We start from the raw sequence: 56,584 nt of genomic DNA, 5'->3' as shown, positions 1-56,584 counted from the left end.
CGCGCCGAGCGCTCGCAGCCCGGCCGCCGCGCCGGTGCCGAGCCCCGCACCCGCGACGCCGAGGGTGATCGGCACGATGAGCTGTGCGGCGGAGTGCCAGACGCCGCCGAGCACCAGCTCGCCGAGCCTGTCCGGCATCAGCAGCAGCGCCGTGCCCCACAGCAGCGCGCCGGCGGCCTGCCCGCCGCCCAGCAGGAGGCAGAAGGGACCGAGGCGGTGCGGGGTCTGCCGCAGTACCCGTGCCGCCTCCGGGACGGTGACCAGCGAAAGCCCCATCAGCACGGCGAGGAACGGGCCGAGCAGGAGCTCGGCGCCCCGCACCGCACCCACCGCGCCGACCCCGGCGATCGCACCGAGCCCGTACGCCCGCAGCTGGCTCGCGCCGCTGAGGCTGACGTTCTCGACCAGGTACCGGTAGCCGAGGTCGCGCTGCTCACGCAGCCACCCGTGCGCCCCGGTCAGCCGGGGCCGGATGCCGGACTGGAGGCAGCCGTACGCGGCGGCCACCGCGGCGGACGCGCCCCAGGCGAGCACGAAAGCGGCCACACTGCCCACGCGGGCCGCCACCACCAAGGCCGGGACGAGCGCGACGCCCCACACGAGGTCGTTGACGAACGCCTTCCGCCCGGCGCCGGCGGCGAAGAACGAGTACCGCCAGGCGTCCTGCAGCAGCAGCCCCGGCAGCATGACACCGAGGGCGGCGAACGCGGGCCCCACACTGCCGCCGAGGGCCGGCCCGACCACCAGAAACGCCGCGCCGATGACGGCACCGATGCCGAGCGCGGTACCCGACGACCGGGCCACCGCCTGGCGCCAGGACGCGTCCGACACGCCACTGAAGCGCACCACGAGCGGGTCGGTGGCAAGGCCGCGGGAGACGTTGAGCAGCACGCCGTAGGTCACCCAGGCCAGGCTGAACACGCCGAACGCGGTCACCCCCAGCGAGCGCGCCACATAGATGCCCACCGCGAAGTTGGACATGCTGGAGGCCGCCTGGTCGGCCAGCCCCCAGGACAGCCGGCCGGCGAGGGCCCGCCTGGCGGATCCGGCCGGGGCCGCCGGTGTCGTCGTCTTCTCCCCCTCGGTGGTCATCGGCGTCATGCCTTGATCAGCCCGGCGCCGTGCAGGGCGTCGGCGGCGGTGGCGACGGTGTCGAACGGCAGCCCGGACCGCTCGGCGATGTCCAGCAGACCGTGCTCGCCGTCGGAGACACTGAGCACCCAGAGCATGGCCAGCTGGGCCTGCTTGGTGTCGCTGCGGCCGCCGAGCGCGTCGTACAGGCCGCGCCGGCCCAACTGCGGTTCGCCGTAAGGGCTGAGGTTGACGTACTGCCGGTTACGGTCCAGGACGGCGAACGCCTCGCGGCAGACGGCAAGGGTGTCCGCCATCGCCGCCGGGGAGACGAAGTCCGGGTTGTCCGCCGAGGTGTGGTACTCGGGATAACCGGCGTACGGGGTCCGGCTGAGCGAGCCGACGCCGAGGTCGAACCCGGGCGAGCAGAACTGCCGCTCGTCGTAGCCGTACGGAGTGAACTCGGCGACGCGGTGCGGACGTTCGGAGGCGGCCAGCACGTGTCGCAGCACCCGGTCGATCTCGGCGTCGCCGCGCCTGCTCTGTTTGTACGTCAGCTGCCCCGGGTCGCCTGCACAGGCCAGCACCAAGCCGTGCTTGACCCGATCGATCCGCTCCGCGTTGCGGGCCAGCCAGGTGATCGCCCCGATAGTGCCGGGCGCGAAGAGGAACCGGTAGGTGTAGTACGGCGTCTGCTCCGCCAACGCCCGGGCCAGGAACGTCGCCACCGCGATGCCTGCCAGGTTGTCGTTGGCCAACGACGGGTGGCAGACGTGGCAGGAGACGATCACCTCGTCGGGGACCTGACCAGGGACCAGATGCTCGGCGTAGGTGAGGTGACCGTCCGCGAGTGTGGAGTCGATGCGCACCTCGTACTCGCCGTCCGGCAGCGCGTCCAGGGTCTCCTGGGCCAGGCAGAACCCCCATTCCGGCGTGTAGTAGCTGGTGCGGTACGGCACCCAGGTCGGGTGGTCCGGCAGGGTGTGGAGATGCGGGCGCAGCTCGGCCAGCGGCATGGTCGCGGACACCGGGACGCTGTAGCCCAGCACGTGCAGGCTGGACGCGGCGAAGTCGACGACCCGGTTCCCGGCCGCGTCGGCGATGTACGCGTCGCGGATGTTCCACTCCTGCGGCACCGTCCAGTCGAGCACCTGCGTCCCGGTCGGCACCTCGTGCACCTGGAGCGGTATGTGCTCGTCGATGATGTCCAGGGTGGCGCGCACCCCGTCTCCCGTGATGCTCCGGCAGAGCGGGTACAGCCGCTCCACCAGTGCATGCATTTCCTCGCCGAGCGCAGGCGGGGGCGCGGGCGTGGTCACGGGCGCCGCCGCAGGGTGTCGTCCACGGCACCTGACTCGGACGCCGCGCGCAGTACGGCAAGCCGGGTGAAGCGGCGCTCGAAGTCCTCCCGGGTCAAGCCGAACTTTCGGTAGGTGTCGGCGAGTTCGAGCGCGCCCTGTTTGACCGTCCACTCGCAGTCGAAGCCGGGGATCGCGGCGCGGAACCGGGAGAAGTCCACCCGGTAGGAGCGCGGATCGGCACCGTTCTCCCCGGTGATCTTCACCTTGGAGCCGGGTACCGCCTCGGCGACCTGCTCGGCGATCTCGGCGACCGTGACGTTGTTGGTCTCGCTGCCGATGTTGAACGCCCGGTCGTGCACCGCTTCGCGCGGCGCGGTCAGCGCGGCCGTGAAGGCCCGTGCGATGTCGACGGCGTGCACCAGCGGGCGCCAGGGGGTGCCGTCGGAGAGCACCAGCACCTCGCCGGACAGGAGCGCGTGGCCCACCAGATTGTTCAGCACAATGTCGGCGCGCAGCCGGGGCGAGTAGCCGAAGGCCGTGGCATTGCGCATGTACACCGGGCTGAAGTCGCCGTCGGACAGCGCGTGCAGGTCGTCCTCCACTCGCACCTTGGACTCCGCGTACGGCGTCACGGGGCGCAGCGGGGCGTCCTCGGCCACCAGGCTGTCACCACCGGACGCTCCGTAGACCGAGCAGGTCGACGCGTACAGGAAGCGCCGCACTCCGGCGTCGCGGGCCAGCTGGGCAAGGCGTACGGACGCATGGTGGTTGATGTCGTAGGTGAGCTCCGGCGCCAGCGAGCCCAGCGGGTCGTTGGACAGCGCGGCCAGGTGGATCACGGCGTCCACCCCGGCGACGTGCTCGGCCGTGACGTCGCGCAGGTCCACCCGGTGCCCCGAGGGGTCCGCGGGCGGCGGGCCGAGGACGCAGTCGGCGAACAGGCCGGCGTCGAGGCCGACGACCTCGTGTCCGGCGGCGGCGAGGACCGGTGCCATCACGGTGCCCAAGTAGCCCTGGTGTCCGGTCAGTAGTACGCGCAAGGTTCATTCCCCCAGAGTGAAAGTGCCGAGATCGAGCGTGAGTTTGGTGACGGCGAACGCCTCGGCGTAGCGGGCGTGGCATTCGATGCCGCGGATCCGGGCAAGGCCGAGGAAGGCCTCCCGGTCGTACCAGGGCCGGTGCCGCTGCGAGGGGTAGTGCTCCTGCAGCAGCCGCACCTTCTGTTCGGCGATCTTCGGCGACAGCGGCTGATACGCCGTCATGCGGCCGAGATCGCCGTCCCACTTGACGATCTCGTAACCGAGGACCAAGTGGTCGCGGAACGCGGTGGGTATCAGCTGCGCCAGGCCGCGGTGGTCCTGGTGCGCGTCATCGGTGCGCGGGGCCAGGATCAGATCCGGGTCGGTCTGACCGCGCAGTTCCTCGACCGCGGACTTGGCCTCTTCCCAGTGCACGGGCAGCCGGCCGTCCGGCAGCTTGAGCACGGTCAGCCGCAGGTCGGCGCCCGGGCAGAAGGCGGCGAGCGCGGCTCGCTCCTCCTGCTCGCGCTCGCTGCCGCCGCCGGACAGCACCAGTGCGTCGACACGGATGCCCGGCCGCGCGTGACACAGCGTCAAAAGCGTGCCACCGGCGCCGATGGCGATGTCGTCGCAGTGCGCGCCCACCGCGACGATCCGGTCCAGGGGCCCGCCCCCGAGCCGGATCACGCGCTCACCCCCGCGCTGTCCCGCTCCCACACGGCCCACGGGCGATCGCCCCGGGCGTGGGCGGCGTCGAGCGCGGCCCGCTCCTTCACCGTGTCGGTCGGCTTCCAGAAGCCCCGGTGCTGATGTGCCACCAGTCGGCCCTGCTTGGCCAGTTGGGCGCATCCGTCGGCGACCAGGTCCCCGTTCTCCGGTATGTGGTCGAAGACCTCCTGGCGGAGCACGAAGTAGCCGCCGTTCTCCCACAGCGGCAGTTCGCTCACCGCGGTGATGCCCCCCACCAGGCCGTCCTCGCCCAGCTCCACGCAGTGGAAGGAGGACTGCGGCGGCACCACCATCATCGACGCACCTGCATCACGCAGGGCGAACTTCTCGATCATCTCCGACAGCGGGGCGTCGGTGAGCACATCGGCGTAGTTCGCGAGGAACATCTCGTCGCCGTCCAGGTGGTGCCGCACCCGGCGCAGCCGCTCACCGATCGGTGACTCGATGCCGGTCTGCGCGAACGTGATCGTCCAGTCCGAGATGTCGGTGGACAGCAGCTCGGTGCGCCCGCCTCTCAGTACGAAGTCGTTGGACGTCGTCTCCTCGTAGTTGAGGAAGAAGTCCTTGATGTGGTGCGCCCCGTATCCCAGGCACAGGATGAACTCCGTGTGGCCGAAGTGCGCGTAGTAGCGCATGACGTGCCAGATCAGCGGTCGCGGGCCGACCATCGCCATCGGCTTGGGCACGTCGTCCGCGGCACCGCTCCGCATCCGCATCCCATAACCGCCGCAGAACAGAACGACCTTCATGCTGCGATCTCCTTCACGACGTGACCTCGACAATGTTCAGTTCCGGGATGGGGAAGACGAGGCGGCCGCCCCAGTCGTGGAGGAAGGACAGCTGCTCGACCAGTTCGTCCCGCAGGTTCCACGGGAGGACGAGGACGTAGTCCGGTTTGTCGGCGGCTATCTGCTCGGGCGGCAGGATCGGGATGCGGGTGCCCGGGGTGAACCTGCCGTGCTTGTAGGGGTTGCGGTCGACCGTGTACGGGAGCAGGTCCGGGCGGATGCCGCAGTGGTTGAGCAGGGTGTTGCCCTTGCCCGGGGCGCCGTAGCCCACGACCGTCTCGCCGCGCTCGGCCGCATCGATGAGGAACCGCAGCAGGTCCCGGCGTACCTTGGCCACCCGCGCCGAGAACTCGGTGTACCCGGACAGCTCCTGCAGCCCGGCGGCCTTCTCCCGGGCAAGCACGTCGGCCACTCGCCGGGACGGCTCCCCCGCCACCTCGGTCGGCCGGGCCCACAGCCGGATGGAGCCGCCGTGCGTGGGCAGCAACTCGACGTCCACAAGCGCGAGTCCGCCGCTCGCAAGCGCTCGGATCGCGGACGCGACCGTGTAGTACTGGAAGTGCTCGTGGTAGATCGTGTCGTACTGGTTCTCCTCGATCAGGGTCAGCAGGTGCTGCACCTCGATGGAGACCCAGCCGTCGTCGGCGACCAGGGCGCGCAGCCCCTGCGTGAACCCGACCACGTCGGGGATGTGCGCGTACACATTGTTGGCCACGACCAGGTCCGCCGGGCCGTGCTCGGCACGGACGGCCGAGCCGGTCTCCGGGCTCAGGAACTCCGTGAGCGTGGGCACGCCCGCCTCCCGCGCCGCTGCGCCGACGTTCACCGACGGCTCGATGCCCAGGCAGCGGATCCCCCGGTCCACCACGTGCTTCAGCAGGTAGCCGTCGTTGCTCGCCACCTCGACCACGAAGGCGTCTTTTTCCGAGGGCCCGAGACCCACCCGCTGCACGGCATCGGCGACGAAGGTGCGCGCGTGCTCCACCCAGGAGGTCGAGTACGAGGAGAAGTACGCGTACTCCTTGAACGTCTCCTCCGGCGTGATCAGCGGCGGGATCTGCGCCAGCCAGCAGTCGGTGCAGACCTGCAAGTGCAGCGGGTACGCCGGCTCCGGCTGGTCCAGTTGGTCCGCGGCGAGAAAGCTCTCGCACGGTGGTGTCGCACCGAGGTCGACGACGCTCGCCATCGCCTCCGAGCCGCAGAGTCGGCATCGTGTCATTTACTGCCCCCCATTGATTCCGTCCCCGTTGACTTCGTTCCCGTTGCTTCCGTCCGACCCGCGATCGCGGTGCGGTACTCCTCCACCAGGCGCTCAAGGCCGACGGCCGGGCTGAAACCCCGCTCGTAACGGCGCCGGGCCGCCTGTCCCATCTCCCGGTTGCGAGCCGGCCCGGCCGTGATCCGGCGTATGCAGGACGCGAGCGAGGCGGGCTCGCCCGGCTGGTGCAGCAGCCCGGTCACGCCGTCCTCGACGAGTTCGACGAAGGCGCCGTGACCGGCGGCGACGGTCGGCACCCCGGCCGCCATCGCCTCCACGACCACCAGGCCGAACGCCTCCAGCCAGGTCGAGGGAGCCACCACGGCGACCGACCGCGCGACGGCCCGCTGGCACTCCGCCGTGTCGTACAGGCCGACGTACCGTACGTCGTCCCGGCCCGCCGCCCAGGCGGTCACCTCTCGCTCCAGCGGTCCCGTGCCGGCGATCACGAGCGGCACGCCCACACCGCCGTCGGCGGCGAGCTCGTCCCACGCGGCCATGAGCAGCCGCACGCCCTTGGCCTCCGCGAGCCGGCCGAGATAGAGCAGATGCTCGCCCTCGCCTTCTCGGCAGGCACCCGGCTCCGGCACGAAGTTGTGCTTCACCGCCAGCCGCTCGGCCGGCATGCCGGCCCGCACCAGGACGTCGCGCTGCGCCGCGGAGATGCAGAAGAACCGCTCCACGCCGGACCACCACCGCCGCCGGTTGACCGACAGGCTGACCGCAAGCGGCACCGTCGCAAGCCGGGAGTTGCGGTAGCAGCCGTGCCGGACGGCGGGCAGCGGCACCGTCGACCCGACGCACTCGGTGCACGGCCTGCCGTCGCGCTGCAGCGTGCCGGGCGGGCAGACCTGGGTGTAGTTGTGCAGCGTGGCGACGGCGGGCACGCCGGCGTCGGCGCAGGCGGCGATGACCGCGGGCGACAGGAGCGGGAAGACGTTGTGGACGTGCACCACGTCAGGGCGTGAGGTGCGCAGCCGGGCGGCCAGCTCCGTGCGTACCGCCGGGTTCCATGGCACGAGCAGCGGCAGCGCGGCCTTGCCGAGCAGGGACCGGTCGGCGATGTCGTCGCTGCGCCGCTCGAACACCTCGACCCGGTGGCCGCCGGCACGCAGCAGCGCCACCTCCTGGTCGACGACCTTGTTCTCGCCGCTCGGCTGCGCCGAGTTGTAGCGGTTGTGCACCACGAGGACGTGCATGCTCAGCTCACCTCCGATCCGCGGGCCCAGCCCGGGATGTGTCGTCGAGGGACTTCGGGCGTCGAGAGCTCAGGCGCCGCGGTGGGTGCCGCGGCAGGTGCCGCCAACAGCGAGGCGGCGACGGCCAGATGCAACAGATACGGCGAGGCGTCGCCGAGGCCGGCCTCGGTGTACGACGCGATCGCGCAGTAGCCGATCAGGAAGATCGCGCAGGCCCTCGGCAGCGACGGCGGCCGCAGCAACGCGACACCGCCCAGCACGACGATGATCGCCGCCACCAGGGCGACGCCGGTCAGACCCTGTTCCTGGAAAACGGCCAGCCAGCTGTTGTCGATCGGCAGCCCGCCGAACGACTTGTCGCCCAGACCCACTCCGAACAGCTGCTCCGCGGTCGTCCGGGGCGCTGCCAGCAGGGCGTCCCAGACCTTGGCCCGACCGGTGAGGTTGGAGAAGTTCTCCTGGCTCTGCCCGCGCAGGAACCATGCCTGCAGCGCGGAGCTGAACGCCACCGCGGCCACCGCGGCGCACAGCACCGCCCAGGTGAAGAACCGGCGGGCGGCGGCGCTGGTCAGGATGAGCGAGCCGATCGCCAGCGAGAGGCCGATGAACAGCCCGAGCGTGGCCGTCCTGGTGTGGGTCAGCACGAGCAGCACGAGGGACGGCACGATGATGACCGCCGCGCTAGCCCTGTCGGTCCGGCGGCCCAGTACGAGCAGTACGGTGAGCCCGATGATCACCGCGGCGTACTGTCCGATCTGCGGCGGGGTGAGCGGCCACAACGCGCCGACGAGGCGTCCGCCGTACAGGTCGGGCAGCGCCGCGCCCGGTGAGACGACCAGCCCCGCAGCCACCGTCCCGAGCACCGCGAAGTACGCCCGGATGTGGTGCCGGACGAACGTCAGGCCGCCGTCCCACCAGCGGCTGAGCAGCCACAGCGTGCCGACGAAGAGAGCCAGCCGAGTGCAGCGGAACAGCGCGCCGAAACCGGACTCCAGGTGCGCACTGGAGATCACACTCGGCACCAGCAGCAGGGTGAGCAGGAGCAGGTAGGCGCTCGCCCGGATGCGCAGCCGGAGATTGACGGCGAGCGCCAGCGTGAACGCGGCGACCAGCGCGCCCATGGTGACCATCTGGATGAGGGAGCGGGGCAGCGGGACGATGGTCTTCGCCCCGGTGGAGCCGAGCGTGTTGAGGACCAGCAAGCCCCAGACGATCCCGACGCTCTTCGGCGTGTGATCCGCGCGCATCTCAACCACCGTCCCGTACGCGGAAGGTGCTGCCCGCGTCCTGCTGGTACGGCGTGCCCTGCCACTGCCCGACGTCGAGTATCCGGCTCGGGTCGTGGGCGACGAACTTCCATGGTCCGAGGTAGACGTTGTCGTGCCAGCGGTTGTGCTGGGTGCGGGTGATCGCCTCGGCCACTCCCTCGCCCTGGTACGGCGACCAGTCCGGATAGGTGCCGTAGTTGGCCAGCACCGCCATGCGGTCGCACTTCACCGTGCACTTGACGACGGACTTGTCGAGCACGAAGCGGTTGCCGTGGATGTCCACCCGCTGGGTCTTCCACCGGCAGTCGGCGTGGAGCGGTGCGGTGGCGATCGCCGGTTTCGCGCAGCGGTCGGTGTTCCGCACCAGCAGTGTGCAGTCACCGGAGGAGGTGTTGGCCGGGCTGTTGCAGAACCGGTCGGCGTTTTCCCACAGGGTGATCCCGGACCAGTTGTCCTCCAGTACGTTCCGGTAGATCTCGATCTTGTCGGTGCGGGCTTTGATCCGTGGTTCGCCGCCGGATTCGGACAGGTAGACGGTGGCGAACGGGAAGCTGTCGCCGCGGTCGGCTGCCCTGCGGCCCTCGACCCAGTTGTTCCGCCGGATCGCGTTGTTGCGGATGACCGCGTTGTAACTGGTCTCGTAGATCAGCGCGGCGCCGTCGTTGGCCTCCAGCACATTGTTCTCGATGCGGAAGTCGTTGTTGTTGGTGTCCGCCCACAACCCTGTTCCGCGATTGTCGTGCACCCAGTTGCCGCGCACGTCGGCGCCGTTGACGGCCCAGAACTTGACGCCTCCGGTACAGCCGCAGCCCTTCCGCCGCCGTTCCCAGTCGCCGGTGTTGTTGCCCACGATCTCGTTGCCCTCGACCACCAGGTCACTGATACGGCCGCCGGATTTGTACGCGTTCATGCCGTACTGGCCGTTGCCGCGCAGGCAGCTGGCGCGGACCCGCTGGCGGGCACCGGCCATCAGCCCGGCACCCGAGTTGTGCTGGATCGTCGCGTGCTCGATCACCCAGCCGTCGGCCGAGTCATGGTTGACCACGCCCTCGTCGGGCGGCGCCACGAAACGCTGCACGGTCAGGTAGCGGATGGTGACGTTGCGGGCGCTGCCGCCGAACGCGTACTGGTTCTTCTTCCGGCCGTCGAGCACCGCGCCCGGCGCACCGAGGTAACGGTCACCCGCCTTGGGGATGACCTGGGCGTAGCGGTCCGGGTCGAGCCTGTGCTTGCCCGGTCGAAGCCAGAACGTGGTGTCGGGCGGGCTGCTCTTGGTCTTCGCGGCCAGGTCACCGACCACCGCGGGGTCGACCGTCACCGCGCCCGCCGGTGCCTTCGCAGGACCGGCCGCGGGCTGGGCGCACACCCGGGCCACGGCCACGGACTTGGTTGGCGCAGCCTTCGGCTCCGCCTGGTCGACCGGTGTGCTCGTACAGCCGGTCACCGTCAGCAGGGCCAGCGCCGGCGGTGCCGCCGCCAACGCCCAGTACCGCCTCTTGATCCCCACCCGCCCCCCCTAGCCGCGGAACCTGAGCACGGTGGTGAAGCCCGCCACCCCGTCGGCGAAGCCGGTGCCGACCAGCGTTGTGGTGGGTTCCTTGCGCCCGAAGCCGGCGGAGTACCAGCCCAGCGGCGGTTCGGTCTCGCCGCGATGCGCCCGCCAGGACAGTTGCCCGGGCAGGTCGAGCACGGCGGAGCGCTCCTCGCCGTCCCGGTTCCAGGTGAGCACTGCCCGGTTGCCGGTCAGGTCCGCGGCGATCGCCGGGCCGAGGTGGAATGCCAGGCGTACGTCCCGGTTCGGCCCGCGCACCTCGTCAAAGACCTTCAACTCCCGTTGCTCAGCTGTCAGTTCCACCAGGCGACGGTGCACGGAGCCCTGATAGCCATCGTGTTCGGCACACCAGCGAGAGGTGTCCGCCACCAGGACGCGGCTGCGGGCATGCCGTGTCCACAGGAACGGGCCGCCGGAGACGGACTGGTCCTCGCCGTCCAGCTGCAGGGTGTTGTGGCCGAGGGTCGAGCGGAAGTACTGCCGCCACTCGGGCTGCCCGTGGTAGCAGTACGTCCCCGGGTCGGCGAGCACGTCGACCCCGTCGTGCCGGACCTCCACGGACAGCGCGTCCGCGTGGGCGTGCGCGGCGATGGACAGGAAGCCGTGCGGGCCGCCGTCGCAGCGGGCCCAGATCTCCCCCGGACCGCGCAGGATGGTCATCCCCGCGTCGGCGAAGTGGGCCGGCCGGCTCGCCGGGCGGGACACGGTCACTTCGGTGGGCTGGATGAGCGCGGCCAGCAGCGGCGTACGCACATCGGTGCCGGTCACCTCCGGCCACCAGGCGAGTCGGCCGAACACCGCGTCGCCGGTGGCCAGGAGCGAGGCCCAGCGGTCGGTGCCCGCGCCGTCCAGGATCAGACCGTGCCCGTCGTCCGCGTCGCCTTGGCGCGGCGGCCGCAGCCGGTTGTCCACGACGGCCGCGAGCGCGTCGGTCATGCGCAACAGCACGAGCCGGACGGTCGCGGGGACCGGCACGCCCGCGGCATCCGCCTCGGCCACCGCGGCCAGACCCAACTCCAGTACGAGCCCGTGGTATTCGGTGGCCAACTCGCGGTTGAGGCCGGAAAGGTAGGTGTTGCCGCGCAGCTGCCGTTCCAGCGACCGCAGCGCGCCCGTCCGCCAACGCTCCGACGAGGGGAACCAGTTGAACGCGCAGGACGCCGCGAGCTGCCCGGCGGCCTCGGCGATGACGTGGTTGTTCGCCGACGACCCCCGGCTGGGGAAGGCGGCCAGCCAGCGCTGGTGGTGCCAGACCTGGTTCAGTGCCACCGGGTTGCCCTCGAACAGCCCGGCCGCGCCCGGCCAGCCGTCGAGCAGCCGGCGGATCCACACCCACGAGAGCAGCCGGATGCCCAGTTCGATGCCGCTGATCCAGTGCACGCCGCGCAGTGGTGGGTTGGCCGCCCACCACGACCGCAGGTGCTCGGCCACTCGCTCGGCGTACCGCTCGTCCCCGGTGATCGCGTAGGCGGCGGCGAGCTGGGTGAGGTACTGGTGCCGGGACAGCTCCCAGATCTGCTTGACGTCCCCGACCGCGTCCTCGTTGCGGTACGGCACGTCGAAGGCGTAGCCCCACGGAGCCCGGCGCCCGGTCTTCGGGTCGTACCACCAGTCCGGGTCGGTCAGGTCGTCGCGGACCACGCCGAAGTACTCGGCGTGCCCGTACATCAGCCGGTCCGCCTCGGCGATCAGACGCTTCGCAGCGTCCGGCGGAATCGCGGCGAGTGTCCCGGCGGGCAGTACGGCGGTGAACCGGGCGCCGGTCACGCTCGGGCAGGTGGGCCGCGCCGACCGCCACCGCCGTCTGCGCACCGCGTCGCCCGCCCGGCCCGCGACCTCCTGCGGCCCCATCCGGGAAAGGCGCCGCAGGTACCAGCCCGCACTCATGGTCATCGCGGCCCCGCCAGCGTCACCGGCGTACCACCGGCCAGGCCGGTCTGCACGGCGAGGGTGGCCGCGGTGGTGGCGACCAGCGACTCCAGCGGCACCGGCATTGGGCCGCCGGTTCGAACAGCCTTGATGAACGCGGCCAGTTCGGCGTTCTGACCCTTGTCGCGGGCCTTGGGCAGCCGCGAACTGACCCACCGCTTATGGCCATAGACCGAAGCGCGGACGAAGTCGTCGAGCCGCAGCGCCTTGCCGTCCGCGACCAGGTCGAGCGTCTCCTTGGGGAGGCTCGCCGGACCGCTCGTGACGTAGCTGAGGGTGGCGGTGGAGCCGTCCGGGTAGCGCAGCACGACCTGCAGATCCTCGTTGCCGGTCGTGGCGACCGCGTACACCGATACCGGGTCGGCGTCGAGCAGCCAGCTCGCCGTGTCGATGAAGTGCCCGCCCTCGCCCGCGAACCGCGAGCCCTCGGTGCCCTGTTGGAGGTACCAACTCCCCTGCTGCAGCCGCCCTGCGTTGACCAGGTAGCGGAGGTTCGCCGGACCGGTCCGGGCGCCGAACCGCTTCCTGGCCTCCTGCAGCAGCGGCGCGAACCGGCGGTTGAAGCCCACCTGCAGCCGGTCGTTGCCGGACTCCTCCACCGCCGCGAGCACCCCGGCCAGTTCGTCCTCGGTGAGGGCCAGGGGCTTCTCCACGAACACGGTCTTGCCGGCCAGCAGTGCTCTTCGGGTCAGTTCGGCGTGCGAGCTGTGCCGGGTGACGACGAACACCGCGTCGATGGACTTGTCGCCGAGCACGGCGTCGAGGTCGGTGGTCGCCTCGGCGAAGCCGAACTTCCGCTGCGCGTTGGCCGCGGACAGCGCCGTCGTGGTGACGACGGTCGACAACTCGACCCCCTCGCGCTGTGCCAGGTGCGGCAGCAGCATCGACGTCGCGTAGTTTCCCGCGCCGACGAACGCGAGTCGCACCGGCGTCCTGGCGGCTCGGGCCGGACCCGGCTTCATGCTTTTAGTGGACACAGCCACCGCGGGCACGGCGACCTCGGGGGCCTGCACCTCCACAGTCTGTTCGGGATACCGGAACAGCACGGCGACGGCCTTCAGTTCGCCGTCCTTCAGGCTCTGGTACGTCTCCACTGCGTCGTCAAAGGCGGCGACGTGGGAGATCAGGGGCTCCACGTCGACGCTGCCGCGGGCGACGAGGTCGAGGAAGCACGCCAGGTTGCGGCGCTCGGTCCAGCGCACGTAGCCGATCGGGTAGTCCCGGCCCTCCAGCTCGTACGACGGGTCGTAACGCCCGGGGCCGTACGAACGGGAGAACCGAACGTCGAGCTCCTTCTCGTAGTACGCGTTCCACGGCAGGTCCAGGCGGCACTTGCCGATGTCGACGACCCGGCCGCGGTCCCGGCACAGCTTGGCGGCCAGCTCGACGGGCTGGTTGCTGCCGCCGCCGGCGGCCAGGTACACCTGGTCCACGCCGTGACCGCCGGTGAGTCCGGCGACGGCGGCTTCCACGGCCGCGGACGCGGGATCGCCGCAGGCCGCGGCGCCCGAGCGCTCGGCGAGCTCGCAGCGCACCGGGTCGGGGTCGACGCCGACGACGCGGACTCCCGAGGCGGTGAGGAGCTGCACCACCAGCTGCCCGATGAGGCCGAGGCCGATGACGAGTGCCACTTCGCCGAGTCGTGACTCGCCTTGGCGGACGCCCTGGAGCGCGATCGACCCGACGGTGCCGAAGGCCGCGTGCCGCGGCGCGAGGCCGTCCGGCACCGGGGAGTAGAGGTTCTTCGGTACCCAGTTCAGCTCGGCGTGCAGCGCGTGCTCGTTGCCGGCGCAGGCCACGAGGTCGCCGACCTTCACGTCGTCGATCCCGGTGCCGACCTGCTCGACCACCCCGCACAGCGAGTAGCCGAGCGGCGTGTAGGAGTCCAGCTTGCCCATCACCTTGCGGTAGGTGGCGGGCACCCCGTTGGTGGCCACGCTCTGCATGACCTTGGCCACCTGGTCGGGACGGGAGCGGGCCTTGCCCACCATCGACATGCCGGCCTCGGACACCTTCATCATCTCGGTCCCGGTGGATATCAGCGAGAAGGCGGTGCGGACCAGCACACCGCCCGGCTTGCACCCCGGCACCGGCACATCGAGCACCGACAGCTCGCCGCTCTTGTAGTTCTGCACAACCTGCTTCACACGAACTCCTTGGACGTCGCGCCGCGATACCAGTACTCGAGGGTCAGCACATGCCAGAGATGCTTGGAGAAGTCCCGCTGCCCGGCGGCGTCCTCGGCGACCATGCGCGCCAGTGCGTCGCGGCGCAGGAGCCCGTTGCGTACGAGCTCGCCGTCGTTGATCACCTCGCGCACCAGCGGCGCCAGATCCCGGCTCATCCATGCCCGCAGCGGGGCGCTGAACAGGCCCTTGGGCCGGTACGCGATCTCCCGGGGCAGGATCGAGGTGGCCGCCTCCTTGAGGACGGCCTTGCCCTGCCGTCCGACGATCTTGCGGTCGCCGGGCACGGCGAACGCCGCCTTGACCACCTCGACGTCCACGTACGGCACCCGCACCTCGGTCGACGCGGCCATGCTGGAGCGGTCCGTGTACGCGAGGTTCAGGCCCGGCAGGAACATCCGGGCGTCACCCAGGCACATGCGGTTGACGAAGTCGTCGAGGTCGTTGTCGTGGTAGACGTCCGCGTGCTCGGTCAGTACGTCGTCGACCGTCCCGGCCAGGTCCGGATTGATCAGGCCGAGCAGCTCGTCCTGGTCGTACATGGTGTAGCTGCGCCGGAACGCGGTCTCCTCCGGCAGGTCGGCGAAGGAGAGGAACCGCTTCGCGAAGCGCACCGACCGGTACCCGCGGCGGGCCGTGGCGACCGGCAGCCGGTCCACGGCCGCGGACACCCCGCGCCGCAGGGGCCGCGGGACGCGCTGATAGCGCAGCGCGATCTTGTTGGCCAGGTGCTTGCGGTAGCCGGCGAACAGCTCGTCGGCGCCCATCCCCGAGAGCATCACCTTGACCCCGGCCTCCCGGGCGGCCTGGCAGATCAGGAACGTGTTGATCGCGGCGGGGTCGCCGATCGGCTCGTCCAGGTGGTACGTCATCTGCGGCAGCAGGTCGAGCACGTTCGGGGCGATCTCGATCTCATGCAGGTCGACGCCGAACCGCTCCGCCACCTGCCGGGCGTAGCGCAGGTCGTCCGGCATCGCCTCGAACTTGGCGTCCTCGGCGCGGAATCCGATCGTGTAAGCGGAGATCCCGGGCTGGTGGCGGGCCGCCAGCGCGGTCAGCCAGCTGGAGTCGAGGCCGCCGGAGAGGAAGGTCGCCACGGGGACGTCGGAGAGCAGGTGGCGCCGGGTCGACTCCTCGACGATGGCGGCCAGGTCCGGCTGCTCGCCGGTCCGGGCCCGCTCCTGGCCCTCGGCGGCGACGTCCTTCAGGTTCCAGTACTGGCCACGTTCCACCCGGCCGTCGGGGCGGCATCTCAGCCAGCTCCCCGGCGGCAGCTTCTCCGCTTCGCGCAGCGCGCAGCGCGAGTCCGGCACCCAGTAGTACAGCAGCGAGGCGACCAGTGCCGCGTGGTCCACCTCCAGCGATCCGCCGGTCGCGGTGGCGAGCGCCTTGAGCTCGGAGGCGAACACCAGGCCCGCGCCGCGACGGAGCAGGAACAGCGGCTTGATGCCCAACTGGTCGCGGGCGAGCACCAGTTCGCCGGTGCGCTCGTCGAAGACGCCGAACGCGAACATGCCGCGCAGCCGGGGCAGGCAGTCCATGCCCCAGCGCCGCCAGGCCTCCAGCAGCACCTCGGTGTCGGAGGTGCCGCGGAAGCGCACCCCGGCGGCTGCCAGCTCGGCACGCAGCTCGGGCGCGTTGTACAGCTCGCCGTTGTACGTCAGGGCGAGGCCGTCCGAGACCATCGGCTGGGCGCCGGTCCCGGACAGGTCGATGATGGACAGCCGGCGGTGCCCGAGGTGCACTTCGCCGTCACTGACGGAGTGGCTGTACCGGCCCGCCCCGTCCGGACCGCGGTGGGCGAGGGTTTCGGTGAGCCGGTCGGTCACGGCCTTCCCGTCCGGCCATCGGTATGTGCCTGCGATGCCACACATGTCCTACCTCGCCTCCTGGTCGTTGTCCGTGACTCGTGCGGCCGGCATCGGCTCCCGCTCCGTCCGCCGCCTTTTGCCCGTCCCGTTCTGGCGGGCCGGCAGCTCGCTGTGGCCGCGCAGCGCGGTGTGCGGCCCGTCCCACAGCGTGCCGTCGGTCCGGTCACGCGGATCGGGATCGATCAGCACCACACCGATCACCGGGATGTGCCGGTCCGCGAGCTGCCGCGCCACGGTGTGCAGCCATGCGGCGCTGCCGTGCCCGGCACACACGACGAGCACGGTCCGGGTGCCGAGGTACTGGAGGTCGGTCCACGCCGTCCCGGGCTCGACCGAGCCGACGCCGACCACCGGCCCTTCGGCCCCCAGTGCCTTGGTGAGGTCCGCGGCGATCTCGCTCGTGCTGCGCGCACAGCCCAGTTCCAGCAGCGACACCGGTTCGGCGGAGCCGCGAACGGTGCGGGCCAGGGTCGTAGTGAGGCGTTCGCGTGCCGCCCGGGTCCGTCGACGCTGCCACCGCCAGCCCGGCCGGGGCAGCTCCGCGATGACCGAGGCGCCCAGGTTCGCCGCGATGTCCCGGCGCAGCACGGGGCGGTCCGCCACCACCGCGCCGACCGCGGCCAGCGCGAGTCCGAGGACGAGCCCGAGGACGCATCCGATCGCGCCGTCGGTGGCGGCGGCCTTGGGCAGGGAGTGCCGCACCGCGCGCGGGGCGTCCACGATCTGCGTGCCGGCGGTGACCTTGGGCGTGCCGGTGCCCGCGTCCGCGGCGCGCTGGTCGAAGTCGGCGATCCGCGAGTTGAGTTCGGCCCGGCGGGCGAAGAGCGACTCGGTACTAGCCGACGCTTTCGGGTCGCTCTTCGGCGATCGGTCTCCGATGGCCTTGTTGACCCGGGCGAGCTCGTTCCGCATCCGGTCACGCTGGTCGGCCAGGGCCTTGGCCTCGGCCTTCGCGGCTTCCCGCATCCGCCTCACATGATCCGCGACGAACGCATCGGCCAGCGCCTCGGCCCGGGCCACCGCTTCCGCGTCGCTGTCACCCGTCACATCGATCTGCAGCAGGTTGTTGGTCAGGCCGGTGCCCCGGTAGTCCCGCATGAAGTCTTCCGGCTTCTCCGGAGACTTGAGGGACTGCAGGGCCTTGCCCGCGATCCGCGTGGTCCCCAGCAGCTCGACGTCGGTGCGGATCAGCGTTCCGGTGTCGTTCGGCTGGTCCTCCTTGTGCACGACCAGCACCTTGGTCACAGCGGTCGGCGGTGGCGGCAGCAGGACCGCCACCGCCGCGCCGGCCAGCAGCCCCAGCAGCGCCAAGGAGCACCAGAGGCGGCGGCGTCTGCGCACCGCCACCACCAGCGCCTGCAGGTCGAGCAGCGGAGCGGCTGCCGACTCCTGGGGAGTCGTGCTCGTCGTCACGCCGAACCTCCCGTCGCGTGGCCGCGCACCGCGAGCGCCGGAGTCGCGTTGTCGTCCGGAGGATCGCCGACAGGCCGCGTCGGACGGGCCCGGACCGGGCCGGCGACGACGACGCCGACGACCTCGTGCCTGCCGTCCGCACATGCTTCGGCGAGGCCGGTGAGTTCCTCCGCGGTCCAACTGCCCGCGCTGAGGACGACCAGGACGCCGGACTCGGTGTCGCGGTCCGGCACGATCGGCCGGTCCACCGAAACCTCCACTACGCGCAGCATCGGCTCGCTCTGTGCCTCGGCGACGAGCTGCTCGGCGGCCCGGAGTGCGATCTCGTCGCCGTCCGGTACGACAACGAGCAGCCGCCGGGAGGCCGGCAGCTGGTCCCGGAGGCGGGCGCACACCCGCCGATAGCGGATCCGCCTGCCGCCCTCGTCGCCGGACCACGGCGGAGTCGGTATGTCCCACCGAGTGTCGACGCCGAGGATTCGGCGGATCCGGGCCCGCGGGCCACGGCCTTCCGGCCGGTGCGCGCGCCGTTCATCCAGTACGTCGACGGTGCCGAGGAGCGCCGAGCCCAACGCCGCGGCGATCTCCGGTTCAGTACGCAGCCGGCGATTCATCCGTGCGGCGACGAGGTGGCCGACGACCGCGAGCAGGAAGAACAGCAGCGCCCCGGCGACGATGAGGTGCATCCTCGTCGGCGGCGCCGCACCGGTCGGCCGGACCGCCGACCCCATGACGACCATGCCGGCCTTGTCGGCCGCCGGGTCGGCCTCGTCCAGCTTGGTCATGGCCTCCTCCAGGGAGGTGCGCAGCTTCTCGAGCGAGGTGCGGGCCTGCACGCTCTCCACGGTCCGCCCCGGATCGGCCGCAGCGGCCAGGTCGGAGATGCGGCGGTTGGTCTCCACCACCTTCTGCCGCAGTGCCTCGGTCCCCGTAGCCGCGTCGGGGTCGGTGCTGCCGCCTGCGATCCGCGTGGCGAATCCGACGAATTGCCGGGCCACCTGGTCGGCGAGCCGCTGCGCGCGCCCCGGGGTGTCGGCCGTACCCGAGATCGTGACGATGTTCCCGTCGGCGGCCTTGGCGGTCACTCGCTCCCGCAGCTCGCCGCCGCTGACGTCCCGCCAGCCGAGCCCGGCGGCCGCGAGGTCGACCACCGACGAGCTGGTCGCGATGTCCACCTGCGTCAGCAGCTCGCGCTCTTCCCACTGCCCCGGCAGCAGTACCGACGCCGACGCCGTGTAACGCGGCGGGAACAGCACCGAGGTGCCGTAGCCGGCGAGCGCGCCCACCACGATGAGGAGGGTGAGCAGCCGCCAGCGCCGGCGGAGTATCCGCCCGATGGTGACCAGGCGGATCGTGTCGTCGCTCAACGGCGCGGCCTCTTCTTCGTACGGACCGGGTCGCCCGCCGACACCGCAGTGTGCTCGCGGCACACAGCGGCGTAGGCGGCGAGCAGCGATGCTTGCGAGTTCCGCCAGGCGAGCGGCCCGCTGATCCGCTCCTGGCCGATCTTGCCCATCCGGGCCCGCCGCTCCGGATCGTCAAGGAGCAGGGCGATGAGCCCGGCGAATTCGGCCTCGTCGTTGGCGGGCGCGTAGACGGCGGCGTCACCGGCGGAGACGCGCGCCTCCCGGAGATCGAAGGAGACGATCGGCCGGCCCATCGCCATGTACTCCAGGACCTTGTTCATGGTCGACACGTCGTTGAGCGGATTGCGCGGGTCGGGGGAAAGGCACACGTCCGCGGTGGACAGGTAGCGCACCAGGTCGGCGTCCGGAATGCGCCCGGTGAACTGCACCTGCTCGGAGAGCCCGAGCCGCCGGGAGAGCTCCACCATCGCGTCGAAGGCGTCGCCGGAGCCGACGAACACCGCATGCCAGTCGGTCCGCCCGAGCTCGTCGCGCAGCTTCGCGAGGGACCGCAAGGCGTAGTCGACGCCGTCCTGCGGGCCCATGACGCCGAGATAGCACAGCAGATGAGGCTTGCCGCGCTTCAACTCGGGCTCGGGCGGCACCGGTTGGAACCGCTCGGTGGCGGGCGCGCTGCGCACCACGAAGACGTCCGCCGACCGCTTGCCGCCACGGCGCAGCGCGACGTCCCGGTAACTCTCGTTCGTGGCGAGCACGACGTCCGCGGCCCGGTACGTCAGCCGTTCCAACGCGCACACGGCGCGGTAGAGCAGGTCCTCGCCGCGGTCGAACCGGGAGAGGTACAGCTCGGGCACCAGGTCGTGCTGGTCGAAGACGAACCGCGCGCCGCGCCGCTTCAGCCACAGTGCCGGCAGGAACAGCAGGTCGGGCGGGTTGCAGGCGTGGACGACATCGACAGGGCCGACCTTGCGGGCCAGCCGGGCCGTGTGCCACAACGCCGTTCCGTACTCCCGCAGGTAGCCGGCCGGTCCTCCGGTGGCGGCGCGCAGCGGGTAGCGGTGGATCCGCACCCCGTCGATCTCCGCCTCCGGATCCGTGTCCCGCTTCTCCCCCCGGGGGCAGATGACGTGCACCTCCCAGCCCGCGTCGCGCAGCGTCGTGCACTCCTGCCACACCCGCCGGTCGAACGGCACCGACAGGTTCTCCACGAGGATCAGCGCGCGCCGGTCCGTGCGGTCGTCGTTTCTTCCCTTACCAAGCAAGGCCCACGTACCCCGGTTCGGCCCGGCGCGCCTCGGCGTCGGGAAGGTGGACGAGGTCGATGAGCACGGTGCTGCCGCCATGGGGCAGTGCCGAAAGCACGGCCGGGTCCTTGGTCCCGACCAGGCACACCTCGGCGTGTTCGAGCACCTCCTCGACGGAGTCCGCGAGCAGCTGCGCGAGGTGCGGCAGCCGGGTCTCGATGTACTCGCGGTTCGCGCCGATCAGCCGGGAGAGGCTCACGTTGGCGTCGAAGATCCGCAGGTCGTAGCCCTTGCCGAAGAGCCGCTCCGCCAGCTCGACGAGCGGGCTCTCGCGGAGGTCGTCGGTGCCGGGTTTGAAGGACAGTCCGAACAGGCCCACCCGGCGCTTGCCGGTGCGCTCGACCAGCCGCACCGCGCGCTCCAGGTGGTCGGAGTTGGAGGGCAGCACGTGGGAGAGGATGGGCACCGAGATGTCGGCCCGCCGCGCCGCGTGGACCAGGCTGCGCAGGTCCTTCGGCAGGCAGGAGCCGCCGAAGGCGAAGCCGGGCCGCAGGTAGGCGGGGCTGATGTTCAGCTTGCGGTCGGCCAGGAACACGTCCATCACCTGGTGCGAGTCCACCCCGAGCGCCTGGCACACCGCGCCCAGCTCGTTCGCGAAGCCGATCTTGAGGCCGTGGAACGCATTGTCCGCGTACTTGATCGCCTCGGCCGTCGGGACCGGCACCCGAAACACCTCGCCGGGCAAGCCGTCGTACAGCGCCGACACCGTGTCGCCGCTCGCCGTGTCGAGCTCGCCGATGACGGTCTTGGGCGGGTCGAAGAAGTCCCGCACGCTCGTGCCCTCGCGCAGGAACTCCGGGTTGACCGCGACCCCGATGTCCACTCCGGCCGTGCCGCCGACGTACTTCTCCAGGATCGGTACCAGCAGGTTCAGGCAGGTGCCCGGGAGCATGGTGCTGCGGAACACGACGGTGTGCCGCCCGCTGCGCCCATCGAGATCCGCCAGCGCGGCGCCGATCTGCTCGGTGACCCGCTCCAAGTACGTGGTGCACAGGCTGCCGTTGGGCTCCGACGGCGTGCCCACGCAGACCAGCGACACCTCGCTGCCCATGATCGCCTCGCGGACGTCACCGGTGGCACGTAACGCTCCGGTCCCCACGACCTCGGCGATGAGCTCGCCGATCCGCTCCTCGACCACCGGGGCCTTGCCGTCGTTGACCAGGTCGACCTTCACCTGGTTCACGTCCACCCCGATGACCTCGTGCCCCATGCCGGCCAGGCACGCGGCCGACACGCAGCCCACATATCCGAGCCCGAAAACGCTTACTCTCATGCCCCGTCACTTCCCCCAGGCAGGCCCTTGCGGCCTGCGATCCGCGCGCCGGTCGGTCGACGCCCCCCGCGCATCAGTAGGCGCCCTGTCCATGCAGCACCGCACGCAGCGTCTTCCACAAAATCACTGTGTCCAGGGCGAGCGACCAGTCCTCCACGTACCGCAGGTCGAGGCGGACCGCCTCCTCCCACGGCAGGTCGCTGCGTCCGCTGATCTGCCACAGGCCGGTGAGCCCGGGCTTGACCAGGAGCCGCCGCCGGATGTCCGGGCCGTACGCGGCGCACTCCTCCGGCAACGGAGGCCGCGGTCCGACCAGCGACATCGATCCGGTGAGTACGTTGAACAGCTGCGGGAGTTCGTCGATCGAGTACCGCCGCAGCACTGCTCCCACCCGCGTCACCCGCGGATCCCGGCGGAGCTTGAACAGCAGCCCCGCGCCCTCGTTGCGGTCGGCCAGCTGCGCACGCGCCCCGTGGGCCCCGGCGACCATGGTGCGGAACTTGAGAATGGTGAACTCGCGGCCGTCCTTGCCGACCCTGCGCTGCCGGTAGAACGCCGCGCCCCGGCTGTCCACCACCACGAGCAGCCCGACGAGCACCATCAGCGGCGCGAACAGCACCAGCAGGATCGCCGCGCCCATCCGGTCGACGACCTCTTTGACCGCGCGGCGCCCCCCGGTGAAGGTCGGCATGCTGACCCGCAGCAGCGGGATCCCGAGCACCGCGTCGACGTGCAGTCGCGGCCCTGCCACCTCCATCAGCACGGGGGCCACGACCATCTCGGCATCGCTGTCTTCGAGGTTCCAGGCCAGCCGCTGCAGCCGGTCCGGTGTCCAGTGCGGGTCCGGTGTGACCGCGACGACTCGGTAGCCGTCGCGGTGGACGTGGTTGGCCACGTCCACCAGCGGGCCGACGACCGGCACTCCGTCCAGTTGGTCACCGTCGAACCCGAAACCGTCCGTCGCACACACCGCCTCCACCCGCCAACCGAGATGCGGGAACTTGCGAGTCCGGGAGATCAGGTCGCGCACGGTGGACAGGCTTCCGGCAGCGAGCACCGGTCTCAGGCACAGCCCTTGCTTCCGCTGTCTGTGCAGCCGGAGACGGAGGACGTAGCGCTCGGTCATGGTGACGAGCGCGATCGCGGGGATCGCGACGAAGATCCAGAGCTTGATGTTGCGCGAGGTGAGGGCGATCCCGCCGAGCGCGAGGACGACGGTCGCCGTGAACAGTGAGCGTCCGAGCCGGCGGAATTCCTCGGCGCCCTGGCCGAGCACGGCCGGAGCCCACGACCGGCTCACCGCAAGCGCTCCCAGCACCAGTAGCTCGGTGCCGAAGGCGAGAATTCCCCACTTCTCATGCCAGTTGGCCGCGTCCCGGGCCCCGAAGAAGTTGCCGATCGCTGCCACCACCAAGCCGGTGGCCACGGTATCGCTGGTGATCACGGTACGGCGGTACCGCTGCTCCCAGTCATTCGCCGGCCGGCTGATCGCCCCGTCCGTCAGACGCCCGCGCGCCGACGGAAAAGGGCCGACTAATCCCCCCTGCCGCACAGAAACCCCCCGGTCCCCAGTGGTACGTAGTCGAATGAAGCCGTTCTTCCCCCGCGGGAGGCCCCCGCCCCCGCGCCACACATGACATTTCGGCTGTTTCAGCGCAACTTGAGCAACCCACCCACACGGCAGGGACCCACATGCCCTGCCGAACACTCGAGGTGCGCGGGAACCCGTCGAAACCTCGGGTGCTCCCCCACCCAAGGCCCCCTCGCGGACCCCAAAAATCGATCGTCCCCACGGCCGGCGCCGGAGACACAGCTGCCGGCTGTCCGTAGCGACGACCCATAGATCATCATTTGTCGCTTCGTGTCACAGCATGCGAAGCAAGGTCAATCTAGACCATCGGGGCCCATCTGAAGAGAGGGATGTGTGGGTTTTGTGCTCACAATTTGGAGATGGGGTCAGTAACTGGTGACGAATCGGTGATCATCCGCGGCGCCTCGACGACGAAGACGCACCTTGTGACCTGCGGTGACGGGCATTCTCCGAGCTGCCGGCATGGGCAGCCCGGAGGCGTCAGCCCGGACCGGTCCGGCGCTCTGGCCGAGAAAAACAGAGCCGGACCTGCCGCCGCGGGGTGTCCCCGTTCGTGTCCGCCAAGCTCCGTCAAGACAACCTGGTAGTAACTTCTTCGGCCATCCCATGAAGCACAACCGAAGCGTCGCTTCAGACGCCCCGAACGACGCAGACGCGTCTGGTCAGTGCCGCCAACTGCGCGGCGTTCAGTACCGGAGAGTGCCCCACTCTGCACGGGAGTGGAGGACGGACGGATAGGCGGCAGGGCAGCGACGCGCGCGAGCAGGATCGCGGCGAGGGGAGACGGAGCGAGGACTCAGGCGCGCAACGGCCGCTGCCGGCCGACAAGGGTGTGCGGGAGGACTGAACCGTTCTGGCCATGCGTGTACTGCGGCCAAGGAAGAGCCCGCCCACCGAGGGAGCCTCGGCGTCACCCATTCGCAGGCCGGAGCAAGATGGAGAGAGCACTGGCGGAGAGCTCAGTGCCCCCTTCTCGTTCTAATTCAGCGGCCTGCCAGCGGATTCAGGCACCCGACGCAGTTCCCAGTCCCGGGCGGCGGCGTGCGACAGAAGCTGGCGTCGGGCGTTGGGCAGGGGTGTTGACGCTTCGACCTCGCCCACCGTTCGCAGGTGCCTGCGGATGGGGCGTAACCGGGGAAGCTGCCGCCGTTGCCGCCAGATCGTTCAGCGTGGCATTCACCACCGGCCAGCACATGTCGAGCGTGTCGCGGTTCGGGCTGTGTCCTTTCTGCTTCTCCGCCAAGGGATGGACGAGATTCCTGTATTGCCGGATGAGCTCCGAGGCCAGCTTGGCATCGTGCTCGATCCATTTGTTCTCGTACGCGAAGTTTACGAAGTCATTCAGTCCCATGTTCCGCAACGGCTTCGGCATGCGTATGCCTGCGGCGCGGACCTGCGCGGCATGCGCGAGCACCCCCTCCAAGAGGCTGCCCAGCATGATGACTGCCGACGTGTAAGCGCCGTGTTCGTAGCAGGTGCGTGCCTCGTCCAGTCGGAGTTGCACGGTGGCGGCGAGTTCGGGGTCGCTCACCACCTCCGTCACGGAGACCTTCAACTCAACGCGCGGCAGCTGCCGCTCTTCGTCCTCGAATCCGGCTTCGCAGCGAACGAGGACCAGCCGGCCTCCGTCCTCGCTGACCCGACGTCCGTCGAGCACGAGTATCTCGTTGAGCCGCTTCAGTGTGGCGTGGTACTCCTGCTGCTGGTTGTAGTACTCAAGGCGGTTCGCCAGGCGCAGGATTGCGCGCTCGGCGTCGTCCGTGCCGTCTTCCTGCCGCTCCTTGAGAAGTTCCCGGGCCCACTTGTGTCTCGGCGTGCCGTCGTACTCCGGAACGTCGTCCCAGCCCGCCCGCTGGAAGAACGCGGCTATCTCGTACCCCTTCCGGTAGAGCAGCGGCGGGTCGTCCCCGCAGATCAGGTGGGCGACCTCCGTCAGCGTACTGTCGTCGAAGATCTCGTTCACATCAGGCTCCTTCAAGAGAGACGGACGCATCCTCATCGAGCATGGCGTCAAGTTCATCGATGGCGAGGTCGGCATCGTCCATCTCGATCGGGGCCCAAGTGCTCCCCGAGTCGCCCTGGGCCTCCTCGGTGATGCCGGGCCGGACACCCAGAGCTTCAAGGCGCTTCCACAACGGAGCCAGAGAATCCTCCGGAGACAGGGCGAACTCGCTGCTGCGTACGCGCCAGAACTGCCAGCCCGCCCGGCGCAGTTCCCGCTCCCGCTCATAGTCGTCACGGATCTGGTCAGGGGTGGAGTGATACGGGCTGCCGTCGCACTCCACGGCGAGACGGCCCGTCTCTCCGACGACGACGAGGTCGATGCGTTTGCCGCTGACTTTCCACTGGGGGACAACGTGGTAGCCGCGTTCCTTGATCCTGCGGAAGACCCGCTGCTCGAACAGGGAGTCGAACGGCTCGCACCGCTCATCGGGTGAGACGGCGGAAAGGCCGGGAGAGGTGCCCTGCAGTTCCGGTGGCGCCTGCATATAGGTGAGCAGGGAGTGACGCAGGTCTTTGCTGCGCAGCTGGTCCGGCGTGACGGAGGTGAACAACCACATCTGGTCGCGAGCCCGGCTGGCGGCCACGTTGAACCGTCGTCCGTCGCCCTGGCCGGTCAGGGCCCGGGTGTTGTCGGCGTCGACGACCAGCGAGAGCAGGATGACGTCCCGTTCGTCTCCCTGGAACTGTTCGGCCGTGCCGACACGTATGTTGTGCCGCTCCTGGATCGTGGAGTCGATCCGCGTGTCGATGAGATTCTCCAGCAGCCTTGCCTGGTGTCCGGAACGGAGCACGATGACTCCGAAACTCCGGTTCGCGTACGCCTCGTCCTCCGCAAGTTCCTGCAACTTGGTGACGATGCGTTCGGCCTCGGGCCTGTTGACCAGGGTCTCTCGCCGTCCCTCGCAGTGGCCTTCATGAACGTGGACGACTTCGAGGGGTCGCAACCGGTCCGCTCCGTACTGCCGCAGCGGCACAAGTTCGTTGTCGGGATAGAACTGGGCCGAGGACCACTTGATGATCTCCGGCATGCACCGGAAGTGCTCGGTGAGCCGGATCGTCTCGCTGAAGCGCGCGGAGAGCAGGTCGTAGAGGTTGGACTTGGGGCTGAGCCCGTCCCGCTGCCAGTCGGTGAGATGGGGCAGGAGTGAGTCGATGAGTTCGTTGAACCGTTCGTGCTTGCCGCCCGTGTAGAACGGGACACACTGTTTGTCGTCACCCACGACGATGATCCTCGGAGCGAGCCACAGCAGCATCAGCCCGTCCAAACCGACCTGGCTCGCCTCGTCCACGATGACGACGTCGAAGGCGTCCGGCTCGGGATCGATCATTTCGGCCACCTGTTTGATCGGCATGACCCATGCCGGGACTGCGGCACGCGCGTCACGCATCGCGGAGCGGGCGGCCTTCAGGTGCCGCCTGCCGAGTGCCGTCATTCCCTTTCCGGCGTTCGCCGTGGCCGATGCGTAGGCACTCAGTGCTTGCTTCTGTCCGGCCGTCATCCGGTCCAAGCAGTGGTACAGCGCTCTGTCGGCCGCCAGTTGCGTCACCGTGGTTCTCAGCTGCGCCTCGACCGCTTCAAGTTCCCCTTCCAACTTGGCTTCCCTGCCAGGTGTCAGCATCGTGTCCTGGAAGGTACACGCTCGCCGCCATGCCCAGGCTCCGTCCAGTTCCATGAGGCGGGTCTCCCAAGCCGCCTCGGTCGGGGACTCGGCAAAACGCCGGGCCAGTTCGGGGTGATCCTCGGACATTCGGTCCAGGAGTTTGCGGGCCTCCCGGCGATCGGCCTCACGGTGGAACGCCTCGGTCAGTGAGTCGATCGCGGACGTGTACGCCCGCGGATCACGTGCGGCGACGGCCCGATGCACCTCCGCCAGTTCGGCCACGCCGCGGGCATCAGGCCGCGGCAGCTGCTCGGCGATGGACCGCAGACTCTCCTCCGCCTCACGGGCACGGAGCAGCCGTTCCGCGCCGCTCGCCGACGTACGGACGTCGTCCCACTGCTGTGCCGTCCGCACCGTGGCCTTGATCCGGGCCTTGAGTAGGACGTCGTGCAGCGTACGCACGGAGTGGGTGAATCCGTCTACCGCGCGGAGCGTCGGCACCCGGTCCAGCAGCTCCGACAGAACCACCTCCGTGGAGCCCTCAGCCGCGGGCATGCCAACACTCTGCCAGCGCTCGTTCAGCTGCCGGGCGCACTGGCGTGCCGCCAGAAGGGCCACCACCGCGGAGATCTCGTCCGGTGTGCTGGGCCGCCGTCCGTCCACCCGGCAGCCCTGCAGGAGGACTTGGGCTTCCTTTTGCACCGGCCTCGGAGCCAGCTTGCGGAGCTTGCCACCGCCACGCAGGTACTGCTCGAGGTCCTTCCCGGCGGCAATGAGACGCGATTCCTCGGCAAGCGCCACATCGGGTACGTCGAGCACAGCGAAGGGCATGTGCTGAAGCGCGCTCTGCACGTCTTCGGCGCGTGCGGACGACTGGCGCACTCCGTTCCACAACTGCTGCCGCCGACCTGCCATTCCGTCCTGCAATGCCCGCGTGGTCCACTCCTCCAGCGGCCAGCCGACGGGATCACCCGGCAGACCCTCGCTCTGCAGTGCGTGCTCCGCCGCGTCCAGTAGCCCGACCAGCGTCGTGATCAGCTCGCTGCCCCGGTCGGCGAGTTCGAGAGCGAGCGTGTTGGACGCCGGTCCGGCGCAGGCGCGTACAGCGGATTCCAGGGCATTGACCGCCTCTTCAAACAGCACGGGTGCGACGAAGTCCACGGGGTCCGGGCAGCGGGCGGCATGCTCGTCCAGGACTCCGGCCCCGTGGCGAGACACCAGCCCCAGCAGGCGCTGGGCCTCGTCCTGGCTCAGCGACGGTTCTCGCGGTGCCGAAGCGGGCAGGGCGGGCATCCAGTCGTACTTCGGTGCACCGGCAGAGACGGCCTCGACGATCTCCGCGAGCCGCCCCTGGTAACCGGGTGCCACATCGAGGTGTTCGTACCACTCCGCCTCACGAACGGCGCGGAGTTCGTCACGGAGCCGCGCGCGGGTATCCGACAGTTCCGCGCGCAGCGCCTCATGACTCTTGATCCTTACGTCGAGACGCTCCGTCGACTGGGTGGCACTGAGCTGGGAGAGCGCACGCACGGACTGTTCCAGGTCGTCGCTGCCGTCCTGGCGCCGGTCACCCTGAAGAACGCACAGGTTGCGCAGCTCGGCAGGCAGTTGCTGTCGTAGGACCTTCAGCGCTTGGCCCTTCTCACTCGTCACAAGCACTCGCTTGCCGTCCGCCAGCAAGGCGCACACGAGGTTGGCGATGGTGTGCGTCTTCCCCGTGCCGGGCGGTCCCTGAACGACGACGCCGGTATCGGTCTGAAGGCGCTTCAGCACCTCCCGCTGGGCTTCATTCGACAGCAGCGGGAACAGCGGGTCGGGGCCGAGGGCGGGCGGTACGTCGCGGCCCCCTGCCGTACCCCACACCCTGCGGTCCTCCGCTTCCAGCTGGTACAGCAACTGAGCCAAACCCAATGGAGCAATAGCACCAGGCTGGGCGAGGCGGTTTGCGATGCCGTCGTAGAAGTTCACGAGGGCGCCCTGGCCCCGCTGACGGAGAATGATCGCCGGCGCGAATCCGAGCGTGGGTACCGGCAGGGCCGGGTCGGCGGGCGGGCGGCCCCAGCCACGGTGAAACGCCACCGCGCGATCGGTGCCGAACGCCCTCTCCGACCAATCACCGAGCACGTCCTGGGAGTCACGGGACAGCGGATGGAATCCTTCCGCGTCGACACGGTTCCGCAGCGGGCTCAGCAGACGGGTGCTGTAGCCCTCGTCCGCGTCAAGGAACTCGCTGTCCTCCAACCGCGCGGGGTCGCCAGGTGCGAGAGAGACGGTGATGGACATATTCACCGAATTCACGGTGAGTATCAGCGGCGCCGTCAGAATATGCCGGGCGATACGCGCCGACGGACGTGCGGCTCCGACGGTCAGAAATCCGACGCCCAGTACCGCCTCGTATTCCTCGCCGTCCTGCTGAATCCTGGTCGCCATTCGGTACAGCTGCTGATGGAGTTCCCGGTGCGGCCGGTCGACGCGCTCTCTTTCCGACCACTTGCGCCAGGCGTCGAGCCATCGCGTGTAGGCGCGCAGCACGTCGTGCGCTTCCTCCCTGGGGATCTCGGAGACCTCGAACAGATCTCCGTTCTCGTCCTCCCGCCAGCCCTGACCCGGTCCCGACTCGGCCAGCGGTGGTGCTTCGGGTGTCGCGGTGACAGCGGCCTCGGGGTCGACCCACCCCACCAGCGCCTCGGGCAGGACGGGAGCCGGCCGAGGCGGGCGGTGTGCCACCTTGAGCAGCGTCCGGTCGGAGTCCGGGTGCCGCCGGAGTTTGTCGTCCGGCAGGCCGGAGAGCCAGAGAATCTCCGGATACTTCTGCCAGTCCCGCACTGGCTTGTACGACCCTCGAACAATTTCGCGCATATATTCGATGAGTTGGCGCGTGCGGTGGACCGCCTCCGGATTGTTCGCACGGAGTGCAGAGTGGAGAGACACCTATCCCCCAGATCATGGTTCGACGGAAAAGCCTTCCAGGATGCGGGAGAGAAGCGGCGCCTTCAACAGGGACCGGCGAGTAATGACGCGAACAAGCCACACACCATGAAAGTTGGCTGTAATTCAGCCAGCCGTCAAGGGCGAACCCCTGTGCGGCGTTCGCGAGCCGTCGTGTACACCAACCCGACCATGCCCGCTTGCCAGTCAGCCTTGAGGGGCTTGAACGTCACGATGTCACGCCCCTGACACACGCGCGTCCCGAAGTGGCGGCTCAACCTGCAGCTCTGCCACCGCAACGAAGGCAAGCACCGGCTGAACCTCCTCGGGGAAACTGCACTCTTCGGCGCCGATGCGCCCCGCTGCGCCTCAGCTCGACGCTTCCGCACGCAGGAGTACGACCGGCTGACGATGTGAAGAGTCGTCGCCCAACCACATGCGGACCCCGTAGTGGCACTTCCTGTTGACACAAGACTCCGCCCAGCCCCTCGCTTTGGGCCGACGTAGCGAAGGAGGTGAGGTGCCGGGGCCCGTGGCGATCGGGAGTCAGCGGGCATCAGCCTCGGATGCGCCGTCGCCTCGTGCCGGGACGTGGGGCCACGTGCGGCCCTGCTGCAGGCGCCTTCCGATTCACGCATCTGACCCGTTTCCCGCGGCCGGACTCCATACCTAAGGCATGTCCGGCGGATCTTTGATCAGTATGGTCATAGCCTTATGAAGCTTCTGATCGTGCTGTCCGCTGCGTTCGTCGTTTTCGTCATACCAACCTCCCTAGTTTGGCTGCTGGGGCGGCGAGCGAAGGTCCCTAACTGGACGCTAGTCGTGTTCTTGCTGGCCGGATGGCTGACAGTGTTCGCCGGCTGGTTCCTCTCGCAGCGTGCGCAGCCGAGCCTGTTTCCCGATACGTCGCCCTGCCACGGCTTCAGCGCCGCCCCTGTCTCGCAGTACTTCCCGCCCGACTCGTTCTGCCGCCACGCTGACGGGGAGTTGCGGACGGTCAATGGACCGGAGTCCAAGTTCGTGTTCTGGACCGCCGCCAGCACCACCTTGGCGATGCCGATCGCCGCCGTCGTTGCGCGGCGTCGTCAACAAGCCTGATCGTGCTCGCCTCGTCACAGGCGTCCCGGACCTCGACTGCCTTCCCTGCGGTTAGGTAGCCGGGTCACGCCAACGTGATCTGGCTACCCATCGCTTGAAGGCGGAGGGTACCAAGGTCGCTTGATCCGGTTCTGCTGATCAGGAGCGAAGCCAGAAGCGGATCGAAGCGACGGTGACGGTGCCTTGGAAGATGTAGGCGCGTTTGTCATACCTCGTGGCCACGGCCCGGGAGTTCTTCAGAAGGTTGATCGTGCGCTCCACTTCGTTCCTGCGTTTGTAGATCGTCTTGTTGAAGCCGACGGGTCGGCCACCTTTGTTTCCGCAGGCCTGGCGGTTGGCCTGTTGGTTCGTAGGTTCGGGGATAGTGTGCTTGATCTGCCGTCGTCGAAGGTAGCGGCGGTTGCGCCGGGAGGAGTACGCCTTGTCGCCGCCGAGATGATAGGGGCGGGTGCGGGGGTATCCGCCGCCCAGCCGGCCGACGCGGATGCGGTCCATGACTGGAATGAGCTGCGGGGCATCGCCCCATTGGCCCGGGGTGATCAGGAGGGCCAGGGGACGGAGTCCGCCCTCACCGGCGAGATCGATCTTGCAGGTGAGGCCGCCCCGGGAGCGACCGAGTCCCGCGGTGCTGCCGGGGCGTGCGTCTTTTCCCAGCATCCGCGGCGGATTCCTGCGTGCCCCGGCGGCGTGCTGGTGGGCCCGGCAGGAGGTGGAGTCGATGCTCACCATCGACCAGTCGATCCGGCCTTCCGCGTCGGCGTCGGCCAGGAGGGCCGCGAAGACCCTGTCTCATGTACCGACCGCCGACCAGCGTCGGTGCCGTTCGTACACGGTCTTCCACGGACCGAAACGCGCAGGCAGGTCCCGCCATGGCACCCCGGTGCGCAGCCGGTAGAAGATCCCGTTGATGACCCGGCAGTGGCTGGCTCAACGGCCACCACACTTCCCGGACTTGGGGAGGTGCGGCCCCAGCCGGACCCACTCCGTGTTCGAAAGATCTCCCCACCCCATGACCATGCCAACGACCCGGCACCGCAAGGGTCACAAGATCTGCCGGACACGCCCTAAGGTCGTCACCCCGCGCCCCGCTCAGCCAAGAAACGACAGCCGAACCTGCCGACGAGGGTTGTCCTTGTGAGATCCGCCAGCCTCCGCCAGGACAACCGTCAACGTACTCGTAGGCGCACAACAGAAGGCGCCCCTTGCCCGGGGTGAATCGCGGCCGCCCTGACTGAGGGGAACCCCGGTTCAGGGCGCGGATTCCGGCCGGATGGCTCGTGCTGGGCTTGCCCTGGCCGACCGAGACCCGCGACGGCTGGGGGAATGCGCAGCCGCCATCGCACCAACGATGATTCCTCGCTCCCTTGTCAGTCAGCACGCCGGCATCGCCCTCGATGTCGCCACCGCCCTGGCCGGGGATCCACATGAGGGGCTCGGGAAGGCCGTCTTCTTCTCCGACATCACCCTGTCGCTCGACAAGCAGGGCGAGACCTGGGCAAACATCGGCATCGCCCCTGACGCGCTCATAGACGAACTGCTGGCGGCACCTGTACCTCAGTTGTATCTCACACTCACGCAGAAGGCCCACGCAGTCCTGTGCGATGCCAGCCGCGAGGGCCTGCGACTGTACTACCCGAACGGCGACGTCGAGCACATCAGCCCCCGGGTGCGGCGCGATGTACACAACGGCATCGCCCAGAGCCTGGAGCGGGACTGGCCCCCCTACATCCAGGGTCTTATCGACGGCGGGGCCCTCCGTACTGAGTGAAATGCTGCGATGGGCCCGCCATGGTGGCGACCTTGGAAGGCTCGCTCATGGTCGCCCCCCTGTGCTTCGACTCTGTCGGCGCCTGGCGGACACTGCGGTGGCTGGGGATGTGAGCGAGCACTGCACCCAGCCCGGCTGTGGTGAGAACCCCCGTGAGTGCCTTCGTTCGCGTGCGGACCGCGAACGGCCACTCGTTGCGTGCGGATACGGGGCCCGGCGGAACGGCCGCCGAGCCCCGGCCGGCTTCAGCTCGCTGCGCTGTTCAGCGCCGTGAGGACCGCGCCGTATGCCTCCTTCTTCTGGTAGTTGCCGTTGAAGAGCAGCGGGGTCTCCTGGGCTCGCCAGGAGTACTTGTCGGTGACGCCCCACACGGTGATGCCGTTGCACCGGGCGACGGCGACGCATGCCTGAGTGACCTGCCGGTACACGTTGGCCTGTGCCGCTCCGGCCCCGCCGACGTCGAGCTCAGTTATCTGCACGTGCACGCCGAGGTCGGCGAAGCGCTGGAGGTTCTGCCGATAGGTGCTGAGGTTGGAGTTCGAGTCCAGGTGACTCTGGAAGCCGACGCAGTCGATCGGGACGCCGCGGGCGCGGAAGTCCTGGACCATCCGGTAGATGGCGTCGCTCTTGGCGTTGATGCCGTCGGTGCCGTAGTCGTTGTAGCAGAGCTTGGCCTTGGGGTCGGCTGCTTTCGCGGCGCGAAAGGCGTCCTCGATCCAGCCGTTGCCGAGCTGCTGCTGGAGGTTGGACTGGCGGCGGCTGCCGTCCCATTCGAACGCCTCGTTGACCACGTCCCAGGAGTCAATCTTGCCCGCGTAGTGGCCGACGACCCCAGCTATGTGACCCCGCATCGCCTGGCGCAGATTGTCGCCGGTGAGCCCCTGTACCCAGCCGGGCTGCTGGTCGTGCCAGACCAGGGTGTGGCCGCGTACGAACTTGCCGTGCTGCTGGGCGTAGCCGACGAGTTGGTCGCCGCCGCTGAAGTTGAACTGACCCCGGCTGGGCTCGGTGGCATCCCATTTCATCGCGTTCTCTGCGACCACGCTGGAGAACTCCCGGTTGAGCGTGCTCTCGTAGTCGGTCTCACCGAGGTGCGGGGCGACCGCGACGCCGAAGTACCGGCCGTGCGCGGCGGCCGCGGCGCCGAGGGTTTCGGCGGCCTGAGCGGTGGGCGAGAACGCCAGGACGGCCGCTGCCGCCAGGACGCCGGTCACCGTGATGGTGATCGCCGACCGGGTGCGTCGCGGGGTGTGTTCTCCGAAGGATCTGTCGGTCATTGTGTGTCCCTCTCTTATCGGGGGGGCAGGGCCTGGACTCCTACGGCCGTCGGCCGTCGGGCCAGGACGGCTTCCCAGTGGGTGCCGTTGCCGGTGGCGTCGGCGAGGAGGCGGTCGCGGGCGGCCGTGTCGTGGTACAGGCGCCAACGGACCAGTCCACGAGGGTGTTCTGGGTCCGGTCGAAGGTGGGGAACCCCGGATTCAGGTACGCGGCGTGGTCAGCGCCGGCATGGGTGAGAAGCGCCTTGGGCGTGCCCAGCTCCTCGTACGCGCGCCGGGCCAGGGCGTAGTCGCAGGTCGGGTCCCTGGCGCCGTGGATGAACAGCACGCCTGCATAAGGTGCGTCGCCTTAACGACATGCGTGACTCCTTGCGTGTAGTGGGGGGGAGGGCCGCCCGAGCCGTTCGGCAGCCCGGAGCCCGTGGGGGGACAGAGGTTGTCAGCAGCTGGATCCGCTCTGCGTGGCCAGGCCGAGCCGGTAGGGCAGCTGGGAGTACTCGCCGCTGGAGTTGGGGTCCCGGCCCTGGTAGAGGAGCCGGAGGTCGCAGGGATCGATGGTCATGGTCTGGTCGCTGGTGGCGCGGACCAGCTCGCCGTGGCTGATGTCCTTCGTCCAGACGCCCCCAGGGAAGGTGACGTTGGTGGAGCGGGCGAAGGGGTTGGCTTCGGTGGCGGCGAGGGGCTGCCACGTGCCGGTCAGGCCCTTGGAGGTGAAGGAGCGGTAGTAGCGGTTGCCGTCGCCGCCGATGGCCTCCCAGATCAGCAGATAGGTGTCGGTGCCCTTGACGCGGTAGACCGCGCCTCCTTCGAACAGGGCGGAGCGAGAGTCCTGGAGCACGATCCGGGTGTTGCCGAAGCCGTTGGGGAAGTTGGCGACGGTGGTATCGGACCGGTACACGTGGCCGTTGTCGTCTGCGGAGAACAGGTAGCACTTCGCGGCATCGCAGATCACGTAGAAGTCGAGCCAGTTGCCGTTGCCGATGTTCTGCCGGACGACGTCGGGCATGCTGTTCGTGAGGTTCTTGGGCGCGGACCAGCTGGTCGGGTCGTTGATGTTCTTGGTGGTGGAGTACGACGGCAGGCCGGTCTGGTAGACGAGATACCACTCGTCCTTGGGGGCGAAGTAGAAGGCATGCGGGGCGGCGCGGTAGCCGGGACCGATGGCGGAAGCGGTCTCCAGGTGGGTCTGTTTCGCGTCGGCGGCCTGGGACCAGTTGTCGAAGCCGGTCTGGGCCAGGCTCCAGTCGCCGGAGGTGCTCGCGGTGGTCATGAAGACGTGCCACCTGCCGTTCTTGTCCTGGACCACTGACGGGTCCTTGACGGCTACGGAGTTACTGCCGTCCTGATGCGGTGAGATCAGCGGCCCTGTGGACGACCATCGGAAGCTGCCTGGCAGCGCCTGTTGGGGGTGTCCGCTGGTGCCGCCCCCTTGGCTGGTACGGCGAAGAACGCCGTGAGCAGGGCGATGAGCAGGGCCACATAGGCGTGGCGGCTACGGGGGCGGGGGCGGAGACGGTGCGCCAAGGACATGGACAACTCCATAGCGGCTCGGCCGGTGGGCTCGCCTCACGGTGTCTGGTGCGCCCGGTTGTTCGAGGACCGGGCCTGTGGAGGCCGGGGCTGTGGAGGGGAGCCTCACCGGAACAGGAGGTGGGGGGTGGTGCGCATGCAGTGGTGCGAGATCGGTCTGTTGTACGGCCCTGGCCGGGCCAGCTCAACGCTCGTTCGACATATCGGACATCGATCGGGTTTCCAGACGTAGGAATAATGGAGCCTTGACGGTGTCCGGTCAACGCTTCGCGCGCGACACTTTCAGCCTTCGGATCGAAACCTTTCGCGAAATTTCCCTGGCGCCGCGGCGAGTGGGCGACTTGGAGGGCACCGAGGCACCCTCTGGCCGCACCGGACGCTGCGCTCAGTTCGCCGACGGAGCCGCGCTCAGCCCTTCGGCAGAGTCGCGCTCTGATGGGCCACCAGTTTCGTGGCGATCTCCAGGCCGAGCTGCGGCACCCTCTCGCCGCGGCCGGGCGCGAGGACCAACTCGATTGCGGTGGCCGCCATTTCACTCAGCTGCTGCGGAAACCTCGACATCATAGGGAGGTCCTTGTTGCCCCACGCCCCGACCGTCGGGCAGCTGCTCCACCAGCTGCAGACTCTCGACCAGGGGTGTGACCGAGATACGCACCAAAGGGGCAACGGGATGATCTTGAAGCCCTGATCCGCTCGGATTTACTTGCGGCGACGTGCGGCGGGGTCGCGTTCGGCGACGTGCCGGGCGACCGAGTCGACGCCGGGGCGGGCATACCGCTCCAGGGATCGGACGGAGGCGTGGCGGGAGCGGGCCAGCAGCATCGGGGGATGTGCCGTCCTCGGCGTCGTGCGTCAGGGCACTGTGCCGGAGCCGGTGGAGCGTCCAGCCGTCCAGGTCCTCGATGTCGTCGGGTGAGGCAAGGGGGTTGGCCAGGAGCCGGGTGGCCTCTTCGAAGATCTCCTCAGCGCGGCGGTAGGAGAGCCGGGCCCGGCCGGTCTCCGGGCACACGTCGAGCGTCGGCGTTCCGGCCGGGGCCTTGCGGTCGGTGAGGAACAGCGGGGCGCGGGTGCGGCGGGCGATGAGGCGGGGCAGCAGCTGGGCGGTGCCCGACTGCCAGCGAATCCACTTCGTCGCCCCGCCCTTGGCGGTGATCTTCCGCCGCTTTCCTGCGGGTACAGGTCTTCCACGTTGAGGCACAGCACCTCGTCGGCCCGAGCGGCGGACTCGTAGAGCATCTTCCACTGCGTCTTCTCCCGCAGGGCGACGTCTAGGCGCCACAGGACGGCGATCTGGCTCTCCGCCAGGGCCTTGGTGCGGTCCGGCGGTGCCGGCCGCCGCTCGATGCCGATCGTCGGGTCGCCTTCGATCCAGCCCTGGCGCTGCCACCAGCCGATCGCCTTGCGCGCGATGGACAGCTCCCGGTTGACGGTGTCGGCGTCCATCTCGTCCGCCCGGGCCGCCGCCAGCTCAGCCAGGACCCGCTCCACGCAAAGAGAGGGGGCCGGACACGCGTCCGCCCCCTCTTCGCGCGCTTCAGCCGTTCCACGGCTCCCACAATGCCTTCTCGTCAGGAGTGGCCGGCGGTCCCCACACCAGCATCCCGTCGATCAGCCCCGGCTTGTAGCCCGGGAACATCTTCGGATACTCCAGCCGGTCGGCCGTCTCCTCCAGGAGCATGGTCAGCGACTTGTCCTCGACCGTGCGCTCACCGGTGTCGTCCCAGCCCCCGGTTTCGCCCGTCTCGCCGTCGACGAACCTGCCGTAGCTCAGGTCCGTAACACTCCACGAGCAGAAGGGAATCCAGGACGGCCTCCACAGCGGCATCCCCTCCTCCTCGCCGAACTGCTCCTCCCGCCGCCGCTGGCTGTTCATGTGCCCCTGGTACGACCTCGGCACCGCATCAAGGTCCATCAGGGCCCAGCCGTGATCCGGAAACAGCCCTGCCCCGCGCACATCGAGGCTCCCCGCGCACAGCCGCCACAGCGTCCGCAGCGATACCGGGGCCCGCACGCCGAGAGCCTCCTCAAGCGCGGCGATCTCGTTCTCCGACGCGCCGGGCTTGAGCGCCGCGTGCGTGGTGGGGGCGTGCCGGCGCAGCCAGGTTTCGATGCGCTGCCATGCGTCGGTCGCCTGCCGTGCCTGCACCGCGTCCTCGAGTGGTCCCTCGTTCCGGCCCCCAGGCTCGGGCTCTGCCGTCCGCGCAGGCGCGTTGGTCAGCACGTCCCCTGCGTACCTGCACCGTGCCCTCGTCCAACGCCGGTGGCCCGTAGGCGTAGAGCACGTCCAGCGCCGGGCAGTCGTCGAAGGTCTCGCCGTCGACATGGACCACGTACTCCGACGGTTCCCAGCCCGGAGTGCCCATCAGCGGGTCGTCCGCCAGCTGGGCGCACAGCGCCTTCAGCGCATACGCGACGCCGGGCCCCAGCTGCGTGCAATGATCCCGTATGTCGTCCGGCACCTCAACCGCCATGCCCACGCCCTCCTCGTCTTCTTCCGCCCCCCATCGGTGGCGAGGCCAGATTGTCACCAAAGCCGCGGTGCTGCGAGCGATTGATCGTGTCGCGGCGATGCGGTCGAGCGCCTTTGGCGACGGGCCGGCCGGTGCGCCATGAGCAGGGCGGCCGGGCCCTCCAGGCGCCACCGAGGAGAGCTTTCTCGGGGCGTGCGTCAGCCCCGGATCAGCCCAGGAAGCTGAGTCGCACCTGACGGCTTGGATTGTCGCCGTTCGTGTCGACCAGGCACACCGACTGCCACGTGCCCAGGGCGAGGTGGCCGTCGGTGACCGGGAGGGTGGCGTGTGGGGGGACGAAGGCGGGGAGGACGTGGTCGCGGCCGTGGCCGGGGCTGCCGTGGCGGTGGCGCCAGCGGTTGTCGGCCGGGAGCAGGTCGCGGAGCGCGCCGAGCAGGTCGTCGTCGCTGCCCGCGCCGGTCTCGATGAGCGCGATGCCGGCGGTGGCGTGCGGGACGAAGACGTTCAGCAGGCCGTCGCGGCCGGCCGCCGCCTCGGCGAGGAACGCCGCGCAGTCCCCCGTGAGGTCGTACACGGTCTCGGCCGAGCCGGTGGAGACGTTCAGTACGCGGGTGGTGAATGCGTTTGCCATGGTCTTTTCCCTGTTCTGAGTGGCGTTGCCTGGGGTTGCTGTTCATGATCGGTGATGGGGTGGGGCGGGTCCGGTCTGACACACTGCCGCAATAAAGGACCACTGGCCGAGACGGCGATTGACCCGGTTCCGGCCACGCGGCTACGTTCTGCGACATGTCTACGTCAGCCTTGCTCACCACGCGCGGTCACATCGACCTGCTGCGGGTGGCCTCTGCCGCCTGTCGCCGCGGCTGCTGACGACCCTTCGTTTTTCCTTTCTTTCTTTCGCGCCGCCTCTCCTCGTGGCGCGCGGTTCGCCGTACTTGCGTGCGGTCTGCCCTTCTTCCCGTTCGCGGAGCCTCCATGACGCCTGATCAGGCCGTAATCGATCGATCCTCTTCGCCACCCGATTCCTCCGATATATCTGATACCTCCCAAGGGCCTGATGTCTCTCGGAGTGCCGACGCCTCCCAGGGGCCCGAGCTCGTCACTCTCGTGCCGGTCTCGGCACGTCGGCGGTCCGTGCCGCGATGGCTGCGCCGTACGGCCGGGCCGGTGGGGCTGCTGGTGCTGTGGCAGGTGCTGAGCGCGACGGGCGTGCTCCACCCCGACGTGCTCGCCTCGCCCGGCACCATCGCCAGTACCGCCGCGGGTCTCGTCTCGGACGGGACGCTGCCGTCGGCGATGCTGGTGTCCGTCCAGCGCGTACTGGTCGGGCTGGCACTGGGCGGCGTCGTCGGCATCGCGCTGGCGCTCGCCTCCGGGCTGTCGCGGCTGGGCGAGGACCTGGTGGACGCGACCGTACAGATGCTGCGGTCCATCCCGTGGGTGGGCGTCATCCCGCTGTTCATCATCTGGCTGGGCATCGGCGAGGCGCCGAAGATCGCGTTGATCGCGCTCGGTGTGGCCTTCCACCTGTACCTGAACGTGTACGCCGGGATCCGGGGTGTGGACGCCCAGTTGGTCGAGGCCGGGTCCTCGCTCGGGCTCGGCCGCTGGGGGCTGATCCGGCACGTCGTACTGCCCGGCGCGCTGCCGGGTGCGATGACCGGGCTGCGGTACTCGCTGGCCACCGCCTGGCTGGCGCTGGTCTTCGGCGAGTCGGTCAACGCCGACGACGGCCTCGGCTTCCTCATGAACCAGGCACGGGAGTTCTTCCGTACCGACGTGATCGTCGTCTGCCTGATCGTGTATGCGGTGCTGGGGCTGCTCGCCGATTTGCTCGTCCGTACTCTCGAAAGGCTGTTGCTGCAATGGCGACCGACGTTCACGGGTCAGTGAGCCCGACGACCTCCCGTGCCGACTCCACCGCCGTACGCGTGGCCGGGCTGACCCGCTCCTTCGGCGGGCGTCCGGTCATCGACGGGCTGGAACTGACCGTGCGGCCGGGCGAGTTCGTCGCGCTGCTCGGGCGCAGCGGCTGCGGCAAGTCGACGCTGCTGCGCGTACTGGCCGGGCTCGACCGGGAGATCGAGGGCGAGGTGTCGGTACCGCGTCGCTCGGCCGTCGCCTTCCAGGCGCCGCGGCTGATGCCCTGGAAGAAGGTGTGGCGGAACGTCCTGCTCGGGCTGCCCGGGCACCCCGAACGGGAGGTCGCGGAGCGGGCGTTGGGCGAGGTCGGCCTCGCGCACCGTACCGACGCCTGGCCGAAGACGCTCTCCGGCGGCGAGGCCCAGCGCGCTTCGCTGGCCCGTGCCCTGGTGCGCGAGCCGGACCTGCTGCTGCTCGACGAGCCGTTCGGCGCGCTGGACGCACTGACCCGCATCAAGGCGCAGCGACTGGTCGCCGAGCTCTGGCGGCGACGCGGCTGCGCGGTGCTGCTGGTCACCCACGACGTCGAGGAGGCGCTGCTGCTCGCGGACCGGGCGGTGGTCATGGACGAGGGCGTCATCGCGTACGAGACCCCCATCGACCTGCCGCGCCCCCGGGACATCACGTCCCCCGGCTTCGCGGCGCTGCGCGCCCGCCTCCTGGACCGGCTGGGCGTGGAGGGCCCGGCGGACGGACCGGCAGCCGGAACGGCGGACAGCGGCCTCGCGGGCAGCGACCCCGCGGACGGTCCGGCGGGCGACGGCCCGGCAGGTGACCGCCCGGCAGGCGACCGCCTGGCCGACGCGGCCTGAGGCCTCCAGCGAATCCCCTTCCACTTCCAAGCTCACGAACCAACGCACACCCAATGAACGGAACTGTGATGAGACCACGCCGATCGGCCCGCGCCCTCGTACCGGGTGCCGCCCTGCTGCTCCCGCTCGCGCTGCTGCTGACGGCCTGCGGCGGCGCGTCCCGGGCGGACGGTTCCGCCGGCGGTGCGGGCAGCGGCACCGACGGCAAGGGCTCGGTGACGCTGAATGTCGGTGACCAGAAGGGCGGCTCCGAGGCGCTGCTGCGGGCCGCCGGCGAGCTGGACGACCTGCCGTACCGCATCAAGTGGTCCACCTTCACCTCCGGGCCGCCGCTGCTGGAGGCGCTGAACGCGGGCGCCGTGGACATCGGCGGGGTCGGCAACACACCGCCCGTCTTCGCCGCGGCCGCCGAGCAGAAGCTCAAGGTCGTCGCCGCCTCGCACAGCTCCTCGGAGGGCGAGTCGATCCTGGTGAAGAAGGATTCACCACTGAAGCGGCCCGCTCAGCTCAAGGGCAGGACGATCGCGGTGGCGCAGGGCAGCTCGGCCAATTACCAGCTCGTCGCCTCACTGAAGAAGGCCGGCCTGACGACGAAGGACGTCAAGCTCAGCTATCTGCAGCCGGCGGACGCGCTGGCCGCGTTCACCCGCGGCCGGGTGGACGCCTGGGCGGTGTGGGACCCGTACACCTCGCAGGCCCTGGACCAGGCCGACGCGCGCGTGCTGACCACCGGGCAGGGCGTCGTCAACGGCCTGAGCTTCCAGGTGGCCGCGCCCGCCGCGCTGAAGGACAAGAAGAAGGCCGGGGTGATCAAGGACTACAACGACCGGCTGCGGCGCGCCCAGGACTGGGTGTACAAGCATCCGCAGAAGTGGGCCGAGGTGTGGGCCAAGGAGACCGGACTGCCGGAGAAGGTGGCGCTGGACGCGGTAAAGCGGACGCGCGGTACGGCCGTACCGGTCGCGGTCGACAAGGCCGCCGTCGCCTCGGAGCAGCAGATCGTGAACACCTTCGCGGACATCGGGCTCATCCCCCGCAAGTACTCCTTCGCCGACTTCGTCGACACCCGTTTCAACGGTGACCTGCCGCCTTCGAGCACCCGGCCGCGTACGTACGGAAAGACCGGCTGAGCCGGGCTGTGGGGTGCCGCCGGGAAGACAGCGGCACCCCCCGCGGTTAGTACGACCATGGACTACACCAGCGGGGCGCGTGACGTCGAGGTCGTCGTGATCGGCGCAGGTCAGGCCGGTCTCGCCGCCGCCTTCCACCTGCGGCGGCTGGGCTACGCACCGGATCAGGACTTCGTCGTACTCGACCACGCGCCGCGCCCGGGCGGCGCGTGGCAGTTCCGCTGGCCCACGCTCACGTACGGCAGGGTCCATGGGATGCACGCGCTCCCCGGCATGGAGTTGACCGGTGCCGACCCCGGCCGCCCCTCCGCCGAGGTGATCGGGGACTACTTCAGCACGTACGAGCAGACCTTCGGCCTGCACGTGCACCGGCCGGTACATGTCACCGCGGTACGTCCGGAGAGACCGGAGCCGGACGGCCCGGAGCCGGAAGGCCCGGAGCCGGACGGCCCGGAGCCGGGCGGCCGGTTGCTCGTCGAGTCCTCGGAGGGGACGTACGCGACCCGGGCGCTGGTGAACGCGACCGGGACATGGGACCGCCCGTTCTGGCCGCACTTCCCTGGTCAGGAGCGGTTTCGCGGGCGTCTTCTGCACACCGCCGGTTACCGCGGCCCGCAGGAGTTCGCCGGGCAGCGGGTCGTCGTGGTGGGCGGCGGCACCTCTGCCGTACAGCATCTGATGGAGATCGCCGAGGTCGCGGCGGACACGGCCTGGGTGACCCGGCGGCCGCCGGCCTTCCGCGAGGGCCCCTTCGACGAGGAGCACGGCCGCGCCGCCGTGGCCCTGGTCGAGGACCGCGTCCGCCAGGGCCTGCCACCCCGCAGCGTGGTCTCGGTCACGGGCCTGCCGATGACCGAGGAGATGCGGCGGGCCCGGGAGCGGGGTGTGCTCGTCCGCCGGCCGATGTTCGACCGCATCACGGAGGACGGCGTCCGCTGGGCCGACGGCACCGCCTACCCGGCCGACGCGATCCTCCTGGCCACCGGCTTCCGCCCGGTCATCGACCACCTCACCCCGCTCCGCCTCCGCGACCCGGGCGGCGGCATCCGCATGGACGGCACGCGTACGGTCCGCGACCCCCGCGTCCACCTCGTCGGATATGGCCCTTCGGCCAGCACCATCGGTGCGAACCGGGCGGGACGCGCCGCCGCACGCGACATCCGGCAGTTGCTGGAACGTGTGCCGGTGGTCGTCTGAGGCGGAGAGGGGGGCATCGGTGGCTCATTCGAACCGCGTCGGGTCGCCCGCTCCCCTGCGGACGATCTCGGTCTCACCGCCGGAGAAGTCGATGACCGTGGTCGGCTCGGTGCCGCAGTCGCCCGAATCGACCACCGCGTCCACCACGTGGTCGAGCCGTTCCTTGATCTCCCAGCCCTGGGTCAGCGGTTCGTCCTCGTCGGGCAGGAGCAGGGTGCTGGAGACCAGCGGCTCGCCCAGTTCGGCGAGCAGGGCCTGCGCGACGACGTGGTCGGGGATGCGGACCCCGACCGTCTTCTTCTTCGCGTGCAGCAGCTTGCGCGGCACTTCCTTCGTCGCCGGGAGGATGAAGGTGTAGCTGCCGGGCGTCGCGGCCTTGATGGCGCGGAACACGTCGTTGTCGATCTGGACGAACTGGCCGAGCTGCGCGAAGTTCTGGCACACCAGCGTGAAGTGGTGGCGGTCGTCGAGGTTTCGGATGGACCGGATGCGGTCGATGCCGTCACGGCTGCCCAGCTGGCAGCCGAGGGCGAAACAGGAGTCCGTCGGATAGGCGACGAGCGCGCCCGAGCGGATGCTGTCGGCCACGCTGCCGATGGTGCGCGGTTGCGGGTTTTCGGGGTGCACATCGAAGTACTTCGCCATCCGTCGAGCGTAGGCGATGTGATCGGCGATCCGCACAACCACTGGTGGTGACGACGTAACCGGTGAAGTTCGTTGACGAGCGGCTATGGCGACTTACTAGATCAACTAGCTAAACAATTGCTTAACTGAGCAGAACGTCTAGACAACGTTGTCAGCCCCCTGCAGAGTGTTCCGCCGAGAACGGATTCCCCCCATCCACGTTGGGAGCTGGGTGTGAACATGAGAAGGAGACTGGCCACTTTGGTGGGCGCGTTGACCGCTGTCGCCGCCTCGTTGTGCGGAGCGTCGATGCCGGCTCAGGCGGCAGCCGTGCCGGGATTCCACGTCAGTGACGGACGGCTGCTGGACGCGAACGGTAAGGACTTCGTCCTGCGGGGCGTGAACCACGCCCACGCCTGGTACCCGGACCGGACGGCCAAGGCGCTGGCGGACCTCAAGGCGCGCGGCGCCAACTCGGTGCGCATCGTGCTCGGCACCGGGGACCGCTGGGCGAAGAACGACACGGCGGACGTCGCCGCGGTGGTCGACCAGTGCAAGAAGAACCGGCTGATCTGCGTATTGGAGGCGCACGACACCACGGGGTACGGGGAGCAGAGCGGCGCCGCGTCGCTGTCCCGCGCGGTGGACTACTGGATCAGCGTCCAGAACGCCGTGAAGGGGCAGGAGAAGTACGTCATCCTGAACGTGGGCAACGAGCCCTACGGGAACACCGATTACGGCAGCTGGGCTTCCGACACGTCGGCCGCCGTCAAGCGGCTGCGTACCGCCGGGTTCGCGCACACGCTGATGGTGGACGCGCCCAACTGGGGCCAGGACTGGTCGTTCACCATGCGGGACAACGCGGCCGGCGTCTTCAAGAGCGACCCCCAGCACAACACCGTGTTCTCGGTCCATATGTACGGCGTCTTCGACACGGCCGCCGAGGTCGACGACTACCTCAACCGGTTCGTCAAGGCCGGCCTGCCCCTCGTGGTCGGCGAGTTCGGGGACAAGCACTCGGACGGCGACCCGGACGAGGACGCGATCATGTCCCGTACGCAGCAGCTCGGCCTGGGGTATCTGGGCTGGTCCTGGAGCGGTAACGGCAGCGACGTCGCGTACCTCGACATGGCCACCGGTTTCGACACCAGTCGGCTGACCGGCTGGGGCAAACGGTTCTTCGACGGGGCCGACGGCATCAAGCAGACCGCCCGCGAGGCCGGCGTCTTCGGCAACTGACCAACCGTCAGCCACCGAGCCGGTCCGGTCCCCGGCCGGGCGCACGCCGCCCGGCCGGGGACCGGACACCCGCCTCGGCCTCGACCACTTGAAGGAGCGCGGCCCGTGCCGTTCACCGATCTGCCGCTCGACCGGCTTCGTACCTTCCAGACCGACGCATCCGCCCCCGTCGACTTCGACGCCTTCTGGAAGGAGTCACTTGCGCTGTCGTACGCGTCGGCCGGCGCCCCGACGGTCACCCCGGTCCGCGACCCGCTGCTGACCGCCGTCGACGTGGCCGACGTGCGGTTTCCCGGCTGGCGCGGACAGCCCGTCGCGGCCTGGCTGGTCAGGCCGGCGGGCGCCGCCGGACCGCTGCCCACGGTGATCACGTACCTCGGTTACGGCTGCGGACGCGGCCTGCCGACCGACCACCTGCTCTTCCCCTCGGCCGGCTACGCCCAGCTGGTCGTCGACAGCCGGGGGCAGGGGCATGACACACCCGACCAGGAGGAGGGGGACGGACCCCAGTGGGTCGGGGGGTTCATGACCCGCGGCATCAACGATCCGCACCACCATTACTTCCGCCGGCTCATCACGGACTGCGTGCTCGCGGTCGACGCGGCCCGCGCGCTGCCGTACGTCGATACGGACCGCATCATCGTCCAGGGCGGCAGCCAGGGGGGCGGGCTGGCGCTCGCGGTAGCCGGACTCGCCGGGGACCGCGTCGCCGGTGTACTGGCCGACGTGCCCTTCCTGTGCCACTTCCGGCGGGGTGCCGCAATCGCCACGGAAGGTCCCTACGCCGAGCTCGTGCAGTACCTGCGCCAGCACACGCGCGACGATCCGGAACGGGCCTTCGGCACCCTCGACTACTTCGACGGCCTCCACTTCGCGCCCCGGGCCTCGGCACCCGCGCTGTTCAGCGTGGGCCTGATGGACCCGGTGTGCCCGCCGTCCACGGTGTACGCCGCCGTCAACCGCTACGCGGGCAGGGCCGCCATGAAGGTCTGGCCGTACGCCGATCACGGCGGTGGCCAGGGTTCGATGGCACCCGAGCAGCTGCGCTGGCTGCGTGACGAAGGGCTCTCGCCGGGCGCGGAGCGGTGCCGGGCAGTGTCGTGAGGGCGGGCAGCGCGGCGCGTCTCAGTGGCCCGGGTGGGTCTCCCAGCGGGGGCCCTGGTCCGGGTCGTCGGTGTCGGCCAGTTGGGTGACCAGGCCGTGGGTGGTCGTGAGGTCGTGCAGCAGGGTGCGGGTCCGGTCCGCGGGGAGGCCGGCGGTGCGGGCGATCTCGTCCAGGTACGCGCCGCGGCCCTGTTGCTGTTCGGCCTCGGTCACGGCCTGGAAGACCCGTTCGTGGTCCTCCCCGTAGCCCGGACGGCCGCGGCCGCTGAAGCTGCGGGTGGGTTCCTGGGAAGCGCCGGGCCTGACGGGGCCCGTCTGGGCGGCGGGCCAGTCCTGCTTGCCGCGGTGGACCGGTGCCACCTTCTCCTCGTGGGTCAGCGTGGACCGGTCCGGCACGTGCGTGCGCTGTTTCGACGCGCCTGTCGTGCGGCCCTGCGCACTGGGCGTCTCCCCGGCCTGCTCGGCCTCGCGTGCGGCCGCGCGGCGCTGGTCCTCGTCTCCTTCGACCTTCTTGCGCACCATGAGGTGTACTCCCTGTTCGACTGGGCGACGGCGGTCTCGCCGGCGGTCCGCCGGGCTGCCCCGGCCGGTACCGCATCCTCAGCGTCCCCCGTCCCCGGCGGCGCGACCACCGGGGCGCCGCCGTCCGCAGTGCCCGCCGAACGGGCGACTCATGCATGAGGCGGTGCGCCCTCGATCGGGCGGCCGAGCACGCCGGGCCGGCGCTGGCGGGGCAGCGGGCCGCCGGGCGGGCGGTAGTCGACGCCCAGGGCGTCGAGGCGCGCGTAATGGCCGGCCATCCGCGCCTCGAAGTCCTGATAGTCCCGTTCCGCCGGCCCCGGCAGCGCGGACCAGGCGACCTCGGCGAACGCGGCGAGCCGGGGAAAGGCCTGGTAGTCGACGCGGGAGCGGTTCTGCATGACCTCGGTCCAGACGTTGGCCTGCGTGCCGAGGATGTGCCGGGCCGCCTCGGGGGAAAGACCCGGCGGTACGGGTTCAAACCGGTAGACGTCCTCCAGGGTGCGTACGTAGCCGATGGGCATCGGCTCGTCGGGGCCGCCGTGCTGGCGGTGGTCCAGGTACACCTGCTGCTGCGGGCACATCACGACGTCGTGCCCGGCCTCGGCGGCGGCGATGCCGCCCGCGTAGCCGCGCCAGGAGGAGACCGCGGCGCCTTCGGCGAGGCCGCCCTCCAGGATCTCGTCCCAGCCGATGAGGCGGCGGCCGCGCGCGGTCAGCCAGCGGTCGAAGTGGCGGATGAACCAGGACTGGAGTCCGTCCTCGTCGGCCAGGCCCAGCTCCGCGATCCGGGCCTGCGCGGCCGGGGACCGCCGCCACTGGACCTTGGGGCACTCGTCGCCCCCGATGTGCACGAAGGGCGAGACGGCGGCCGGGAAGAGGTCGAGTACCTCGGTGAGGACGTCCTCGTAGAAGCGGAGGGTGGTGTCGGTGGGTGCGAGGACGTGCGGGCTGACGCCCCAGCTGTCCCACACCTCCAGCGCCGCGGTGTCGACGACGTCGGTGTTGCCGAGCCAGGGGTAGGCGGCGATGGCGGCCTGGGAGTGACCGGGGATGTCGATCTCGGGGACGACGCGGATGTGCCGCTCGGCGGCGTACGCGACGATCTCCCGGATGTCGTCCTGGGTGTAGTACCCGCCGTACGGCGTCTCGTCCCACAGCTCCGACGCGCGGTGGCCGTACTTGGTGCGGGCGCGCCAGGACCCGACCTCGGTGAGCCGCGGGTGGCGCTTGATCTCGATACGCCAGCCCTGGTCGTCGGTGAGGTGGAAGTGGAAGACGTTCAGTTTGTGCGCGGCGAGCAGGTCCAGGTAGCGGAGGACGTCGTCCTTGGGGAGGAAGTGGCGGGCCACGTCGAGCATCATGCCGCGCCAGGCGAAGCGGGGGCCGTCCTCGATGCGTACGGCCGGGAGGGACCGGGTGCGGTCCGGGGCGACCGGGGCGCGGCGGAAGGCGTCGGCGCCGAGGAGCTGACGCAGCGTCTGGGCGCCCCAGAAGACGCCGGCCGGGCCGCCGCCGGTGATCCGTACGGCGCCGCCGGTGGTGTCCAACCGGTAGCTCTCGGGCGGCAGTTCGGGGTCTACGGTGAGTGTGATCGTGTGGGGCGCGCCGGCGGGGCCGGGCGGGAGCGGCAGTCCGAGTGCGGCGCCGAGGGTGGTGCGCAGCCATCGCTCGGTGGTTTCGGTGCCGGGTCCGGCCGCGAGGGCGGTGGTGTGGTCGAGGACGCATGTCTCGTCCTCGACGGCGTCCATGTGTACGGGGGCGGGGAGCAGTTGCGCGTTCATGGCATCAGTCCTTGACCGCGCCGCCGAGTCCGGAGACCAGGCGTCGCTGTACGAGTACGAAGAAGACCAGGACGGGGACGGTCATCACCGTGGAGGCGGCCATGATCCCTCCCCAGTCGTTCTCGTCGGGCTTGAAGAAGACCAGCAGTGCCATGGGCAGTGTGGACTGCGAGGTGTCGCTGATGAGGAAGGACTTGGCGAACAGGAAGTCGTTCCAGGTGGAGATGAAGGAGAAGACGCTGGTCGCGGCCAGGCCGGGAAAGACCAGCGGGAAGAGGATCTGCCACAGGAAGCGGGCGCGGCTCGCGCCGTCGATCGCGGCCTGTTCCTCCAACGCGTCCGGTACCGCCTTGACGAAGCCGCGCAGCATCCAGATGGCGAACGGCAGCGAGAAGGCGAGGTGCGGCAGGATCAGTGAGCCGAGGGTGTTGAGCTGGCCGAAGTCCCGCATGAGGAAGAACAGCGGGATGGTGAGCGCCTCGACCGGCACCATCTGCGCGACCAGGAACATGATCAGCAGGGTGGTGCGGAACCGGAAGCGGAAGCGGGTGACCGCGGTGGCGGCCAGGAAGGCGATCAGCGCGGAGGCGAGGACGACGGTGCCCGCCACGATCAGGCTGTTGAGGAAGTACCGGCCGAAGTCCTGCTGTGCGAAGACGCGGCGGAAGGAGTCCAGGGTCGGGGCGAGGGTCCAGGGGCTGGGGTCGGTGGACTGGATCTCGTCGGCGGGTTTGAGGGCGGAGAGGACCATCCAGTACAGAGGGAAGGCGACGAGGACGGCGATGGCCACGGCGGCGGCCTCGGCGGCCAGCCGGCCGGGGCGCCGGATGCGGAGCGGGCCGAGCAGGCTCACAGTTCCTCCCCCTGTCGCCGCACGATGCGCAGGTACACCAGCGTGACGGCCAGCAGGATCAGCAGCATGACGACGCCGATGGCCGAGCCGAGGCTGTACTGCGAGGAGGCGAACGCCTTTTGGTACGCGTACACGTTGAGCACGAGGTTCTGTCCGGCGATGCCGCCGCCGCCCGTCATCACGTAGATCTGGGTGAAGACCTTGAAGTCCCAGATGACCGACTGGATGGTGACGACGACGAGGATCGGCCGGAGCATCGGCGCCAGGACCGAGCGCCAGATACGCCACTGCGAGGCGCCGTCGAGCGCTGCCGCCTCCAGTATTTCCGCGGGGACGGCACGGATGCCCGCGTACACGGTCACCATCACGAACGGGAACGAGCACCAGACGACTTCGAGGAGGACCAGGGCGAACGCGCTGTACTGGCCGTACGTCCAGGAGAAGTCGCCGAGCCCGAGCACCCTGTTGACGGGCCCGAAGTCGGGGTCGAAGAGGAAGACCCAGACGGTGGAGCCGGTGATGGCCGGGGTGGCCCAGGCGCCGAGCGCGGCCATCATCAGGACGAGCCGGGGCAGCGCGCGGACGCGGGTCAGCAGGACGGCGAGCGCGCAGCCGACCAGGAGGGTGGCGAGCACGCAGGCGGCGGCGAAGAGGACCGTGGCGAGGAGCACCTGCCAGAACTGGCCGTCGGTGAAGAGCGCCGCGTAGTTGCCGAATCCCTGGAAGGAGGTCGGTTGCCCGCCGCTGACCTGGGCCTGGGTGTACTCCAGGAAGGAGATCAGGCCGAGCTGGTAGATCGGGTAGACGAGCAGCCCGCCGAGCAGGACGAGCGCGGGCAGCAGGTAGAGCCAGGGCGTCCAGCGGGAGCGGCGCAGGGCGGTCGAGGTCAAGGGGCGGCCCTTACCGCGCGGCGGAGAACGCGGCGTCCATCTTCTTCGCCGCGTCGTCGGACGCCCGGTCCACGCTCTTACGGCCGCTGACGATCTCCTGGTACATGGTGGGGAGGATCAGCGAGGCGTCGATCTGGCCCCAGGCCGGGGAGGCGGGCACGAACTTGGCCCCGGCGTGCAGGGTCTTGACGAACGGCGCGACGTACGGCTGCTTCTTCGCGGCCTCGTCCAGCACGTCGGTGTAGGTCGGCAGGAAGCCCATCGCGTCGAAGAGTCCCCGCTGCGATTGTTTGCCGGCCAGCCACTTCATGAGGTCCACCGCGAGGGTACGGTGCGCGGTGCTCTTCAGGACGCCGATGTTGTTGCCGCCCGCGAAGGCCGGGGCGATCGACCCCTTCTTCGCGCCGGGGAGCGGGACGACCGCGTACTTTCCCTTGGCCTTGCTCGCCTCGACGGCGGCGTGGCTGAAGTCGCCGCCGATGGCCATGGCCGCCTTGCCGGAGGTGAAGGCGGTGACGGTGGCGTTGCCGCCCATGGAGGCGCACTTGTCCGCGGGGCAGTTGGCGTCGCCGAAGAGCGCGGCGTAGGTCTCGATGCCCTTGCGGGCCTTCGGGGTGTTGACAGCCGCCTTGTACGTGTCGCCGCGCTGCACGGCGAGTTCGCCGCCCTCGGCCCAGAGGAAGGGCAGGGCGCCGTAGGTGTACGCGCCGCCGACCGCGAGGCCGTAGAGGCCGGGCCGGGCCTTGTGGATCTTCTTCGCCGCCGAGACCAGCTCCGCCTGGCTCTTGGGCGGCGCGATGCCGAGGTCCTTGAGGACGTCGGTGCGGTAGTACAGCGCGCGGACGCCGACGAAGAGCGGCGCGCCGTAGACCTTGCCGTCGACGGTCACGGACTGTTTGGCGGTGGGGTCGGTGTCCTTCGCCTCGTCCCAGGCGGTGTACTCCGCGGTGACGTCGGCGAGGCCGCCGTCCTTCACATAACCGGCGGTGTCGGTGTTGCCGTACTCGATGAGGTCCGGGGCGCTCGCGGGGTCGTTGAAGGCGGCCTTGATCCGCTGGGCGCGGGTGTCGACCGGGATGTACTCGACCTGTACGTCGGTGCCCTTGTGCTGCTTCTCGAACGCGGCGACGGCCGCGTCGACGACCTTCTCCTTGGGCTTGTTGCCGACCTCCCGGAACAGCCACACGCGCAGCGTCCCGCTCTTCTCGTCCTTGGTCCCGCCGCTCGCCGAGGTCTGCGGAGCGCAGCCGGTGACGGCGAGGCCTGCGAGGACAAGTCCCGCCAGCGGAGCGGCTATTCGGGCATACACGGTCATCGACACCCCTACAGATCGCGCGTTGCAACATACGCAATGAACGTTTCGCTCTGCACAACTGGCGAGATCATATGGGCGCCGAAGAACGCCGACAAGTGGTCTGTACCACTCAACTGGCGTTCAGTATCGGCCAATCGAACTTAAGGCGATTGTCTTAGTAAGACACGCGTCTTACGGTGGCCGGGACGCCGACGCCCGGAGGAGCCCCCCATGACCGACGAGGCCACACCGATCCCCGACTACCCGTTCGCCCAGCCCCACGTGCTGGAGCCGCCGCAGGAGTGGGCCGAGAACCGGGCGAAGTGCCCGGTGGCGCACGTCCGGATGCCCAGCGGCGACGTGGTCGGGCTGCTGACCGGATACGACGAGGTCCGCACCCTGCTGGCCGACCCGCGGTTCAGCCGCAACCTCGCCCGGGAGGGCGGGGCACGCCTGTCGAACACCGAGGACGGCGGGATGTTCAGCCGGCGCAACCCCGGCGCCACGGACATCCAGGAGGGCCCGGGGCACCAGCGCTGGCGGCGGCTGCTCAGCCGCGCCTTCACGGTGAAGAAGATGGAGGCGTGGCGGCCGCGCATCCAGGGCATGGCCGACGAGCTGGTGGACGCCATGATGGCCGGGGGCTCACCCGCCGACCTCCGGACGGCCCTCGCGCTGCCGCTGCCGGTCCAGGTCATCTGTGCGCTGCTGGGCGCGCCGAGCGAGGACCAGGAGAAGTTCGCGTACTGGTCGGAGGTGGCGTTGACGCTGACCAAGTACACGCAGGAGGAGGTCGACGCGGCGCAGCAGGCGTTCCTGGACTACGCCTCGGACCTGGTCGAGCAGAAGCGCGCGCACCCCGGTGACGATCTGCTCAGCGAGCTGACCCTCATCTCGGACAGCCAGGACGGCCGGCTCAGCCACGACGAACTGGTCTCCACGGCGCGGGGTCTGCTGCTGGCCGGGCACGAGACCACCTCGAACATGATCCTGAAGATGACGGCGCTGCTGCTGGCCGAGCGGGAGCGTTACGAGGCGGTGGTCGCCGACCCGGAGCTGGTCACGGGCACGGTCGAGGAGTCCCTGCGGATGGACCCCCTGGCGGGCGTCGGCATCCCCCGGTTCATCACGGAGGACACCGAGGTCGGCGGGGTACCGGTCGGCGCGGGCAGCAATCTGTTGGTCAACATGGCCGCCGCCAACCGGGACGCACGCAAGTTCCCCGAGCCCGACCGGTTCGACGCGCGGCGCGAGAACAACAGCCAGCACGTCACCTTCGGCGCCGGTCCGCACTTCTGCGTCGGCCAGACACTGGCCCGGGTGGAGCTGAACGTGGTACTGAGTACGTTCGCCCGGCGGCTGCCCGGCCTGCGGCTGCGGGACACCCCGGAGGAGCTGCGCCCCCGGGACGGCGTCGCGGCCGGCGGCCTGCAGGAGCTGTGGGTCACCTGGTGATCACGGAGCATCGGGGCAGCGGGAACGAGGAGATAGCATGAAGATCACCGTGGACCAGGAAGCGTGCTGCGGCAGCGGGTTGTGTGTGCTCAAGGCCGATCAGGTCTTCGATCAGCGGGAGGAGGACGGTGTCGTGATGCTGCTGGCGGAGGCGCCGTCGCCGGAGGACTTCGAGGATGTGCGCGCCGCGGCCGCGGGGTGCCCGACCGGAGCCATCCGACTCGCGGAATGAACACCCCAGCACCGGCCGCCCCGCCGTCCCCCCGCTCCGTGGTCGCGCGGAACAAGCTCATGCGCACCGCGGAGCGGCTCTATGCCGAGAAGGGCTTCGCGAACGTCTCGGTCCGGCAGATCAGCGAGGCGGCCGGCCAGCGCAACAACTCCGCGGTGCAGTACCACTTCAACGGCCGTGACGAGCTCATCAAGGCGATCCTGTCGAGCTACACCGACGTCATCGAAGAGCGCCGCATCGCCATGGTGGAGGCGCTGCTCGGCACGGAGCGGGCGGTGACGCGGGAGGAGCACTACGCCTGTCTCATCCTGCCGGGCGTCGAGTACCACATCGAAGCGTCCGCGCCGACCTGGGGCGCGCGCTTCTTCGCCCAGGCCATCGTCGAACCGGCGCTGCGCGAGTACGTGATCCAGGAGCAGCTGAACACGCCGTCGCTGCGCCTCCTCAACACCCGTGGTGCGGTGCGCCGGAAGGACTTCGCGCCCGGGCTGTTCCAGCGGTACAGCGCGATGGTGCGGCAGCTCAGCGTGCACGCCTTCGCGGAGCTGGAGTACGACCTGGCCAACGGCCGGATCGAGCAGCGGGAGGCGGAGGCGCACTGGCGGGTGCTGGGGCAGGACCTCATCACGGCACTGTGCGGACTCTCCACCGCCCTGCTCGGCGGGGCCGGGCGCTGAGGCTCAGCGCAGGCCCAGCCGGTCGGCCGCCGTGTCGCCGCGGCTGCCGACCGGCAGGACGCCGGTGGCGGCGGCCAGCCCGTACGGCGGCATGTCGACATAGACCGCCTCGTACGCGCCCGCCGGCACGAGGTAGTTCTCGTGGTAGAGCCCCACGGCGCCGCGGCTCTCCCGGATCCGCCGGTTGAACTCCGCCCACGCGGGCCGGTGCCGCCGCCGCGCATCCGAGGCGTACGCGAGCAGCTTGTCCTGCGACTCCCAGTACTGGATCAGCTCGATCACCCGGGGCGGGCCGAACCGGGTCCGGGAGCCCAGCAGCCCGCTGTCCCGGTCGGCCAGCAGCTCCCTGATCAACGGTGCCATCGCCCGGCTCACCGGCACCCAGTACCGCGGCGAGCGGAGCCGGTTGACGCGCATCCCGAGGACGAAGACGACCAGGTCACCCGTGGCTGCCGCGGTGGTACGGCCGAGCTCAGGGGGCGGTGTACGGGGCGTCATGCGGGCACCCCGCACTCCGCGCCCGCCAGGGCCTCGCGGGCGAGCCGCGCGTTGTGGACGAGGTGCGCGGCATCGAGCAGCTCGTCGTGCGTGCCGGAGCCGTCGAGCCGGACCGCGCCGGTGCGGGAACTCTCCTGCCAGCCGGCCCGTTTCCCCAGTACGTACGGCAGTCCGCTGCGCTCGGCGGCGATCACCGTGATCGGTGCGGCGACCGTGCCGAGGTTCGGCGTGCGGCAGCAGAAGGCGAGGTAGTCCCGGGCCTGGCCGACGGTCTCCGCGGCGAGCGGGCCCGCACCGGCCCGCAGGCCCAGCCGGTCGCGCAGCCCGTCCTCGAAGCGGGCCAGCTGCTCGCCGTCCAGCGGCCCGGCCTCGGTGAAGCGGTAGGAGTCCAGCAGGACCAGCCGGGACACCTCCCTCCCCCGCCGTTCCAGCTCCTTGGCCACTTCGAAGGCGAGATTGCCGCCGAGCGAGTAGCCGAGCAGGGCGCACGGCCCGGCCGGCCGCAGCGACTCGATGAGGTCGGCGTAGCGGGCGGCCTTGGCCTCGTCGGGGAGATAGTCGAACGCGATGAGGTGGAAGTCCCCCAGGTGCATGGCCAGTTCGCGGTACACGGCGCCGTGGCCGCCCGCCGGCGGGAAACAGAAGACCGTACGATCCGGGGCCGAATCGTCCGGGTCATCCGGGTCGTCCGGCCCGAAGCGGACGTAGGGCGGTGCGTCGTCGGCTTCGCCTGCCACCACATCCTCGACGGTGCGGGCCATGCCGCGCAGGGTGGTGTCCTTGAACAGCGGGCCGACGGGGATCTCGGTGCCGTACTCGGTGCGCAGGTGGTGGATCAGCTCGATGAGGGTGAGCGAGTTGCCGCCGGCCGCGAAGAAGTCGTGCTGCGGGCCGAGGAGTTCACCGCCGAGCAGGGCCTGCCAGTGCGCGGCCATCCGCGCCTCGTAGGGAGTGGCCGGGGCCTCGGGGGCCCCGGGCTCCGGCTCGTACGCGGGGGCCGGGAGCGCGGCGGTGTCGACCTTGCCGTTCGCCGTCAGCGGCAGCGCGGGCAGCGCCACGAAGTGGGACGGGATCATGTAGGCGGGGAGGTGGTCGGCGAGCCTCCGGCGCAGCTCGCCCCGGTCCACCCGCGCCCCTTCGTCCGGTACGTAGTAGGCGCACAGGGTGTTGTCGCCGCCGTCCGTGCGATGGGTCGTGACGTGGACCTGGCGGAGCCCGGCGCAGCGGGACAGCTGTGTCTCCACCTCGCCGGTCTCCACGCGGTGGCCGCGCACCTTGACCTGGCGGTCCGCGCGCCCCAGCAGGTGGACCGTGCCGTCGGCGGACCAGCGGGCCAGGTCGCCGGTGCGGCAGAGCCGGCGCGGCGCGCCGTGCAGAGCGAGGGTCGGGAAGCGCCGGGCGGTCTCCTCCGGGGCGCCGAGGTAGCCGGTCGCGAGGCCTTCGCCGCCGATGAAGAGCTCGCCGGTCACGCCGGGCGGCACCGGCTCGCCGTACCGGTCGAGGACGTACAGCTCGCTGTTGGGCAGCGGGCGGCCGATGGGGACCGTCGCGCCCGGTGCGAGGCCGTCCACCGGGCCTTCGAAGTACGCGCTGTCGATGGTGGCCTCGGTCAGCCCGTACGAGTTGACCAGGCGGGTCCGCGGTCCGCACAGGGCGCGCAGCCGCCGGTGCTCACCGGCCCGCCAGGTGTCCGAGCCGACGATGAGCAGGCGCAGGAAGTCCAGCCGCAGCCCGGCCGCTTCGCAGTGGCCGATCAGGCCGCGGGCGACCGCCGGGACGAATTCGGCGCAGTCCACCCGCTCCTCGGCCATCGTCCGGTACAGCCGGTGGGTGTCGAAGAGCAGATCGCGGTCGGCGAGGAGCAGGGTGCCGCCGGAGCACAGCGCGCGCACCAGGTCGCCGGTGAAGACGTCGAAGGACGGGGCGGCCATCTGGAGGTGGACGCCGACCTCGTCGTCGAGGCGGTACTCGGCGCGCCAGGCGGCGTGCACGGCGGCGAGGCTGCGGTGGCTGACCCGGACGGCCTTGGGGCGGCCGGTCGAGCCGGAGGTGTGGATGAGGTAGGCGGGCGCGTCCAGGGAGATGGGCGGCTCGGGATCAGGGTCGTCCGGGGCGGGCACGTCCAGCTCGTTCAGGGTGACCGCCTCGGGGCCGGGTCCGCTCCCGTCGGGCTCGGGCCGGTCGGGCTCGCGTCGGTCGGGCGCCCCATCGGCCACGAGCAGGACGGCGCCCGCGTCCGCGATCAGGCGGGCCGTCCGGTCGGCCGGATGGCCGGGGTCCAGGGGCAGATAGCAGCCGCCGGCCCGCAGCACCGCGAGGAGTGTGACGATCAGCTCCGGCGACTTGGCCATGCGGACCGCCACCACGGCGCCGTCGCGCACCCCCAGCGCACGCAGCCGGCGGGCCGCCCGGCGGGACCGTTCGTCCAGTTCGGCGTAGCTGAGCCGGCGGGTGTCGCCGGACGTCGTGGGGGCCACGACGGCGACGGCTCCGGGCCGCTCGGCGGCGCGCCGCCGGGTGTGGTGGGGCCCCCGGCCGGCGTGGTCCCCCGGCCGGC

The 56,584-nt window shown here is 70.1% G+C and carries 45 protein-coding genes and 2 pseudogenes; 12 read left to right on the top strand and 35 right to left on the bottom strand.

Features of this window, described 5'->3' with window-relative positions; translation table 11 throughout:
- The 19 genes from ABT381_RS11805 to ABT381_RS11715 all read right to left on the bottom strand — a co-directional run.
- Positions 1 to 1,092, bottom strand: a 1,092-nt coding sequence (locus tag ABT381_RS11805; protein WP_502965704.1) for a hypothetical protein, incomplete at its 3' end; no start/stop codon positions are given.
- A 5-nt stretch (positions 1,093 to 1,097) separates the two neighbouring features.
- On the bottom strand, positions 1,098 to 2,351 hold the full coding sequence (locus ABT381_RS11800) for a DUF4910 domain-containing protein (RefSeq protein WP_351591474.1): 1,254 nt from the start codon (positions 2,349 to 2,351) through the stop codon (positions 1,098 to 1,100).
- Positions 2,352 to 2,386: 35 nt separating this feature from the next.
- Complete coding sequence (locus ABT381_RS11795; protein WP_351591471.1) at positions 2,387 to 3,412, bottom strand: NAD-dependent epimerase/dehydratase family protein; 1,026 nt, start codon at positions 3,410 to 3,412, stop codon at positions 2,387 to 2,389.
- Positions 3,413 to 3,415: 3 nt separating this feature from the next.
- Positions 3,416 to 4,078 carry a PIG-L deacetylase family protein gene (locus ABT381_RS11790; protein ID WP_351591468.1) on the bottom strand — a complete coding sequence of 221 codons (663 nt, stop codon included), beginning with the start codon at positions 4,076 to 4,078 and terminating at the stop codon, positions 3,416 to 3,418.
- On the bottom strand, positions 4,075 to 4,869 hold the full coding sequence (locus tag ABT381_RS11785; protein WP_351591465.1) for a glycosyltransferase family protein: 795 nt from the start codon (positions 4,867 to 4,869) through the stop codon (positions 4,075 to 4,077). The genes ABT381_RS11790 and ABT381_RS11785 overlap by 4 nt, the downstream gene beginning before the upstream one ends.
- Before the next feature lie 13 nt (positions 4,870 to 4,882).
- Positions 4,883 to 6,127, bottom strand: a complete 1,245-nt coding sequence (locus tag ABT381_RS11780) for a class I SAM-dependent methyltransferase (protein ID WP_351591462.1) — start codon at positions 6,125 to 6,127, stop codon at positions 4,883 to 4,885.
- Entirely contained in the window at positions 6,124 to 7,365 is a 1,242-nt protein-coding gene (locus ABT381_RS11775; protein WP_351591459.1) for a glycosyltransferase, read from the bottom strand. The genes ABT381_RS11780 and ABT381_RS11775 overlap by 4 nt, the downstream gene beginning before the upstream one ends.
- A gap of 2 nt (positions 7,366 to 7,367) precedes the next feature.
- Positions 7,368 to 8,612 (bottom strand): O-antigen ligase family protein, encoded by a 1,245-nt coding sequence (locus tag ABT381_RS11770; RefSeq protein WP_351591457.1) that lies wholly within the window; start codon positions 8,610 to 8,612, stop codon positions 7,368 to 7,370.
- 1 nt (position 8,613) lies between these two features.
- Entirely contained in the window at positions 8,614 to 10,140 is a 1,527-nt protein-coding gene (locus tag ABT381_RS11765; RefSeq protein WP_351591454.1) for a right-handed parallel beta-helix repeat-containing protein, read from the bottom strand.
- Positions 10,141 to 10,149: 9 nt separating this feature from the next.
- Entirely contained in the window at positions 10,150 to 12,078 is a 1,929-nt protein-coding gene (locus ABT381_RS11760) for a heparinase II/III family protein (protein ID WP_351591451.1), read from the bottom strand.
- Positions 12,075 to 14,261, bottom strand: coding sequence for a bi-domain-containing oxidoreductase (locus ABT381_RS11755; protein WP_351591449.1), 2,187 nt, complete (start codon positions 14,259 to 14,261; stop codon positions 12,075 to 12,077). The genes ABT381_RS11760 and ABT381_RS11755 overlap by 4 nt, the downstream gene beginning before the upstream one ends.
- Entirely contained in the window at positions 14,258 to 16,174 is a 1,917-nt protein-coding gene (gene asnB / locus ABT381_RS11750; protein WP_351591447.1) for an asparagine synthase (glutamine-hydrolyzing), read from the bottom strand. The genes ABT381_RS11755 and asnB overlap by 4 nt, the downstream gene beginning before the upstream one ends.
- Positions 16,175 to 16,177: 3 nt before the next feature.
- On the bottom strand, positions 16,178 to 17,584 hold the full coding sequence (locus ABT381_RS11745) for a Wzz/FepE/Etk N-terminal domain-containing protein (protein WP_351591444.1): 1,407 nt from the start codon (positions 17,582 to 17,584) through the stop codon (positions 16,178 to 16,180).
- On the bottom strand, positions 17,581 to 18,951 hold the full coding sequence (locus ABT381_RS11740; RefSeq protein WP_351591441.1) for a Wzz/FepE/Etk N-terminal domain-containing protein: 1,371 nt from the start codon (positions 18,949 to 18,951) through the stop codon (positions 17,581 to 17,583). The genes ABT381_RS11745 and ABT381_RS11740 overlap by 4 nt, the downstream gene beginning before the upstream one ends.
- The gene (locus ABT381_RS11735; protein ID WP_351591489.1) at positions 18,948 to 20,159 is read right to left on the bottom strand and encodes a glycosyltransferase family 4 protein; all 1,212 of its coding nucleotides are present in this window, start codon (positions 20,157 to 20,159) and stop codon (positions 18,948 to 18,950) included. The genes ABT381_RS11740 and ABT381_RS11735 overlap by 4 nt, the downstream gene beginning before the upstream one ends.
- Before the next feature lie 43 nt (positions 20,160 to 20,202).
- Positions 20,203 to 21,528 (bottom strand): nucleotide sugar dehydrogenase, encoded by a 1,326-nt coding sequence (locus ABT381_RS11730; RefSeq protein ID WP_351591438.1) that lies wholly within the window; start codon positions 21,526 to 21,528, stop codon positions 20,203 to 20,205.
- Between the two features lie 73 nt (positions 21,529 to 21,601).
- Entirely contained in the window at positions 21,602 to 23,080 is a 1,479-nt protein-coding gene (locus tag ABT381_RS11725) for a sugar transferase (RefSeq protein ID WP_351591435.1), read from the bottom strand.
- 1,042 nt (positions 23,081 to 24,122) lie between these two features.
- On the bottom strand, positions 24,123 to 25,082 hold the full coding sequence (locus ABT381_RS11720; protein ID WP_351591432.1) for a hypothetical protein: 960 nt from the start codon (positions 25,080 to 25,082) through the stop codon (positions 24,123 to 24,125).
- A gap of 1 nt (position 25,083) precedes the next feature.
- On the bottom strand, positions 25,084 to 29,583 hold the full coding sequence (locus ABT381_RS11715) for a PDDEXK-like endonuclease domain-containing protein (RefSeq protein WP_351591429.1): 4,500 nt from the start codon (positions 29,581 to 29,583) through the stop codon (positions 25,084 to 25,086).
- 783 nt (positions 29,584 to 30,366) lie between these two features.
- Here ABT381_RS11715 and ABT381_RS11710 point away from each other — a divergent pair.
- Positions 30,367 to 30,750, top strand: coding sequence for a hypothetical protein (locus tag ABT381_RS11710; RefSeq protein ID WP_351591427.1), 384 nt, complete (start codon positions 30,367 to 30,369; stop codon positions 30,748 to 30,750).
- Between the two features lie 138 nt (positions 30,751 to 30,888).
- Here ABT381_RS11710 and ABT381_RS11705 read toward each other — a convergent pair.
- A pseudogene (locus tag ABT381_RS11705) lies at positions 30,889 to 31,761 on the bottom strand (IS5 family transposase).
- Between the two features lie 337 nt (positions 31,762 to 32,098).
- On the opposite strand from ABT381_RS11705, the gene ABT381_RS11700 reads away from it, so the two are divergent.
- Entirely contained in the window at positions 32,099 to 32,518 is a 420-nt protein-coding gene (locus ABT381_RS11700) for a hypothetical protein (protein WP_351591424.1), read from the top strand.
- Between the two features lie 245 nt (positions 32,519 to 32,763).
- Here ABT381_RS11700 and ABT381_RS11695 read toward each other — a convergent pair whose 3' ends face one another.
- The 7 genes from ABT381_RS11695 to ABT381_RS11665 form a co-directional block, all read right to left on the bottom strand.
- Positions 32,764 to 33,795, bottom strand: coding sequence for a glycoside hydrolase family 10 protein (locus tag ABT381_RS11695; RefSeq protein WP_351591421.1), 1,032 nt, complete (start codon positions 33,793 to 33,795; stop codon positions 32,764 to 32,766).
- 40 nt (positions 33,796 to 33,835) lie between these two features.
- The gene (locus tag ABT381_RS11690; protein WP_351591418.1) at positions 33,836 to 34,123 is read right to left on the bottom strand and encodes an alpha/beta hydrolase; all 288 of its coding nucleotides are present in this window, start codon (positions 34,121 to 34,123) and stop codon (positions 33,836 to 33,838) included.
- A gap of 111 nt (positions 34,124 to 34,234) precedes the next feature.
- Positions 34,235 to 35,152 carry a glycoside hydrolase family 62 protein gene (locus ABT381_RS11685; RefSeq protein WP_502965703.1) on the bottom strand — a complete coding sequence of 306 codons (918 nt, stop codon included), beginning with the start codon at positions 35,150 to 35,152 and terminating at the stop codon, positions 34,235 to 34,237.
- Positions 35,153 to 35,733: 581 nt separating this feature from the next.
- The gene (locus ABT381_RS11680; protein ID WP_351591415.1) at positions 35,734 to 35,856 is read right to left on the bottom strand and encodes a hypothetical protein; all 123 of its coding nucleotides are present in this window, start codon (positions 35,854 to 35,856) and stop codon (positions 35,734 to 35,736) included.
- A gap of 168 nt (positions 35,857 to 36,024) precedes the next feature.
- On the bottom strand, positions 36,025 to 36,147 hold the full coding sequence (locus ABT381_RS11675) for a PmrA (protein ID WP_351591413.1): 123 nt from the start codon (positions 36,145 to 36,147) through the stop codon (positions 36,025 to 36,027).
- A 712-nt stretch (positions 36,148 to 36,859) separates the two neighbouring features.
- Positions 36,860 to 37,546, bottom strand: coding sequence for an SMI1/KNR4 family protein (locus ABT381_RS11670; protein ID WP_351591411.1), 687 nt, complete (start codon positions 37,544 to 37,546; stop codon positions 36,860 to 36,862).
- Positions 37,547 to 38,004: 458 nt separating this feature from the next.
- Positions 38,005 to 38,427: a YjbQ family protein gene (locus ABT381_RS11665; protein ID WP_351591409.1), complete on the bottom strand. Its 423-nt coding sequence runs from the start codon at positions 38,425 to 38,427 to the stop codon at positions 38,005 to 38,007.
- Positions 38,428 to 38,582: 155 nt separating this feature from the next.
- Here ABT381_RS11665 and ABT381_RS11660 point away from each other — a divergent pair, with 155 nt between their 5' ends.
- The 5 genes from ABT381_RS11660 (at position 38,583) to ABT381_RS11640 (ending at position 42,858) form a co-directional block, all read left to right on the top strand.
- Complete coding sequence (locus tag ABT381_RS11660; protein ID WP_351591484.1) at positions 38,583 to 38,666, top strand: putative leader peptide; 84 nt, start codon at positions 38,583 to 38,585, stop codon at positions 38,664 to 38,666.
- 105 nt (positions 38,667 to 38,771) lie between these two features.
- On the top strand, positions 38,772 to 39,689 hold the full coding sequence (locus ABT381_RS11655) for an ABC transporter permease (protein WP_467754654.1): 918 nt from the start codon (positions 38,772 to 38,774) through the stop codon (positions 39,687 to 39,689).
- A complete protein-coding gene (locus tag ABT381_RS11650) occupies positions 39,662 to 40,531 on the top strand; it encodes an ABC transporter ATP-binding protein (protein ID WP_351591406.1) in 870 nt (289 codons plus the stop codon). Before ABT381_RS11655 ends, ABT381_RS11650 begins: the two co-directional genes overlap by 28 nt.
- Before the next feature lie 68 nt (positions 40,532 to 40,599).
- Positions 40,600 to 41,661, top strand: coding sequence for an ABC transporter substrate-binding protein (locus tag ABT381_RS11645; RefSeq protein ID WP_351591403.1), 1,062 nt, complete (start codon positions 40,600 to 40,602; stop codon positions 41,659 to 41,661).
- Positions 41,662 to 41,718: 57 nt separating this feature from the next.
- Positions 41,719 to 42,858: an FAD-dependent oxidoreductase gene (locus ABT381_RS11640; RefSeq protein ID WP_351591400.1), complete on the top strand. Its 1,140-nt coding sequence runs from the start codon at positions 41,719 to 41,721 to the stop codon at positions 42,856 to 42,858.
- A 24-nt stretch (positions 42,859 to 42,882) separates the two neighbouring features.
- On the opposite strand, the gene ABT381_RS11635 is transcribed toward ABT381_RS11640, so the two are convergent.
- A complete protein-coding gene (locus tag ABT381_RS11635) occupies positions 42,883 to 43,503 on the bottom strand; it encodes an L-threonylcarbamoyladenylate synthase (protein WP_351591397.1) in 621 nt (206 codons plus the stop codon).
- Between the two features lie 288 nt (positions 43,504 to 43,791).
- Here ABT381_RS11635 and ABT381_RS11630 point away from each other — a divergent pair, with 288 nt between their 5' ends.
- On the top strand, positions 43,792 to 44,721 hold the full coding sequence (locus ABT381_RS11630; RefSeq protein ID WP_351591395.1) for a glycoside hydrolase family 5 protein: 930 nt from the start codon (positions 43,792 to 43,794) through the stop codon (positions 44,719 to 44,721).
- 105 nt (positions 44,722 to 44,826) lie between these two features.
- Complete coding sequence (locus ABT381_RS11625) at positions 44,827 to 45,825, top strand: acetylxylan esterase (protein WP_351591392.1); 999 nt, start codon at positions 44,827 to 44,829, stop codon at positions 45,823 to 45,825.
- A 21-nt stretch (positions 45,826 to 45,846) separates the two neighbouring features.
- Here ABT381_RS11625 and ABT381_RS11620 read toward each other — a convergent pair whose 3' ends face one another.
- The 5 genes and pseudogenes from ABT381_RS11620 to ABT381_RS11600 all read right to left on the bottom strand — a co-directional run bounded on the left by ABT381_RS11620 (position 45,847) and on the right by ABT381_RS11600 (position 51,186).
- Positions 45,847 to 46,347, bottom strand: coding sequence for a hypothetical protein (locus tag ABT381_RS11620; protein WP_351591389.1), 501 nt, complete (start codon positions 46,345 to 46,347; stop codon positions 45,847 to 45,849).
- A 149-nt stretch (positions 46,348 to 46,496) separates the two neighbouring features.
- Positions 46,497 to 48,128: a beta-N-acetylhexosaminidase gene (locus ABT381_RS11615; RefSeq protein WP_351591386.1), complete on the bottom strand. Its 1,632-nt coding sequence runs from the start codon at positions 48,126 to 48,128 to the stop codon at positions 46,497 to 46,499.
- A gap of 4 nt (positions 48,129 to 48,132) precedes the next feature.
- Positions 48,133 to 48,981, bottom strand: a complete 849-nt coding sequence (locus tag ABT381_RS11610) for a carbohydrate ABC transporter permease (protein ID WP_467754439.1) — start codon at positions 48,979 to 48,981, stop codon at positions 48,133 to 48,135.
- Positions 48,978 to 49,952: pseudogene (locus ABT381_RS11605) on the bottom strand (carbohydrate ABC transporter permease); the annotation flags it as partial. The pseudogene ABT381_RS11605 and the gene ABT381_RS11610, both read right to left, overlap by 4 nt.
- Positions 49,882 to 51,186: an extracellular solute-binding protein gene (locus ABT381_RS11600; protein ID WP_351591380.1), complete on the bottom strand. Its 1,305-nt coding sequence runs from the start codon at positions 51,184 to 51,186 to the stop codon at positions 49,882 to 49,884. The pseudogene ABT381_RS11605 and the gene ABT381_RS11600, both read right to left, overlap by 71 nt.
- A gap of 210 nt (positions 51,187 to 51,396) precedes the next feature.
- Here ABT381_RS11600 and ABT381_RS11595 point away from each other — a divergent pair, with 210 nt between their 5' ends.
- The 3 genes from ABT381_RS11595 to ABT381_RS11585 are packed head-to-tail and all read left to right on the top strand — an operon-like array spanning position 51,397 to position 53,529.
- The gene (locus tag ABT381_RS11595; RefSeq protein WP_351591377.1) at positions 51,397 to 52,620 is read left to right on the top strand and encodes a cytochrome P450; all 1,224 of its coding nucleotides are present in this window, start codon (positions 51,397 to 51,399) and stop codon (positions 52,618 to 52,620) included.
- A gap of 37 nt (positions 52,621 to 52,657) precedes the next feature.
- Complete coding sequence (locus tag ABT381_RS11590) at positions 52,658 to 52,852, top strand: ferredoxin (protein WP_351591374.1); 195 nt, start codon at positions 52,658 to 52,660, stop codon at positions 52,850 to 52,852.
- Entirely contained in the window at positions 52,849 to 53,529 is a 681-nt protein-coding gene (locus ABT381_RS11585; RefSeq protein ID WP_351591371.1) for a TetR/AcrR family transcriptional regulator, read from the top strand. Before ABT381_RS11590 ends, ABT381_RS11585 begins: the two co-directional genes overlap by 4 nt.
- Positions 53,530 to 53,532: 3 nt before the next feature.
- Here ABT381_RS11585 and ABT381_RS11580 read toward each other — a convergent pair whose 3' ends face one another.
- Both ABT381_RS11580 and ABT381_RS11575 read right to left on the bottom strand, forming a co-directional pair.
- Positions 53,533 to 54,027, bottom strand: coding sequence for a DUF4188 domain-containing protein (locus ABT381_RS11580; protein WP_351591369.1), 495 nt, complete (start codon positions 54,025 to 54,027; stop codon positions 53,533 to 53,535).
- A partial coding sequence (locus ABT381_RS11575; protein ID WP_351591366.1) for an amino acid adenylation domain-containing protein occupies positions 54,024 to 56,584 on the bottom strand: 2,561 nt, incomplete at its 5' end. The genes ABT381_RS11575 and ABT381_RS11580, both read right to left, overlap by 4 nt.

It is taken from the genome of Streptomyces sp. NPDC000151 (assembly GCF_040301705.1).
Taxonomy (GTDB): Bacteria; Actinomycetota; Actinomycetes; order Streptomycetales; family Streptomycetaceae; genus Streptomyces.
Note: the sequence above shows the minus strand (reverse complement) of the source record. Positions and strands in the feature narration are given on the sequence as shown.

Coding starts and splice junctions, on each gene's coding strand:
- ABT381_RS11800 (WP_351591474.1), bottom strand. CDS start 2,351: ATGCATGCACTGGTGGAGCGGCTGTACCCGCTCTGCCGGAGCATCACG.
- ABT381_RS11785 (WP_351591465.1), bottom strand. CDS start 4,869: ATGAAGGTCGTTCTGTTCTGCGGCGGTTATGGGATGCGGATGCGGAGC.
- ABT381_RS11780 (WP_351591462.1), bottom strand. CDS start 6,127: ATGACACGATGCCGACTCTGCGGCTCGGAGGCGATGGCGAGCGTCGTC.
- ABT381_RS11775 (WP_351591459.1), bottom strand. CDS start 7,365: ATGCACGTCCTCGTGGTGCACAACCGCTACAACTCGGCGCAGCCGAGC.
- ABT381_RS11770 (WP_351591457.1), bottom strand. CDS start 8,612: ATGCGCGCGGATCACACGCCGAAGAGCGTCGGGATCGTCTGGGGCTTG.
- ABT381_RS11760 (WP_351591451.1), bottom strand. CDS start 12,078: ATGACCATGAGTGCGGGCTGGTACCTGCGGCGCCTTTCCCGGATGGGG.
- asnB (WP_351591447.1), bottom strand. CDS start 16,174: ATGTGTGGCATCGCAGGCACATACCGATGGCCGGACGGGAAGGCCGTG.
- ABT381_RS11730 (WP_351591438.1), bottom strand. CDS start 21,528: ATGAGAGTAAGCGTTTTCGGGCTCGGATATGTGGGCTGCGTGTCGGCC.
- ABT381_RS11715 (WP_351591429.1), bottom strand. CDS start 29,583: ATGCGCGAAATTGTTCGAGGGTCGTACAAGCCAGTGCGGGACTGGCAG.
- ABT381_RS11710 (WP_351591427.1), top strand. CDS start 30,367: ATGAAGCTTCTGATCGTGCTGTCCGCTGCGTTCGTCGTTTTCGTCATA.
- ABT381_RS11700 (WP_351591424.1), top strand. CDS start 32,099: ATGATTCCTCGCTCCCTTGTCAGTCAGCACGCCGGCATCGCCCTCGAT.
- ABT381_RS11695 (WP_351591421.1), bottom strand. CDS start 33,795: ATGACCGACAGATCCTTCGGAGAACACACCCCGCGACGCACCCGGTCG.
- ABT381_RS11680 (WP_351591415.1), bottom strand. CDS start 35,856: ATGGCGGCCACCGCAATCGAGTTGGTCCTCGCGCCCGGCCGCGGCGAG.
- ABT381_RS11675 (WP_351591413.1), bottom strand. CDS start 36,147: ATGCTGCTGGCCCGCTCCCGCCACGCCTCCGTCCGATCCCTGGAGCGG.
- ABT381_RS11665 (WP_351591409.1), bottom strand. CDS start 38,427: ATGGCAAACGCATTCACCACCCGCGTACTGAACGTCTCCACCGGCTCG.
- ABT381_RS11660 (WP_351591484.1), top strand. CDS start 38,583: ATGTCTACGTCAGCCTTGCTCACCACGCGCGGTCACATCGACCTGCTG.
- ABT381_RS11655 (WP_467754654.1), top strand. CDS start 38,772: ATGACGCCTGATCAGGCCGTAATCGATCGATCCTCTTCGCCACCCGAT.
- ABT381_RS11650 (WP_351591406.1), top strand. CDS start 39,662: ATGGCGACCGACGTTCACGGGTCAGTGAGCCCGACGACCTCCCGTGCC.
- ABT381_RS11645 (WP_351591403.1), top strand. CDS start 40,600: ATGAGACCACGCCGATCGGCCCGCGCCCTCGTACCGGGTGCCGCCCTG.
- ABT381_RS11640 (WP_351591400.1), top strand. CDS start 41,719: ATGGACTACACCAGCGGGGCGCGTGACGTCGAGGTCGTCGTGATCGGC.
- ABT381_RS11635 (WP_351591397.1), bottom strand. CDS start 43,503: ATGGCGAAGTACTTCGATGTGCACCCCGAAAACCCGCAACCGCGCACC.
- ABT381_RS11630 (WP_351591395.1), top strand. CDS start 43,792: ATGCCGGCTCAGGCGGCAGCCGTGCCGGGATTCCACGTCAGTGACGGA.
- ABT381_RS11620 (WP_351591389.1), bottom strand. CDS start 46,347: ATGGTGCGCAAGAAGGTCGAAGGAGACGAGGACCAGCGCCGCGCGGCC.
- ABT381_RS11615 (WP_351591386.1), bottom strand. CDS start 48,128: ATGAACGCGCAACTGCTCCCCGCCCCCGTACACATGGACGCCGTCGAG.
- ABT381_RS11600 (WP_351591380.1), bottom strand. CDS start 51,186: ATGACCGTGTATGCCCGAATAGCCGCTCCGCTGGCGGGACTTGTCCTC.
- ABT381_RS11595 (WP_351591377.1), top strand. CDS start 51,397: ATGACCGACGAGGCCACACCGATCCCCGACTACCCGTTCGCCCAGCCC.
- ABT381_RS11590 (WP_351591374.1), top strand. CDS start 52,658: ATGAAGATCACCGTGGACCAGGAAGCGTGCTGCGGCAGCGGGTTGTGT.
- ABT381_RS11585 (WP_351591371.1), top strand. CDS start 52,849: ATGAACACCCCAGCACCGGCCGCCCCGCCGTCCCCCCGCTCCGTGGTC.
- ABT381_RS11580 (WP_351591369.1), bottom strand. CDS start 54,027: ATGACGCCCCGTACACCGCCCCCTGAGCTCGGCCGTACCACCGCGGCA.